The organism is Streptomyces sp. 7N604 (assembly GCF_052245475.1).
Lineage (GTDB): Bacteria > Actinomycetota > Actinomycetes > Streptomycetales > Streptomycetaceae > Streptomyces.
Genome location: NZ_JBQQBX010000005.1, coordinates 230,687 through 288,357, shown reverse-complemented (window position 1 = coordinate 288,357; position 57,671 = coordinate 230,687). Strand labels below are relative to the sequence as shown.

Below are 57,671 nucleotides of genomic sequence, written 5' to 3'. Positions count from 1 at the left end.
CTCATCGCGCCGCCCACCCTGCTGCCGATCGGCGTCGAGACCTGGCCCTGCGAGGTGGGCTACGACCTGGACGCCGTCCTGCCGAAGTCCGACGCCGTGATGATGCTGCGCGTCCAGCGGGAGCGCATGAACGCCGCGTTCTTCCCCACCGAGCGCGAGTACGCCCGCCGGTACGGGCTCGACGGCGACCGGATGGCCCGTATGCCCGAGCACGCCGTGGTCATGCACCCCGGCCCGATGAACCGCGGCATGGAGATCACCGCCGAGGTGGCCGACTCGCCGCGCTGCACGGCCGTCGAGCAGGTCGCCAACGGCGTCAGCATCCGGATGGCCGTCCTCTACCTGCTGCTCGGCGGTGCCGAGCCGGCCCCCTCGACGACCTCCACCCCTTCGACCGCTCGTACCGAGGAGACCAAGCAAGCATGAGCAAGACCCTGATCCGCGGTGCGAAGATCCTCGGCGGCGAGCCGCAGGACGTCCTCATCACGGACGAGACCATCACGGCCGTCGCCCCCGCCCGCCGGGGCGACAGCGATCTGACCGTCTCGAGCGCCGAGGGCGCCACCGTCATCGAGGCGGAGGGCAAGATCCTGCTGCCCGGTCTCGTCGATCTCCACACCCACCTGCGCGAGCCCGGCCGCGAGGACTCCGAGACCGTCCTCACCGGCACCCGCGCCGCCGCCATCGGCGGCTTCACCGCCGTGCACGCCATGGCCAACACGTTCCCGGTCGCCGACACCGCGGGCGTCGTCGAGCAGGTCTGGCGGCTCGGCAGGAGCCACGGCTACTGCGACGTCCAGCCGGTCGGCGCCGTCACCGTCGGCCTGGAGGGCAAGAAGCTCGCCGAGCTCGGCGCCATGCACGACTCGGCCGCGGGCGTCCGCGTCTTCTCCGACGACGGCAAGTGCGTGGACGACGCCGTGATCATGCGGCGGGCGCTGGAGTACGTGAAGGCCTTCGACGGCGTCATCGCGCAGCACGCCCAGGAGCCCCGCCTCACCGAGGGCGCCCAGATGAACGAGGGCATCGTCTCCGCCGAGCTCGGCCTCGGCGGCTGGCCCGCCGTCGCCGAGGAGTCGATCATCTCCCGCGATGTGCTGCTGGCCGCCCACGTCGGCTCCCGCGTGCACATCTGCCACCTCTCCACCGCTGGTTCCGTCGAGATCGTCCGCTGGGCCAAGTCCAAGGGGTGGGACGTGACCGCCGAGGTCACCCCGCACCACCTGCTGCTCACCGACGAGCTCGTGCGGTCGTACAACCCCGTCTACAAGGTGAACCCGCCGCTGCGCACCGAGGCCGACGTCATGGCCCTGCGCGAGGCCCTCGCCGACGGCACGATCGACTGCGTCGCCACCGACCACGCCCCGCACCCGCACGAGGACAAGGACTGCGAGTGGGCCGCAGCGGCCATGGGCATGGTCGGCCTGGAGACCGCGCTCTCCGTCGTCCAGCACACGATGGTCGACACCGGTCTCATCGACTGGGCCCAGGTCGCCGACCGGATGTCCTTCCGCCCGGCCGCCATCGGCCGCCTCGAGGGCCACGGGCGGCCCATCGCGACGGGCGAGCCCGCGAACCTGACCCTCGTGGATCCGGCTTACCGTGGTGTGGTGGACCCCGCGGGCTTCGCCTCCCGCAGCCGCAACACCCCGTACGAGGGACGCGAGCTGCCGGGGCGCGTCACCCACACCTTCCTGCGGGGCCGGGCGACGGTCGTGGACGGGAAGCTGGCGTGACTCCTCTCATCAACCTTGCTGCCGGGCAGAAGTCCCAGGAGGTCACCGAGCTGGCCGCGCGCATCGGCTGGGTCGTGGGCCTGCTGCTCTTCATCGCGCTCCTGTACTGGCTGATGCGCGAGGGCTGGAAGTGGCGCGGCCTGCTCCAGTCCGACCTGCCGGAGCCGGACGCGGTGCCCGACGCACTGTCGGAGGCGAAGCTCTCCATGACCGGCCGGTACCACGGGTCGACGACCGCGGGCCAGTGGCTCGACCGGATCGTCGCCCACGGCCTGGGCACCCGCAGCCGTGCCGAGCTGACGCTCACCGACGAGGGCCTGGCCGTCGTACGCCCCGGCGCGCGGGACTTCTTCGTGCCCGCGGACGCGCTGCGCGGCGCCCGGCTCGACAAGGGCATCGCGGGCAAGGTCCTCACCGAGGGCGGCCTGCTGGTCATCACCTGGCAGCACGGCGAGAAGCTGATCGACTCCGGCTTCCGCTCCGACCGCTCGGCCGAGCACCCCGCCTGGGTCGAGGCCCTGAACCACCTGAACACCACGACGGAAGGCGCACGATGACGACCTCCACCCGGGGGGCCAGGACCCCCGCCGTACTCGTCCTGGAGGACGGCCGCACCTTCCGCGGCCGTGCCTACGGGGCCGTGGGGGAGACCTTCGGCGAGGCCGTCTTCTCCACCGGCATGACCGGCTACCAGGAGACCCTGACCGACCCGTCGTACCACCGCCAGGTCGTCGTCATGACCGCCCCCCACGTCGGCAACACCGGCGTCAACGACGAGGACCCCGAGTCCAAGCGCATCTGGGTCTCCGGTTACGTCGTACGCGACCCCGCGCGCGTGCCGTCCAACTGGCGCGCCGTCCGCAGCCTCGACGAGGAACTCACCGCCCAGGGCGTCGTCGGCATCAGCGGCATCGACACCCGGGCGCTCACCCGCCACCTGCGCGAGCGCGGCGCCATGCGCGTCGGCATCTTCTCCGGCCCTGCGTTGGTCAGCGCCTCCGGCGCGGGGATCGCCGACGAGGCCACGCTGCTCGCCAAGGTCCAGGCCTCGCCCCAGATGAAGGGCGCGGACCTGTGCGGCGAGGTCGCCACCCCCGAGGCGTACGTCGTCCCCGCCGTCGGAGCCAAGAAGTTCACCGTCGCCGCCGTCGACCTCGGTATCAAGGGCATGACCCCGCACCGGATGGCCCAGCGCGGCATCGAGGTGCACGTGCTGCCCGCCTCCGCCACCGTCGACGACGTCTACGCGGTCCGGCCCGACGGCGTCTTCTTCTCCAACGGCCCCGGCGACCCGGCCACCGCCGACCACCCGGTCTCCGTCATGCAGGGCGTACTGGAGCGGAAGACCCCGCTCTTCGGCATCTGCTTCGGCAACCAGATCCTCGGCCGCGCGCTCGGCTTCGGCACCTACAAGCTGAAGTACGGCCACCGCGGCATCAACCAGCCGGTCCAGGACCGCACTACCGGCAAGGTCGAGGTCACCGCGCACAACCACGGCTTCGCCGTCGACGCTCCGCTCGACCGCGACTCCGACACGGCGTACGGGCGCGTCCAGGTCTCGCACGTCTGCCTCAACGACGGCGTGGTCGAGGGCCTCCAGTGCCTCGACGTCCCGGCGTTCAGCGTCCAGTACCACCCGGAAGCGGCCGCGGGTCCGCACGACGCCGCGTACCTGTTCGACCGCTTCGTCTCCCTGATGGAGGGCCAGCGTGCCTAAGCGCACCGACATCCAGTCCGTTCTGGTCATCGGGTCGGGACCGATCGTCATCGGCCAGGCCGCCGAGTTCGACTATTCCGGGACCCAGGCCTGCCGCATCCTGCGGGCCGAGGGCATGCGGGTCGTCCTGGTCAACTCCAACCCGGCCACGATCATGACCGACCCGGAGATCGCCGACGCCACGTACGTCGAGCCGATCACCCCGGACATCGTCGAGAAGATCATCGCCAAGGAGCGCCCCGACGCGCTGCTGCCCACCCTCGGCGGCCAGACCGCGCTCAACACCGCGATCTCCCTCCACGAGGCGGGCACCCTCGACAAGTACGGGGTCGAACTGATCGGCGCCAACGTCCAGGCCATCCACAAGGGCGAGGACCGCGACCAGTTCAAGGACGTCGTCGAGGCGGTCAACGCCAAGATCGGCCACGGCGAGTCCGCCCGCTCGGTCATCTGCCACTCCATGGACGAGGTCCTGGCGGGCGTGGAGCAGCTCGGCGGCTACCCCGTCGTCGTACGGCCCTCCTTCACCATGGGCGGCGCGGGCTCGGGCTTCGCGCACGACGAGGACGAGCTGCGCCGTATCGCAGGCCAGGGCCTGACCCTGTCTCCCACCACCGAGGTGCTCCTCGAGGAGTCGATCCTCGGCTGGAAGGAGTACGAGCTGGAGCTGATGCGCGACAAGCACGACAACGTCGTGGTCGTCTGCTCCATCGAGAACTTCGACCCGATGGGCGTGCACACCGGCGACTCGATCACCGTCGCCCCGGCGATGACGCTGACCGACCGCGAGTACCAGATCCTGCGGGACATCGGCATCGCGGTCATCCGCGAGGTCGGCGTGGACACCGGCGGCTGCAACATCCAGTTCGCGGTCAACCCCGAGGACGGCCGGGTCATCGTCATCGAGATGAACCCGCGCGTCTCCCGGTCCTCCGCCCTGGCGTCGAAGGCAACCGGCTTCCCGATCGCGAAGATCGCGGCCAAGCTCGCCGTCGGCTACACACTCGACGAGATCCCGAACGACATCACCCGGGAGACCCCGGCGTCCTTCGAGCCCACGCTCGACTACGTCGTCGTCAAGGTGCCGCGGTTCGCGTTCGAGAAGTTCCCGGCCGCCGACGCCACCCTCACCACCACCATGAAGTCGGTCGGCGAGGCCATGGCCATCGGCCGTAACTTCCCCGAGGCGCTGCAGAAGGCCCTGCGCTCGCTGGAGAAGAAGGGCAGCCAGTTCTCCTTCACCGGACACCCGGGCGACAAGGGCGAGTTGCTGAACGCCGCCCGCATCCCGACCGACGGCCGGATCAACACGGTCATGCAGGCCATCCGCGCCGGGGCCGAGCCCAAGGAGATCTTCGACGCCACGAAGATCGACCCGTGGTTCACCGACCAGCTCTTCCTCATCAAGGAGATCGCGGACGAGGTCGCTGCGGCCGACAAACTCCACCCCGAGCTGCTGGCCGAGGCCAAGCGCTACGGCTTCTCCGACGCCCAGCTCGCGCAGATCCGGGACCTGCGCGAGGACGTCGTCCGCGAGGTCCGGCACGCCCTCGGCATCCGCCCCGTCTACAAGACGGTCGACACCTGTGCCGCCGAATTCGCCGCCCGGACCCCGTACTTCTACTCCTCCTACGACGAGGAGACCGAGGTGGCGGCGCGCGAGAAGCCCGCCGTGATCATCCTCGGCTCCGGCCCCAACCGCATCGGCCAGGGCATCGAGTTCGACTACTCCTGCGTTCACGCCTCCTTCGCGCTGCACGACGCGGGCTACGAGACCGTCATGGTCAACTGCAACCCGGAGACCGTCTCCACCGACTACGACACCTCCGACCGCCTCTACTTCGAGCCGCTCACGCTGGAGGACGTACTGGAGATCGTCCACGCGGAGGCGCAGGCAGGGCCGGTCGCGGGCGTCATCGTCCAGCTCGGCGGCCAGACCCCGCTCGGCCTCGCGCAGGCACTCAAGGACAACGGCGTGCCGATCGTCGGCACCTCGCCCGAGGCCATCCACCTCGCCGAGGAGCGCGGCGCCTTCGGCCGCGTCCTGAAGGAGGCCGGCCTCCCCGCCCCCAAGCACGGCACCGCCTTCTCCTTCGCCGAGGCGCGCGAGATCGCCGAGGAGATCGGCTACCCGGTGCTCGTACGCCCGTCGTACGTGCTCGGCGGCCGCGGCATGGAGATCGTCTACGACGAGGAGTCGCTGGCCGCGTATCTGGAGCGGCACGCGGGCCTGATCTCCGAACACCCCGTCCTCGTCGACCGGTTCCTCGACGACGCCATCGAGATCGACATCGACGCGCTCTACGACGGCACCGAGCTCTACCTCGGCGGCGTCATGGAGCACATCGAGGAGGCCGGCATCCACTCCGGCGACTCGGCCTGCGCGCTGCCCCCGATCACCCTCGGCGGCTTCGACATCAAGCGGCTCAGGGCCTCCACCGAGGCCATCGCGCGCGGTGTCGGCGTCCGCGGCCTGATCAACATCCAGTTCGCGATGGCCGGGGACATCCTCTACGTCCTGGAGGCCAACCCGCGCGCGTCCCGTACGGTCCCCTTCACGTCCAAGGCCACCGCCGTGCCGCTGGCGAAGGCCGCCGCCCGCATCTCGCTGGGCGCGACCATCGCCGAGCTGCGCGCCGAAGGCCTGCTGCCGGCGAGCGGCGACGGCGGCACGCTGCCGCTCGACGCACCGATCTCCGTCAAGGAGGCCGTGATGCCGTGGAGCCGCTTCCGGGACGCCTCCGGGCGCGGTGTGGACACCGTCCTCGGCCCCGAGATGCGCTCCACCGGCGAGGTCATGGGCATCGACTCGGTGTTCGGCACGGCGTACGCGAAGTCGCAGGCCGGGGCGTACGGCGCGCTGCCGACCAAGGGCCGTGCCTTCGTCTCCGTCGCCAACCGCGACAAGCGCTCGATGATCTTCCCGGCGCGCGAGCTGGTCGCGCACGGCTTCGAGCTGCTCGCCACCTCCGGCACCGCCGAGGTGCTCAAGCGCAACGGCATCAACGCGACGGTCGTGCGCAAGCAGAGCGAGGGCGAGGGGCCGAACGGCGAGAAGACCATCGTCCAGCTGATCCACGACGGCCAGGTGGACCTGATCGTCAATACCCCGTACGGCACCGGCGGCCGCCTCGACGGCTACGACATCCGTACGGCGGCGGTCGCGCGCGGCGTGCCCTGCCTGACGACGGTCCAGGCCCTGGCCGCGGCCGTCCAGGGCATCGAGGCGCTCAGCCGTGGCGACGTCGGCGTCCGCTCCCTCCAGGAGCACGCGGAACATCTCACCGCCGCACGCGAGGCGTAAGCCCCTCCCGCCCACTCGCTCCTGAAAGGGGCGGGTGGGCGGCCTCTGGACACCCCCTCACGCCCGCGGAAGGCCGTCTCCACCCATGTACTCCCTCCTGTTCCGACTGATCTTCCGGCGGATGGACCCCGAGCAGGCCCACCACCTGGCCTTCTCCTGGATCCGCCTCGCCGCCCGCACCCCGGTGCTGCGCAGCGCCGTACGGGCCGCGCTCGCGCCCCGCTACGCCGGGCTGCGGACCACCGCGCTCGGCCTCGGGCACGCCGGGCCCTTCGGGCTGGCCGCGGGCTTCGACAAGAACGCGCTCGGGATCGACGGTCTCGCGATGCTCGGTTTCAGCCACGTCGAGATCGGCACCGTCACGGCCCAGCCACAGCCCGGCAACCCCCGGAAGCGGCTGTTCCGGCTGGTCCGCGACCGCGCGCTGATCAACCGGATGGGCTTCAACAACGAGGGCTCCGCGGCCGTCGCCGCCCGGCTGGGCAGGCGCAGGGAGATCTTCCCCGTGGTCGTCGGCGTCAACATCGGCAAGACCAAGGCTGTCCCCGAGGAGGAGGCCGTCGCCGACTACGTGACCTCGACCGAGCGACTCGCCGCCCGCGCCGACTACCTGGTCGTCAACGTCAGCTCCCCGAACACCCCCGGACTGCGGAACCTCCAGGCCGTCGAGCACCTGCGACCGCTGCTCTCCGCCGTCCGCGAGGCGGCGGACCGCTCGGTCACCGACCGCCGCGTCCCGCTGCTCGTCAAGATCGCACCGGACCTCGCGGACGAGGACGTGGACGCCGTCGCCGATCTCGCGGTCGAGCTGGGCCTCGACGGGATCATCGCCACCAACACCACCATCGCCCGCGACGGCCTCGGCCTGACCACGGACAAGGCCACGGTCGAGGAGATCGGAGCCGGAGGCCTGTCCGGCGCGCCCCTCAAGGCCCGCTCCCTTCAGGTGCTGCGCCGGCTCTACGCGCGCGTGGGCGACCGGATCACCCTCGTCGGCGTCGGCGGGATCGAGACCGCCGACGACGCCTGGCAGCGCATCCTCGCCGGCGCCACCCTGGTCCAGGGCTACAGCGGCTTCATCTACGAAGGCCCCCGGTGGTGCCGGAAGATCAACGCCGGGCTCGCGGACCGCCTCGCCCGCAGCCCGTACGCCACCCTCGCCGACGCCGTCGGCGCCGAGACCCGTAAGGCGGCCGCGTGATGATCGAGCTCGAGCCCTTCGGCGCCCGGCTGCGCCGGGCCATGGATACCCGCGGCCCGCTGTGCGTCGGCGTCGACCCGCACGCCTCGCTGCTCACCGGCTGGGGCCTGAACGACGACGTCGCAGGCCTGGAGCGGTTCACGCGTACGGTCGTCGACGCCCTCGCCGACCGCGCCGCGGTCCTCAAGCCGCAGTCGGCGTTCTTCGAGCGCTTCGGCTCGAAGGGCATCGCCGTCCTGGAGCGCGCCGTCGCCGACGCCCGCTCCGCCGGAGCCCTGGTGATCATGGACGCCAAGCGCGGCGACATCGGCTCGACCATGGGCGCGTACGCCGAGACGTACCTCCACAAGGACAGCCCGCTGTTCTCGGACGCCGTCACCCTCAGCCCGTACCTCGGCTTCGGCTCGCTGCGCCCGGCGCTGGACGCGGCCGTGATCAACGGCTGCGGGGTCTTCGTCCTCGCTCTCACCTCCAACCCGGAGGGGGCCGAGGTGCAGCGCGCCACGGCCGCGGGCGGCCAGTCCCTCGCCCAGGTGATGCTCGACCACATGGCGGCCGAGAACGCGGGCGCGGAGCCGCTCGGCTCGGTCGGCGCGGTCGTGGGCGCCACCTTGGGGGCCGCCCGTGCCGATCTGGCCATCAACGGTCCGCTGCTCGCCCCCGGCATCGGCGCCCAGGGCGCGACCCCGGCCGACCTCCCCGGCGTCTTCGGCTCGGCAGTCCGCAACGTGGTGCCGAGCGTCAGCCGCGGGGTACTGCGCAACGGGCCGGACGTGGCGGGGCTGCGGGAGGCGGCGGCCCGCTTCGCGGACGAGGTACGGGCGGCCGTATACGGGGGGTAACGCGGGCCGGTCGGCGGCCGCGCGGCGCTCCCGGCTCGTCCCTGTTGAACAATTTCGTGCGAAACCGGGGGGTATTTGTCCTAATTGTCCCAGTCAAGCGAGGCTGACCAGGACTTTTCGTTCGTTCTCGCTGACTGGAGCGCCCTCGGCCGCTAGTCTCCGTCGCAGAGCGAACGTGCAAGCGCGTTGCTCGTTGCTCCGCAGGTGTGGGGCGACTAGGTTCCAACCGGTCCGTATCCGACAGTTCGACATCCGAGGTGACGTAGGCGTGGCTCTTCCGCCCCTTACCCCTGAACAGCGCGCAGCCGCGCTCGAAAAGGCCGCCGCGGCTCGCCGGGAGCGGGCCGAGGTCAAGAATCGACTCAAGCACTCCGGCGCCTCGCTGCATGAGGTCATCAAGCAGGGCCAGGAGAACGATGTCATCGGAAAGATGAAGGTCTCCGCCCTCCTCGAGTCCCTGCCCGGCGTCGGCAAGGTCCGTGCCAAGCAGATCATGGAGCGGCTCGGCATCTCCGAGAGCCGCCGCGTACGCGGCCTCGGGTCCAACCAGATCGCGTCGCTTGAGCGCGAGTTCGGCGGCGCCGCCTCCTGATGTTCTCGGGCACCCCCGGGAACCTGGATAATCGCTGCATGAGCGAACGTCCGCGGCTGACCGTGCTCTCCGGCCCCTCCGGGGTCGGGAAGAGCACGGTCGTCGCCCATCTGCGCAAGGTCCACCCCGAGGTCTGGCTCTCGGTCTCGGCCACCACCCGCAAGCCCCGCCCCGGGGAGCGGCACGGCGTCCACTACTTCTTCGTCGACGACGAGGAGTTCGACAAGCTCATCGCCAACGGTGAGCTGCTGGAGTGGGCCGAGTTCGCGGGGAACCGGTACGGGACGCCGCGACGAGCGGTCCTGGAACACCTGGAGGCGGGCCAGCCCGTGCTGCTGGAGATCGACCTCCAGGGTGCCCGGCTGGTCCGCGAGTCCATGCCGGATGCGCTGCTGGTCTTCCTCGCCCCGCCGAGCTGGGAAGAGCTGGTCCGCCGGCTCACCGGCCGCGGCACCGAGCCGCCGGAGGTCATCGAGCGCCGGCTGGAGGTCGCCAAGACCGAGCTCGCGGCCGAGCCGGAGTTCGATACGACCCTGGTCAACACCTCGGTCGAGGACGTGGCGCGCGAGCTGCTAGCCTTGATGCAGAGTAATTGATCTTTTCCACCCTTTCGGAAGGTAGAGCGTGTCCTCTTCCATCACCGCGCCCGAGGGCATCATCAACCCGCCGATCGACGAGCTGCTCGAGGCCACCGACTCGAAGTACAGCCTCGTGATCTACGCGGCCAAGCGCGCGCGTCAGATCAACGCGTACTACTCCCAGCTCGGCGAGGGCCTGCTCGAGTACGTGGGCCCGCTCGTGGACACTCATGTGCACGAGAAGCCGCTCTCGATCGCCCTGCGCGAGATCAACGCGGGTCTGCTGACCTCGGAGGCCGTCGAGGGCCCGGCGCAGTAAGTAGCATTAATCTCGGCTTTTCCACAGGCCCGGCGGTACGTCCGCCGGGCCTGTGGTGTGTCATAGACGCATGAGTGAGGCGATGGAAAAGCCAAAGGTCGTGCTGGGAATCAGCGGCGGGATCGCCGCGTACAAGGCGTGCGAGCTGCTGCGCCGCCTGACCGAGTCCGGGCATGACGTACGGGTCGTGCCGACCGCCTCCGCGCTGCAGTTCGTCGGCGAGGCCACCTGGTCCGCGCTCTCCGGCAACCCCGCCTCCACCGAGGTGTGGGAGTCCGTCCACGAGGTGCCCCACGTCAGGATCGGCCAGGCCGCCGACCTTGTCGTGGTCGCCCCGGCCACCGCCGACATGCTCGCCAAGGCCGCCCACGGCATTGCCGACGACCTGCTCACCAACACGCTCCTCACCGCCCGCTGTCCGGTGATCTTCGCCCCGGCCATGCACACCGAGATGTGGGAACACCCGGCCACTCAGGAGAACGTCGCCACGCTGCGCCGCCGCGGCGCCGTCGTCATCGAGCCCGCCGTCGGCCGGCTCACGGGCGTCGACACCGGCAAGGGGCGGCTCCCCGAGCCCGGCGAGATCTTCGATGTCTGCCGCCGCGTCCTCGCCCGCGGGGCCGCCGGCGCCGAGCAGGACATGGCGGGCCTCCATGTCGTCGTGAGCGCGGGCGGCACCCGCGAGCCGCTCGACCCCGTGCGCTTCATCGGCAACCGCTCGTCCGGCAAGCAGGGTTACGCCCTGGCCCGCACGGCCGTCGCGCGCGGCGCCCGCGTGACGCTGGTCGCCGCCAACACCACCGGACTGCCGGACCCGGCGGGCGTCGATGTCCTCCCGGTCGGGACGGCCGTCCAGCTGCGCGAGGCGGTGCTCAAGGCCGCGGCCGACGCGGACGCCGTCGTCATGGCCGCCGCCGTCGCCGACTTCCGGCCCGCGCGCTACGCCGAAGGCAAGATCAAGAAGCAGGAGGGAGTGGAGCCCGAGCCGATCGCCCTGGTGCGCAACCCGGACGTGCTCGCCGAGATCTCCGCCGACCGGGCGCGGGCAGGACAGGTGATCGTCGGCTTCGCCGCCGAGACCGACGACGTCCTGGCCAACGGCCGCGCCAAACTGGCCCGCAAGCGCTGCGACCTGCTGGTTGTCAACGAGGTGGGGGAGCGCAGGACCTTCGGCTCCGAGGAGAACGAGGCCGTCGTGCTCGGCGCCGACGGCAGCGAGACCCCGGTGCCCTTCGGGCCGAAGGAGGCCCTGGCCGATACGGTCTGGGACCTGGTGAGGGCACGCATCCGCTGATATCTTGCGCTTCGCTCCCGGAACGCCCGATTCAGGCCGACACGCCCGACTCGCGGAGGGGGAACGGGCGGCGAATGTCCAGTGAACGGCCGGTGCACCAGGTCACAAGGCTCCCACGAAGCGAGATGCCATGTTCGTTCGTCGAAGGTGACGGATAAACTGGTGCCGGATCCGCGTCGGGCGCAGCCCCCGCACGGGTCCGCCTATGATCAGCCATGATCAGTCAGCAGCCGCTGCAACCCCAGGGAGCGATGTGTCCCGCCGCCTCTTCACCTCGGAGTCCGTGACCGAGGGCCACCCCGACAAGATCGCTGACCAGATCAGCGACACGATTCTCGACGCGTTGCTCAAGGAGGACCCGACCTCCCGGGTCGCCGTGGAGACCTTGATCACCACGGGCCTTGTGCACGTGGCCGGCGAGGTGACGACCAAGGCCTACGCGCCGATCGCCACGCTCGTCCGGAACAAGATCCTCGAGATCGGCTACGACTCCTCGAAGAAGGGCTTCGACGGCGCTTCCTGTGGTGTGTCGGTGTCCATCGGCGCGCAGTCGCCGGACATCGCGCAGGGCGTCGATGCCGCGTACGAGCAGCGGGTCGAGGGCGACGACGACGAGCTGGACCGGCAGGGCGCGGGCGACCAGGGCCTGATGTTCGGCTACGCCTGCGACGAGACGCCCGAGCTGATGCCGCTGCCGATCTACCTGGCCCACCGGCTCTCCCGGCGGCTGTCGGAGGTCCGGAAGAACGGGACCATCCCGTACCTGCGTCCGGACGGCAAGACCCAGGTCACCATCGAGTACGACGGCGACAAGGCCGTGCGTCTCGACACCGTCGTGGTCTCCTCGCAGCACGCCTCGGACATCGACCTGGACTCGCTCCTGGCGCCCGACGTCCGCGAGTTCGTCGTGGAGCACGTGCTGGAGCAGCTGGTCGAGGACGGCATCAAGCTGGACACCAACGGCTACCGGCTGCTGGTGAACCCGACCGGCCGTTTCGAGATCGGCGGCCCGATGGGCGACGCGGGCCTCACCGGCCGGAAGATCATCATCGACACCTACGGCGGCATGGCCCGCCACGGCGGCGGCGCCTTCTCCGGCAAGGACCCGTCCAAGGTCGACCGCTCGGCGGCGTACGCGATGCGCTGGGTCGCGAAGAACGTCGTCGCGGCCGGTCTCGCCTCGCGCTGCGAGGTGCAGGTCGCGTACGCGATCGGCAAGGCCGAGCCGGTCGGCCTGTTCGTGGAGACCTTCGGCACCGCCAAGGTGGAGGTCGACAAGATCGAGCAGGCCATCAGTGAGGTCTTCGACCTGCGCCCGGCCGCGATCATCCGCGACCTGGACCTGCTCCGTCCGATCTACGCCCAGACCGCGGCGTACGGCCACTTCGGCCGCGAGCTCCCGGACTTCACCTGGGAGCGCGCGGACCGCGTGGACGCGCTGAAGGCGGCGGCCGGTCTGTAGGCCTGACCTGACAGCGCTGCGGGACCAAGACTGGGGAAAGTCCGGGGCCGCAGCGCTGTGGTACTGGCCGCTACGCGGGAATCCCTGCGGTACGGCCGTTGGCGACTGCCCGGGCCGCGCCCAGGGCCCGACGACGCCGGCTCCACTCACGCGGCGCCCCGACCGTTTCCCCGGATGAGTCCGATTCGTGCCTTGGGGCTCGCGCGGGCCAGCAGGGGGGACACGATGGCGCCCTCAGGCATCGGCAGCTCGGCCGGGCTGAGGCAGGTGGTTCACCTGCCGAGTATGCGTTCGGTTTCTGTTTCTCTGGTGGGTCGTCGTGTCGGTCCCGTCTGGTAGGACGGTGGGTGTGAGCAGCGAGAAAGGGCGGCCGGAGCGGGATCCGGCGCATGGCGCCCCGGCGGCGGAACCGCACGGGGGTGAGCAGCTCGCGCTCATTCGCGAGACCGTGCGCAAGACGAAGGCGCCGCGGGCCAAGCCGCGCACCTGGCGCGGTGCCGCGCTCGCCGAGGAGCGCCCGGTGGCGCGGGTGCTCGTCGACAAGGGCCTGATCCACCTCGACCAGTACTTCGACTACGCCGTCCCCGCCGCGATGGATGCCGAGGCGCAGCCCGGCGCCCGCGTCCGCGTCCGTTTCGGAGCCCGGGTCGTGAAGGGACGGCGCGAGGGCGGGGAGCTGCACGACGGGTTCATCGTGGAGCGCCTCGGGGAGAGCGACTACCGCGGCCCGCTGGCCCCCATCGCCCAGGTGCTCTCCCCCGAACCGGTGCTGAGCCCCGGCCTGCTGGCCCTGTGCCGCGCGGTCGCCGACCGGTACGCGGGGGCGCTCGCCGACGTCGTACAGCTGGCCGTCCCCCCGCGCCGCGTACGCCCCGAGGCCGAGTCCGCCGCCGAACCGCTGCCGCCGCCCCCGGCACCGGCCCCCGGGACGTGGTCGCGGTATGCCAGCGGCCCCGGCTATCTCCAGGCTCTGGCGCGCGGCGACTCCCCGCGGGCGGTCTGGACCGCGCTGCCGGGGCCCCACTGGGCGGACGAGCTCGCGCGGGCCGCCGCGGCGGCGCTCGCCTCCGGGCGCGGCGCGCTCGTCGTCGTGCCCGACGGGCGTACGGCGGGGCGCGTCGACGCCGCGTTCACCGCGCTGATCGGCGCTGGGCGCCATGTGCTGCTCACCGCCGACAGTGGCCCCGAGGAGCGCTACCGCAGATGGCTCGCGGTCAGCCGAGGCTCCGTGCGGGCCGTGGTCGGCACCCGGGCCGCCATGTTCGCCCCCGTGCGCGACCTGGGCCTCGCCGCCATCTGGGACGACGGGGACTCAAGCCACAGCGAGCAGCACGCCCCGCAGCCGCACGCGCGCGAGGTGCTTCTGCTGCGCGCCGCCCACGAGAAGGCCGCGTTCCTGCTCGGCGGTGTCGGCTGCACGGTCGAGGGCGCGCAGCTCGTCGAGACCGGCTGGGCGCTGCCGCTCGCGGCGCCGAGGGACCAGGTCCGCGCCGCGGCGCCCCTGATCCGTACGGTCGGCGACGCCGATCTGGCGCGCGACGAGGCCGCCCGCGCCGCCCGGCTGCCGACCCTGGCCTGGCAGGTGGTGCGGGAGGGCCTGCGTACGGGCCCGGTGCTGATCCAGGTGCCCCGGCGTGGGTACGTGCCGAGGCTGTCCTGTGAGCGGTGCCGGACCCCGGCCCGCTGTGGGCAGTGCGCCGGTCCGCTCGAGGCGGAGGAGGCGCAGGACGGGCAGGACGGGGGCGGGCTGCGATGCGGGTGGTGCGGGCGTGCCGAGACGGCATGGCACTGCGCCGAGTGCGGGGGAGCGCGCCTGCGTGCACAGATCGTCGGTGCGCGGCGCACGGCCGAGGAACTGGGCAGGGCCTTCCCCGCGGTTGCGGTACGGACCTCGGGCCGCGACCACGTTCTGGACACCGTCCCGGACCGGCCCGCCCTGGTCGTCAGCACGCCGGGCGCGGAGCCGGTCGCCGAGGGCGGTTATGCCGCCGCGTTGCTGCTCGACGGCTGGGCCATGCTCGGCCGCCCCGACCTGCGGGCGGGGGAGGAGGCGCTGCGCCGCTGGCTGGGTGCGGCCTCACTCGTGCGCGGCCAGGAGGACGGGGGCACGGTGGTCGTCGTCGCCGAGCCGACGCTGCGGCCCGTACAGGCCCTGGTCCGCTGGGACCCGGCGGGCCATGCGATGCGGGAGCTCGCCGAGCGGGCCCAGCTGGGGTTCCCGCCGGTCTCCCGGATCGCGGCGGTGGCCGGGCGCCCCGAGGACGTTCAGGACCTGGTCACCTCGGCCGAACTCCCGGAGGGCACGGAGGTGTTGGGGCCTGTGCCGCTGCCGGTGACGGAGCCGGGCCGCCCGCGCCGCCCGGGGGACCCCCCGCCGGGGGAGAGCTGGGAGCGCGCCCTGCTGCGCGTCCGGCCGGGCAGCGGCGCGGCCCTTGCGGCTGCCCTCAAGGCGGGCCAGGCTTCCCGCGCGGTCCGCCGCGAGGGCGAGCCCGTCCGCGTCCGCATCGACCCACCGGATCTCGGCTGACGGCGGGGCGGCGCACCTGGGTAGACTCCCGGGTCCGGCCGCCAACCGCCGGGGGGAGCCCACTCGTTCGGGGCTGGGGGCGACGCACGGCCGCCGGGCCGGTCAGGCCTCGTCAGCCGTGCCGCGGGCCCGGGAGGGCCGTGGGGCGGGGTTCTTCGCGGACGGGCGAGGGGGCGGGCCGCGGTGGCATCGAGCGGGCCGCGGGGACGGCGGGCTGCGGCGCGCCGTGCCGGATGCCGGACGGCGCCGGCGCGATCGGCACGGTGGGGCCGTCCGCCGTCGTACGGGCCGGGTTCTCGTTCTCGGGGCCGCTCTGCGCGGTCGCGCGGCGTGAGCCGTAACGGCGGTGTACCGCCTGCTTCGTCACCCCGAGCGCCGAGCCCACCGCGTCCCAGGAGAAGCCCAGCGAGCGGTCGAAGTCGACGGCCGCCGTGACCAGTGTCTCTACGCTGTCGCGCAGCTCCTGGGCGAGCCGCACCGTGGGCGCGGGCGCCCTCCCGTAGACGACGAAGCCCGCGGACGGGCCGGTGCGCCGCGGCCGGTAGACGTTGCCCAGCTGGGCGGTGAGCGTGCGCAGTGCGTCCACCTGCCGGCGGACCCGCTCGATGTCCCGCACCAGCAGGTGCAGGCTGGCCCGAGCCTGGGCGTCGTGGGTTGCGTGGTCGGCCATGAACAAGCCTCTCGAACCGGCGTTGAAAAGGAGCGGGCCGCGACTGCGGCCCGTGCGGTCAATCTCTCTTGACCGGACCAACGCGGGACCTGCCTTCGGGGTCACGGCCCCGGGAGCGTGGACCCGTAGCCGATGGGCGGACGGGAGTGGGTACGGCCTGGGCCGGGCGCGGGCCGTACCGCGGCAGGCTGAGCCCGGGGGCGAGCCCATAGACTGGTGCGCTCCGCACCCGGCCGAACCCGGCACCGGCTGCCCGGCCCGGCACCGGCCGAACCCGGCACCCTGCCACCGTCGTTCTCGCCTGAGAGGCAGCGCACCACCGATGAAGCTCGTCTTCGCCGGCACCCCCGAGGTCGCCGTACCCGCACTGGACGCCCTGATCGCCTCGGAGCGGCACGAGGTCGCGGCCGTCGTCACGCGGCCCGACGCGGCCGCGGGCCGCGGGCGCCGCCTCGTCGCCAGCCCCGTCGCGCAGCGCGCCGAGGAGGCGGGCATCGAGGTGCTCAAGCCCGCGAAGCCGCGCGACGAGGACTTCCTCGCACGGCTCAGGGAGATCGCCCCGGACTGCTGCCCGGTCGTGGCCTACGGCGCGCTGCTGCCCAAGGAGGCGCTGGAGATCCCCGCCCGCGGCTGGGTGAACCTGCACTTCTCGCTGCTGCCCGCATGGCGCGGCGCCGCACCCGTGCAGCACGCCGTGCTGGCGGGCGACGAGGTGACCGGCGCCTCGACCTTCCGGATCGAGGAGGGGCTCGACTCGGGGCCGGTGTACGGGGTGGTCACCGAGCAGGTGCGGCCGACGGACACCAGCGGGGACCTGCTGACCCGACTCGCCTTCGCGGGCGCGGGACTGCTGGCCGCGACGATGGACGGCATCGAGGACGGGACGCTCAAGGCGGTGCCGCAGCCCGCCGAGGGCGTCACGTACGCGTCGAAGATCAATGTCGAGGACGCCCTGATCGACTGGTCGGCGCCCGCGCTGCGGGTGGACCGGCTCGTCCGCGCCTGCGCCCCCGCGCCGGGCGCCTGGACGGTGTTCCGCGGGGAGCGGCTGAAGGTGATGTCGGTGGCGCTGCTGCCGGACCGTACGGACCTGGGGACCGGCGAGCTCGCCGTCACCAAGAACGCGGTGTACGCCGGGACGGGCTCGCACGCCGTCGAGCTGCTGTGGGTGCATCCGCAGGGCAAGAAGCCGATGCGGGCGGCCGACTGGGCGCGCGGTGTGCGCATCGCGGGCGGGGAGAGGCTGGGCGCATAGGCGTACGGGCCGCGCAGACATAGCAGCCGTCGCGCAGACGTAAGTCCCCAGAGTCACGGGAGACCGGGAACGCCTTGACCTCGACTCTTGTTGAGGTTCTAGGGTCCGTGTCGTGCCGGGAACCCCACCGCGGCACACCGAGACTCTCGGAGGTGCCCGATGGACATGGAAGTCACCGCGTGGTCGTCGCTCCACCGGGCGACGTACGCCCAGGACGCCGACCGGCGCCCCTTCTCCCGCGCGACGCTCCGCCGCATCGGCGGCTTCGCCCGCCCGCACCGCGCCAAGCTGCTCTGGTTCCTGCTGCTCGGCATCGCGACGGCCATGCTCGCGGTCGCCACGCCCCTGCTCGCCGGCCGGGTCGTCGACGCGATCGTGGACCGCACCTCGAGCGGCGTCGTCATCGGGCTCGCCGCCCTCATCGCCGTCATCGCGCTGGCCGAGGCCGGACTCGGGCTCGTGACCCGCTGGCTGTCCGCCACCATTGGCGAGGGCCTGATCCTCGATCTGCGCACCGCGGTCTTCGACCACGTCCAGCGCATGCCGGTCGCCTTCTTCACGCGTACCCGCACCGGCGCTCTGGTCAGCCGCCTCAACAACGACGTCATCGGCGCGCAGCGGGCGTTCAGCGACACCCTCTCCGGCGTCGTCGGCAACTTCGTGACGCTGCTCCTCACGCTGATCGTGATGATCGGGATCTCCTGGCAGATCACCCTCCTCGCGCTGCTCCTGCTGCCCGTCTTCCTGCTGCCCGCCCGGCGGGTCGGCGGCCGGCTTGCGAAGCTGCGCCGCGAGGCCGCGAACCACAACGCCGCAATGAGCACCCAGATGACCGAGCGCTTCTCCGCTCCCGGAGCGACGCTGGTGAAGCTGTTCGGGCGCCCGGCCGACGAGTCGGCCGAGTTCGCCGCCCGGGCGGACCGCGTACGGGACATCGGGGTGCGTACGGCGATGGTCCAGGTCTCGTTCGTCACCGCGCTGACCCTGGTCTCCGCCCTGGCCCTCGCCCTCGTCTACGGGCTGGGCGGTTTCTACGCGCTGCGCGGCCGGCTCGACCCCGGCGCCGTCGTCGCGCTCGCGCTGCTGCTCACCCGCCTCTACGCGCCGCTGACCGCCCTGGCCGGAGCCCGCGTCGAGGTGATGAGCGCCCTGGTGAGCTTCGAGCGCGTCTTCGAGGTGCTGGACCTGAAGCCGCTCATCACCGAGAAGCCGGACGCCCGGCGGGTTCCGGACGGGCCGGTGTCCGTGGAGTTCGACCGGGTCAACTTCGGCTACCCGTCCGCCGACAAGGTCTCCCTCGCCTCCCTCGAAGAGGTGGCCCAGCTCGACACCCGGGGCGGGGTCGACGTCCTGCACGATGTGTCCTTCCGCGCCGAGCCGGGCCACATGGTCGCCCTCGTCGGCTCCTCCGGCGCGGGCAAGTCGACCATCGCGCAGCTGGTGCCGCGGCTGTACGACGCCGACAGCGGCGCCGTACGCCTCTCCGGCGTGGACGTACGGGACCTGACCGCCGACTCGGTCCGCGAGACCCTCGGCATGGTGACGCAGGACGGACACCTCTTCCACGACTCGATCCGCGCGAACCTGGTGCTCGCGCGCCCCGGCTCAGGCGACGACGACCTCTGGGACGCCCTCCGCAGGGCCCGGCTCGACGGGCTCGTCGCGGCGCTGCCCGACGGCCTGGACACGGTCGTCGGCGAGCGCGGTTACCGCCTCTCCGGCGGCGAGCGCCAGCGGTTGACGATCGCCCGGCTGCTGCTGGCACGGCCGCGCGTGGTCATCCTCGACGAGGCCACCGCGCACCTGGACTCGACGTCCGAGGCGGCCGTCCAGGAGGCGCTGAGCGAGGCGCTCGACGGGCGCACCGCGGTGGTCATAGCCCACCGGCTGTCCACCGTGCGGGCCGCGGACCTCATCCTCGTCGTCGAGGACGGGCGGATAGTGGAGCGCGGTACGCACACCGATCTGCTGTCGGCGGGCGGCCGCTACGCGGAGCTGTACCGGACCCAGTTCGAGCAGCCGTCCCCGCAGCGGCCGGCGGCGGTCCGGGCAGCGCAGGCGACGTAGGCTGGTCGTCCCAGCCGCGAATCCGTTCAGCCGCGATCCATCTCCGGAGCACATTTCCCGTGACCGACCAGCACCGTCGTCGCCGTCCCGGCGCGCCCTACCGCCGCCCCAAGAAGGACCCGGTCCGCATCCTCGCCTTCGAGGCGCTGCGGGCCGTCGACGAGCGCGACGCGTACGCCAACCTCGTGCTGCCGCCGCTGCTGCGCAAGGCCCGGGAGGAGGAGGGCTTCGACGGCCGGGACGCGGCGCTCGCGACGGAGCTGGTGTACGGGACGCTCCGCCACCAGGGCACGTACGACGCGATCATCGCCGCGTGCGTGGACCGGCCGCTGCGCGAGGTCGACCCGCCGGTGCTGGACGTGCTCAGCCTGGGCGCGCACCAGCTGCTCGGCACCCGGATCCCGACGCACGCGGCGGTCTCGGCGACCGTCGAGCTCGCTCGGGTCGTACTCGGCGACGGGCGGGCGAAGTTCGTCAACGCCGTGCTGCGCAGGATCGCGGACGACGAGCTCGGCGGCTGGCTGGAGCGGGTCGCCCCGCCGTACGACGAGGACCCCGAGGACCACCTGGCCGTCGTCCACTCGCACCCGAGGTGGATCGTCTCCGCGCTGTGGGATGCGCTGGGCGGCGGCCGCGCCGGGATCGAGGACCTGCTGGAGGCGGACAACGAGCGGCCCGAGGTGACGCTCGTCGCCCGGCCCGGCCGGTCCACCACCGGCGAGCTGCTGGAGACGCTGGGGGAGGAGGCCGGGCTGCCGGGCCGCTGGTCGCCGTACGCCGTGCGGCTGGCGGAGGGCGGCGAGCCCGGGGCGATCGACGCGGTCCGCGAGGGGCGCGCGGGCGTGCAGGACGAGGGCAGCCAGCTGGTCGCTCTCGCGCTCGCGAACGCCCCCCTGGACGGGCCCGACGCCCGCTGGCTCGACGGCTGCGCCGGGCCGGGCGGCAAGGCGGCGCTGCTCGGCGCACTGGCGGCGGAGCGCGGCGCCGCGCTGCTCGCCTCGGAGAAGCAGCCGCACCGGGCGCGCCTCGTCGACCGGGCGCTCGCCGGGAACCCGGGCCCGTACCAGGTGATCGCCGCGGACGGCACCCGCCCGCCGTGGCGCCCCGGCGCCTTTGACCGGGCGCTGGTGGACGTGCCGTGCACCGGCCTCGGCGCCCTGCGGCGCCGCCCGGAGGCCCGGTGGCGGCGCCGCCCCGAGGACCTGGACGGCTTCGCGCCGCTGCAGCGCGCGCTGCTGCGCGAGGCGCTGAACGCCGTACGCGTCGGCGGGGTGGTCGGGTACGCGACCTGCTCGCCGCACCTGGCGGAGACGCGGACCGTGGTCGAGGACGTGCTGAAGGGGCGGGGCGGGGCGGCGGCCCCCGCGGAGTGGATCGACGCCCGGCCGCTGATGCCGGGGGTGCCCGTACTGGGCGACGGCCCGGACGTCCAGCTGTGGCCGCATCAGCACGGCACGGACGCGATGTATCTGGCCCTGTTGCGGCGTACGGGGTGACGCGGCGCCGCCGCGATATTCGTGGAGGTGCGTGCGGCCGAGTTCGGCACCGCCGGCCCGCGCCGCCGTGGTTGAGCGCCGTTGCGGCGGACAATTTTTCCGCCGCGACGGCGAGAAGCCGGACGGCGTGTACCGGCGGTGCCGAACCAGCCGCAACCATGCGCTGCCTCAAGGCGTCCTCGCTGACGACCCGTTCTCGTCAGCGAGCCGGTGCGGCCACCACATGCGCGGTCCGATGTCCAGGAACAACGCGGTGACCAGCACGGACCGTACGACGAAGGTGTCCAGGAGCACGCCAAGCGCGACCGCGAAGCCGATTTCGGCGAAGCCCACCAGGGGCAGGGTGCCCAGCGCGGCGAAGGTGCCCGCCAGGACCAGGCCGGCCGACGTGATGACGGCGCCGGTCGCGGCGAGGGCGGTGAGCGCGCCGCGGCGCGTGCCCTGCTTCCGGGCCTCCTCGCGGACCCGGCTGGACAGGAAGATGTTGTAGTCGATGCCCAGGGCGACCAGGAAGACGAAGACGAAGAGCGGGAAGGCGGTGTCCTCGCCCGCGTAGTCGAACAGGTAGCGGAAGGCGAGCGCGCTGATGCCGAGCGCCGCCGCGTAGGACAGCACCACCGTCGCGATCAGGACCAGCGGGCCGATCACGGCCCGCAGCAGCAGGCCCAGGATGGCCAGCACCACGACCAGGACCAGCGGGAGCACCACCGCGTTGTCCCGGGTGGAAGCGGTTTCCGCGTCGAGCAGCGCGGCCGTGCCCCCGCCGACCTTGGCGTCCGCGTCCGGGACGGCGTGAGCCGCGTCCCGTACCCGCTCGACCGTGTCCTTCGCGGCCGCGCTGTCCGCGGGGGCGGTCATCGTCGCCTCGAACAGGACCCGGCCCTCGTGCTCACGCGCCGTTCCCGGCGGAACGCCGATCGACTGCGGCACCACCCCGGGCGTGGCCGCGACCGCCCGGCCGACCTGCTCGGCCCGGTCGGCGTTCGCGACGATCACCAGCGGATCGCCGCTGCCCGCGGGGAAGTACCGCGCCGAGACCTCCTGTCCCTTGATCGACTCCTGCTCCTCGGTGAACGCGTCCGTGTTGCTGATGCCCTCGGCACGCAGGGCGAGGATGCCGAAGGACAGCGCGGCCAGGATTACGGCGGTGACCGACCAGACGGCGCGCGGGCGGTGCGAGATGCGGTTGCCCGTACGGGCCCACAGCCCGCGCACGGTCGGCTCGGCGGACCCGTAGTGCGGGGTGACCGGCCAGAAGAACCAGCGCCCGACGATCACCAGCAAGGCGGGGAACAGCGTGAGCATCGCGAGCACGGCGATCAGCACGCCGATCGCGCAGACCGGGCCGAGCCCGCTGGTCGAGTTCATCTCGGCGACGAGCAGCACGAGCATGCCCGCGCACACCGTGGCGCCGCTGGCGATGACGGCCGGGCCCGCACGGTGCAGGGCCAGCGCCATCGCGTCGTGCCGGTCCTCGTGCCGGCGCAGCTCCTCGCGGTACCGGGCGACCAGCAGCAGGGCGTAGTCCGTCCCCGCGCCGAAGACGAGGACGGTGAGGATGCCCGCGCTCTGCCCGTTCACGGTCAGGTCGGCGTAGCGGGCCAGGAGATAGACGATCGCCTGGGCGCTCAGCAGGGACGCGACGGCGGAGACCACCGGCACCAGGAGAAGGGTGGGACTGCGGTACGTGATGAGCAGCGCCACGACCACCACGCCGAGGGCGGCGAGGAGCAGCGTCGAGTCGATGCCCTCGAAGACCTCGGCGAAGTCGGCGTTGGTGCCGGCGGGCCCCGTCACGTACACCTCGAGACCGCCGCTGCCGCCACCGCCGCTGCCGACCGTCTCCCGGATGTCGTCGACCGCCTTGGACAGCCGCTCCCAGCCCTCCTCGTCGACGGTGACCGGCAGGTAGATCAGTGCGGCGCGGGGGTCGTCGGGGCGGTTGTAGAGGGGACCGCGGGCCTCCTCACCGCGGATCCCGTGCGCGCTCAGACCCTTCAGCTCCGCCGCGTCCTCGGCGATCGCCGCCCGGTCCGCGGCCGTGAGGCCGCTCTCCCGGGCGTAGATCACCACCGCGGGCATGGTCTCGGGCCGGAAGTCCTCGGACAGCCCCAGGACCTGCGTGGATTCGGCGCTGCCGGGGAGCCAGGAGGTGGCGTCGTTGTCCTGGGCGCTGCTGAGCTTCTGGGCCAGCGGTGCGAGGGCGAAGATCGCGACCAGCCACAGCAGAAGGACGAGCCACTTGGAGCGACGGCCGCACACCAGCCATGCAACGCCCCGGGATCGTCCTTCCGACATGACGTCCGGCATCAAGGGCTCCCGGATTGTGTCAACCACGCGTCCGTCAGCAGCCGTCGGCCATGGCAGGCTTAGTGCCATGGCCGTTCAGATCAACCCCAGTATCCTCTCCGCCGACTTCTCGCGCCTGGCGGAGGAGGCGCAAGCCGTCGAGGGCGCCGACTGGCTCCACGTCGATGTGATGGACAACCACTTCGTGCCCAACCTGACGCTCGGCGTGCCGGTCGTCGAGTCGCTGGCCCGCGCCGCGGACACCCCGCTGGACTGCCACTTGATGATCGAGGACCCGGACCGCTGGGCCCCGGCGTACGTCGAGGCCGGGGCCGGTTCCGTCACCTTCCACATCGAGGCCGCCCATGCGCCCGTACGGCTGGCCCGCGAGATTCGGGCCAAGGGCGGCCGCGCCTCCATGGCGCTCAAGCCCGCCACCCCGATCGAGCCGTACGAGGACCTGCTGTCCGAGCTGGACATGGTGCTGATCATGACCGTCGAGCCCGGCTTCGGCGGGCAGGCGTTCCTCGACATCATGCTGCCGAAGATCCGCCGTACGCGTGAGCTGATCGCCAAGCACGGTCTGGAGATGTGGCTCCAGGTGGACGGCGGGGTCTCGGCGGACACGATCGAGCGGTGCGCCGAGGCGGGAGCCGACGTCTTCGTCGCCGGCTCCGCTGTCTACGGCAAGGACGACCCGGCCGCTGCCGTGCGCGCCCTGCGTGCGCGGGCGCAGGAGACCATCGCCAGCGCCGCGTGGGCGTGCAACCACTGAACGTCAGCTCGGTGAACGCGGGGCGGCAAGGGCTGATCAACAACCGCCGGTTCTGACAGGATGAGCAGGAGGGCACCACCCGGCCGGGGTCGGGGGTGCCGGCAAGTGCAGCAGTGAGGAGAGTGCGGTGTCTGCTAAGTCGGCGGGTCGGTCTGCCCTGCGGATGGGACCCGCTGAGCTGGTGCAGGCGGCGGCCATGGCCCGCCGCTTCTACCTCGAGGGCAAGTCCAAGATCCAGATCGCGGAGGAGTTCGGCGTCAGCCGCTTCAAGGTCGCGCGGGTCCTGGAGACCGCCCTCGAGCGCGACCTCGTACGCATCGAGATCCGCGTCCCCGCCGAGCTGGACGCGGAGCGCTCCGACGCGCTCCGCGCCCGCTACGGGCTGCGCCACGCGGTCGTCGTGGAGTCCCCCTCCGAGGCCGAGGCGGATGCGCCCGACCCGGAGAACCTCGGCGAGGTCGCCGCCGACCTACTGGGCGAGCTGGTCGCCGAGGGCGATGTCCTGGGCCTGGCCTGGGGGCGGTCCACCATCCACATGGCCGCGGCCCTGGACCGGCTGCCGCCGTGCACCGTCGTACAGCTCACCGGCGTGTACGACGCGGGCACCGCCGAGCGCGGCTCGGTCGAGGCCGTACGGCGGGCCGCCCAGGTCTCCGGCGGCGAGGCCCACCCCATCTACGCGCCGATGCTGCTGCCCGACACGGCCACGGCCGCGGCCCTGCGGGGCCAGACCGGGATCGCCCGCGCCTTCGAGTACTTCGACAAGGTCACGGTCGCCTGCGTCTCCATCGGTTCCTGGGAGGCGGGCATCTCCACGGTCTACGACATGCTTTCCAAGGAGGAGCGGGAGCACTACGCCTCCCTGGGCGCCGCCGCCGAGATGTCCGCGCACCTCTTCGACACGGAGGGGCGGCGCATCGGCCGCGACCTGGGGGAGCGGTGTATCACCGTCGAGGCCGACCGGCTTCGCCGGATCCCGGAGGTGGTGGCCATCGCGGGTGGCCACCGCAAGGCCCCCGCGATCGGCGCCGTGCTGCGCTCGGGTCTGGTCACCAGCCTGGTCACGGACACCGCGGCCGCGGACTACCTGCTGCACGAGACCAACCCCGGCCTGCGGCCGGCCCTGGACCGGGCGGACCCGGACGGCGCGTGAGGGCGTCGCCGAGGTGTTCCCCCTCGGCGACGCCCGCCAGGTCGCCGACTTCGCGGCAGCCGTACGAACTCACCGGAATCTTCCGTCAGTTCACCGGATGAGACCGGCCATCATCTCGCTCGCCGCGGTGGCAGTGCTCGTTTTCGCTGCGCCGCGGGCGCGTGCGCGGGCATGCTGAACGCATGTCTCGTCACAGTGAGCAAGTGCCCGGTTACCGTACGATCAGGATCGCCCCGCAGGATGCTCCGGTCGCGGCCCTGGCGGATGTTGAGGCGTGGCAGGCGCGCGACGCGTATCCGGAGATCTACTTCGCCGGTGGCCCGGTCTTCGGCGTGGCGCGGGAGCGCGAGGAGGGCGGCTGGGAGCTGCACCCGTACTTCTCCGGGCTTGCGCCACAGGACGCCCGCGACAGCATGGGCTCCCACTTCCGGCGGCTGGCGCAGGAGGCGGAGCGGTCCGGGGACCAGGCGGCGCACGAGGAGTGCATGCGGGCGGCCGAGCGGATGGACTGGGAGGCCGTCGACGAGGTGACCGTCCGGGGCGATCGGTACCGGGTGGTCCGTGCCGAACCGTTCATCCGCATGGGACCGGCAGGGCCCGAGCCCCCGCGCCCGACGGATCCCGATCCGGGTGAGCCCGGACAGGCGCGTGAAGTCCCTGACCCCACGGCGGGTTTCGTGATCGATCCGATCACCGCCACGGGCATGTCGGAGGGAATCCTGAAACTTGAGTTGCTGTCCGGCGGCCGCAAGAAGGGCACCGTGCCGCCGGATGTGCGCGCCGACTCGCTGCGCGCCGCGGAGACGCACCCGGGAGGCGTGCTGCTGCCGGCCACGTTCATGACGGCCGAGTACCTGGACGGGCGCTGGCGGCCCGAATCGACCGTCAACTCGACCACGCCGCAGGCGGCCCGCGACGGGCTGGCGATGCACCTGCGGGTCATGGCGCCGTGGAAGCTCAAGCTCGGAGCGGAGGAGCGCGCGGAGTACGCGAGGGCCGCGGATCGCCTCGACGAGGAGCGGGGCGACGAACTGGAGGTGGCGGGGCGGCGCTTCAGGGTGGTGCGGGTCGAACGGCTGGTCCGGCTCGGGCCGGACGGCCCCGAGGGACCGCGCCCCTCCGATCCGGACCCGCAGCCGCCGGTCATGGTGCAGAACCAGCAGTTACGGGACCAGGGGCTGCTGGAGGACGATGACGAGGACGGTCCTGCCGAACTCGACGAGGAGACCCAGGAGCTCGCCCGGCTGTTCCACGAGGAGGAACGCCGGCGCAACGCCCGCCGCGAGCGGCGCTGAGCGGCCCATCGCGGCGGCCTGCAGGCGCCCGGCGCGATGCCGTTCCCCTGCCCCGCTCCTCCCCGAAACTGGGGCTCTGCCCCAGACCCCGAGGCGTCGAGGGGCCCAGCCTCCAGGTGGGGGGCTGGGCCCCCAGCCCCGCACCCGGGGCTCCGCCCCACCCCGAGGGGCCAGGCCGCCAGCCGCTGGTGACGGCTGGCGGCCCCTCACCAATAGCTGTGCCCCAACCTGGGGGCTCGCGCTTCGCCCCCGGCCTCCGGGGGCTCAGTGGGCGGCCCCTGGATCGAGGAGGGGCGGGGCAGAGGCGGACGCACCCGGGGCCGTCCGCGGCTTGGGGGAAGACACAGGGGAAGCGCGTATCTCCTGGCGGAAGGCACAGAGCCGGGGCGCGGGTTCGCCAGGATCTGCTGCGATCGGGGACAATGACGTAGGAGCCGCAGCCGACCCGAGCTGGGTTCTGTGCTGACTCCCCACCCGCCGACAGCGTAAAATTGCAGGTGAGAGAGTTAGTATGCGTTTCCTGAACGATCAGAAGCCGCCGTACGACCTGACGTACGACGACGTGTTCATGGTGCCGAGCCGCTCCGCGGTCGGCTCCCGGCAGGAGGTCGATCTGTCCTCCCACGACGGGAGCGGCACGACCATCCCGCTCGTCGTGGCCAACATGACCGCGATCGCCGGCCGCCGCATGGCCGAGACGGTCGCCCGCCGGGGCGGCCTCGTGGTCATCCCGCAGGACATCCCGCTGGACGTCGTCGCCGACGTCGTCGGCTGGGTCAAGCAGCGGCACCTCGTCCTCGACACCCCGATCGTGCTCGCGCCGCACGCGACCGTGGCCGACGCGCTGTCCCTGCTGCCCAAGCGGGCGCACGGCGCGGGCGTCGTCGTCGAGGACGGCCGCCCGGTCGGCATCGTCACCGAGTCCGACCTGACCGGCGTGGACCGGTTCACGCAGCTGACCGAGGTCATGTCCAGGGAGCTGCTGCTCCTCGACGCGGACATCGACCCGCGCGAGGCCTTCAACCGCCTCGACGCCGCGCACCGCAAGATCGCCCCCGCGGTCGGCGAGGACGGCAGGCTCGTCGGCATCCTCAACCGCAAGGGCGCCCTGCGCGCCACCCTCTACACCCCGGCGACCGACGCGAACGGCAGGCTCCGTATCGCCGCCGCGGTCGGCATCAACGGCGATGTCGCGGGCCGCGCCAAGGCGCTGATCGAGGCCGGTGTGGACACGCTCGTCGTGGACACCGCGCACGGCCACCAGGAGTCGATGGTCAGCGCGCTGAAGGCGGTGCGCGGCATCGACCCGCAGGTTCCGGTCGTGGCGGGCAACGTCGTCGCCGCCGAGGGCGTACGCGACCTCATCGAGGCAGGCGCCGACATCGTCAAGGTCGGTGTCGGTCCCGGCGCCATGTGCACCACGCGGATGATGACCGGCGTCGGCCGGCCGCAGTTCTCCGCCGTTCTCGAATGTGCCGCGGAGGCGCGGAAGTTCGGCAAGCACGTGTGGGCCGACGGCGGCGTGCGGCACCCGCGCGACGTCGCCATGGCGCTGGCGGCGGGCGCGTCCAACGTCATGGTCGGCTCCTGGTTCGCGGGCACGTACGAGTCCCCCGGCGACCTCCAGCACACCGCCGACGGGCGGCCGTACAAGGAGAGCTACGGCATGGCCTCCGCGCGCGCGGTGCGCAACCGCACCTTCGACGACTCGGCGTACGACCGGGCGCGCAAGGGCCTGTTCGAGGAGGGCATCTCGACCTCGTGGATGTTCCTCGACCCGGCCCGCCCGGGCGTCGAGGACCTGATCGACTCGATCATCGCGGGCGTGCGCAGCTCCTGCACCTACGCGGGCGCCGCCTCTCTCGAGGAGTTTCACGAGCGGGCCATCATCGGCGTCCAGAGCGCCGCGGGCTACGCCGAGGGCCAGCCGCTGCACGCCAGCTGGCAGTGACGCGCGGCGGATCGGCAGGAACGGTCCTGCGGTCCGCGCCGCCCCCGTCACGTCCCGCCCGCCCCGGTCAGCGGTCAACGGGCGGGGCGACCCGGCCGGGCCGGGTGTGCCCACCCTCCCCCATAACCTGAAGGGCATGGGGCCACATCCACCCGCGGAACGCATGCCACCGTAATCGGACGCCTACGCGCGTGCCCCGCAGGCTCCTGACCAGGCCTCCTGACCCCAGAATTTGCTGATCCATGCGGTGACCTGCAACGATTTCCCGTGCCCGCAGCCTACGCGCAACGATTGTGCGTGGATGCGCAAGGTTCGTGCATTACGGGCCCATGCGCCCGGCTCGTAGGGTCGTGCGCTGAACGTGGAGTGGCGGAGACCGCTTGCTCGGCGGTCCCCCTCTCACCGGGCTCTTCTCCCATGCCCGCCGGGGGCGCCGATGGTCCCCGCCCCTGACAGGCATCGAAGAAGGAGCCCACCCAGTGTTGGACCACGGCGCAGCCCCACCGGCCGCAGACAGTCAGACACAGTCCCCCCGGCCGCCCGCCGGCGGGCTCGGTGCCCGTCTCATGCGGCGCAAGCCCGTCGAAAGGCTCGTCGCGGAAGGCGGCCACGGCCAGGGCGGCACCTTGCGCCGCACCCTCGGCATGTGGCAGCTGACGATGATCAGCATCGGTGCCACGCTCGGCACCGGCATCTTCGTCGTGCTCGGCGAGGCGGTGCCGGACGCGGGCCCCGCGGTCATGGTGTCGTTCGTGATAGCCGGTCTGACGGCGCTCTTCTCCGCGCTGTCGTACGCCGAGCTGGCCGGCACCATTCCGGTCTCCGGCTCCTCGTACTCCTACGCCTACGCCACCATGGGCGAGCTCGTCGCCTGGGTCTGCGGCTGGTGTCTGATCCTCGAGTACGGCGTGTCGGTCGCGGCCGTCGCCGTCGGCTGGGGCGAGTACCTCAACGAGCTCCTCGGCGGCACCATCGGCTTCACCATCCCCGACGCGCTGGCCGCGCCGCCCGGTGACGGCGGCCTGTTCAACCTGCCCGCGCTGCTGGTCGTGCTGCTCTCCATGGCCTTCCTGCTCGGCGGCGCCAAGGAGAGCGCCCGCGCCAACACGATCATGGTCGCGGTGAAGATCGGCGCGCTGCTGCTGTTCTGCGCCGTCGCGTTCATGGGCATCAGGGCCGGGAACTACCAGCCGTTCATGCCGCTCGGCATGGCGGGCGTCAGCGCCGCGGGAGCGACCCTCTTCTTCTCCTACATCGGCTTCGACGCCGCCTCCACCGCGGGTGAGGAGGCCAAGAACCCCAAGCGCGACCTTCCGCGCGCGATCATGCTCTCGCTGCTCATCGTGACCGCCCTGTACGTCCTGGTGGCGGCCGTCGCCGTCGGCGCGCAGCCGTGGAAGAAGTTCGAGGGCTCCGACGCCGCCCTCTCCGGGATCATGAACAACGTGACGGGCCAGAGCTTCTGGGGCGTGCTGCTCGCCGCGGGCGCCGTCATCGCCATCGCCAGCGTCATCCTCACCGTGCTCTACGGCCAGACCCGGATCTTGTTCGCGATGTCCCGCGACGGCCTGGTGCCCAAGGTCTTCTCGAAGGTCCACTCGCGCTCCGGCACCCCGCGCGCCAACACCGTGATCGTCTCGCTCTTCTGCGGTGTGCTCGCGGCCGCGATCCCGCTCGGCCAGCTCGCCGACGCCACCAGCATCGGCACGCTCTTCGCCTTCGCGCTGGTGAACATCGCGGTGATCGTGCTGCGCAGGACCCGCCCCGAGATGCCCCGCTCCTTCCGGGTGCCGCTCTCCCCCCTCCTGCCGGTCATCGGCTTCGGGCTCTGCGTGTGGATGATGGGCAGCCTCGACGTCATCACCTGGACGGTCTTCGGGGTCTGGATGGCCGCCGGCCTTGTGATCTACTTCGGTTACGGCATGCGCCGCTCCCGCCTGGAAGCGGCACCCGCAGACGCCACGACAGAGGCATCCGTAGAGAAGTGATCCACCCGCAGTGCGACTGAACGATCTCGACGAACGCATCGTCCACGCCCTCGCCGAGGACGCCCGCCGCTCCTATGCGGACATCGGCGCCGAGGTCGGCCTGTCCGCGCCCGCCGTCAAGCGGCGCGTGGACAGGCTCCGGGCGGAGGGAGCCATCACCGGCTTCACCGTCCGCGTCGACCCGGCTGCCCTCGGCTGGGAGACGGAGGGTTATATCGAGATGTACTGCCGCCACAACACCTCACCCGAGGACATCCGCCGCGGCCTGTCGCGCTACCCGGAGGTGGCGTCCGCGTCGACCGTGACCGGCGACGCGGACGCCATCGTTCAGATTTTCGCCGCCGACATGCGCCACTTCGAGCAGGTGCTGGAGCGGATCGCGGGCGAGCCGTTCGTGGAACGCACCAAGTCGGTGCTGGTCCTCTCCCCGCTGCTGCGCCGCTACAGCTCGGGCGCGCCGGGCTGACGGAGTGTGAACTCACCTGTGGTCCATGGGAAGGGGGGTCGGCGGCGGGCCGCGTGAACCCCTGGGGGATCCTTGGTGTTTCCCGGGGCCTCACTTGCAGGTCGTTGTTCGCCGACTCGGCATCTGCCAGCTTGGACTGGCAGGTGGCGTGAACAGTCTGCAGAAAGAGGTGGCGGGATGGACGGCGCGCTGTGGGTGTACGCCGTGCTGGCACTCGCCACCGCGCTGCCGTTGCTGCCCAACTCCGCGATCCTGGCCGGCGCGGGAGCGCTGGCCGCCGTAGGCAGGCTCCAGCTGTCTCTCGTACTGCTCGTACCGCTGGCCGGCGCGATAGCCGGCGACCTGGCCGTGTACTGGGCCGGGACCCGGGCCCGCGGCCGTGTGCTGGGCTGGGTGGTACGCAACCCCAGGCGCCGCGCGGCGATGGAGTGGGCGGCGAGCCGGGTCGGGCGGCACGGCGTGCCGGCCGTGATAGCGATGCGCTTCGTGCCCAGCGGGCGCTTCGTGGGCGGGCTGACCACCGGCATCGTGGGCTTCGGCCGGCGCCGGTATCTGCTCGGTGCCGGCGTCGCCGAGCTGATCTTCATCTCCTACACCGTCGGTCTCGGCTATACCGGCGGGCTCGTCGCCGCGACCAGTGGATCCGCGCTGATCATCGGGCCCGGTGTCTCCCTGCTCGTCGCGGGCGTGGCGGCCGCGGCGCAGGGGATGTCCTGCAGGCGTGCCGCGCGTGCCCGGAGGGTGTCGGCGGCTGTGTGCGGAGGCCCAAGCCGCCTTCCGGACGCTGCGGTTGAGACAGCCGGCCCGACCAGATGCCGCAGGGCGGATCCGGCCCCGGCCGCCGCCCGGGCCCCGATCGCGACGGGCCTCGTGACGCTCGCTCCGCCGAGATGGGAACCGACCCCGGCTGCGGGCCCCTCAGCGCTTCATGAGTTCTCATCACCCTCGAATGAGGCACCCGCGCATGTTCCTGGGCATGTGCGGTGCGCTGTGGTGACGCCCGAGCTTACTGGCCGGACGTCGGAACTATGTGAGTCGGCCGGCCCGGGAAAGGGGTCGCTTTCCTGACCAACTCGCCCTGCGCTACGTGCTGTTCGCGACGGTGATGTACGTCATTTTCTTCCTACTTGCGAGTAACCTTCGGGGCTCCGACCACTAGCGTGCAGAGGCATCCTGTCCCTCTGCCCCCCGGGGAGACCATGCGCTGGCGACCTGGCCGAAGCACGATCCGCACCCGGATCGTCGCCCTCACCCTGATCCCGATCGTCGCGCTGCTCACCCTCTGGGCCTCCGCGATGGTCTCGATGACCGGTGACCTGCGGGCGCTGATCCGGCTTCAGGAGGTGTACAAGCACTTCGGCAGCCCCGTGGACACCGCCGTCGGGGAGATCCAGGTCGAACGGCGCCTGGCCGCCGCGTATCTCGCATCCCCCGCCGACACCGCCCGGGTCGCAGATCTGGCAGCCCAGCAGCGCTCCACCGACGACGCCGTACGGGCCATGCGTACCGCGGCGGAGGACCCCGAGCACCAGGTGGACCTCTCCGGGGAGCAGCGCGGCGCCCTCGACGCGATGCTCGACGCCGCAGGTGAACTGCCCGCGCTGCGCGACAAGGTCATCGCCCGGAAGATCTCCTGGTACCGGGCCGTCGACGACTACACCGCCGTCATCGAGCCGACCTTCGCGGTCGGGTCGGCGCTGACCGCCCTCCAGGCGGGACACCTCGCGCGGGAGGCGCAGGTCGTCGTGGAGCTCGTACGGGTCCGGGAGTTCGTGTCCCGGGAGGATGCGCTCGTCGCCGGGGCCAGGGCGGCCGGGGGATTCGACGCGGCCCAGTACCGCGCTCTGACCGGTGCGATCGAGGACCGGCGGGTCTTCCAGCGGACGTACGTGCCGTCCCTCCCCGCCGACTCCCGCGCCCTCTTCCAGGACTTCGAGCGGGGCCGCGAGTACCGGTCGCTGACCGAGGGCGAGGACGCGCTGCTGAGCGCAGGGGCGAAGAGCGCGGGAAAGGCGGTCGCGGCGGACTCCTGGCGCACCACCATGGACCGGGCGGTCAAGCGCTACATGGTGCTGTGCACCGAGGCCGCCAGGAACTCGGCGGCCCGCGCCCGCGACTTCGCCGGGGGCGAGCTGCTCCGGTCGGGGATCGCGGGCGGCGTCGGCCTCGTCGCGGTCTGCGGCTCGGTCTGGCTCTCGGTCCGCGCAGGCCGGCGCATCTCCCGCAGGCTCGAGGAGCTGCGCGACGCCGCCGACCTGGCCACCCAGCAACTGCCCGAGGTGCTGCGGCGGCTCAGCACCGGCGAGCCGGTGGACGTGGACGGAGCGGCTCCGCCACTCGCGTACGGCGACGGTGACGGTCACGGCGACGGTTACGGCGACGGCGACGGCGACTCCCGGGGCTCGGCGGCACAGGACGAGATCGGCCAGGTCGGGCAGGCCCTCAACACCGCGCGCCGGGCGGCCGTGGAGGCGGCCGTGAAGCAGGCGGGCCTGCGCCGGGGCGTATTCGCCGTCCTCCTCAACATCGCCCGGCGCAACCAGGCGTTGGTGCACCGTCAGTTGAAGCTGGTGGACACCCTGGAGCGGCGCACCGACGACCCCGACGTCCTGGAGGACCTGTTCCGCATCGACCACCTGACGACGAGGATGCGGCGCCACGCCGAAGGCCTGATCATCCTCTCCGGCGCGACACCGGGCCGCCGCTGGCGCAACCCGGTGCCCGTGGTCGAGGTGGTCGGCTCGGCGGTCGGCGAGATCGAGGAGTACGCGCGCGTGGTCGTGCCGCCGATGCCCGCCGTCGGCGTCACCGGCCAGGCGGTGGCGGACGTGGTGCACCTGATCGCCGAACTCGTCGAGAACGCCACCGCCTTCTCCCCGCCCCACACTCAGGTGACCATGCGGCCGGAGGAGATCAGGGGCGGCTTCGTGCTGCGGATCGACGACCGCGGTCTCGGCATGGCCCCCGCGGAGCTCGCGGAGGCCAACCGGACGCTCGCGCTCGAGGGGGACTTCGACCCGGCGCAGACCGAGCGGCTCGGCCTGTACGTCGTCGGGCGGCTCGCCGGGCGCCACGGCATCGAGGTGACCCTCACCCGGTCCCCGTACGGCGGCACGACGGCCGCCGTCCTGCTGCCGAGCGCGATCCTGGCCGAAGCCTCCCCAGCGGCCAAGGAGGCTCCCGCGGACGCCGGAACCCCCGCGCACGCCATGGGGTCCGCCCAGGCCGCGGCCCCCTCGAACGGGGGGACCGCCCAGCGCACGCCTGAACCACGCGGCCCTCACGCACGTACGAAGAGGGTGCCGGAGGCACATGCGACGGGGGAGGAGGCGCGTACGAGTGAGCCGGAAGCGGAGACCACGGCGCCGAGCGAGGCGGGCGAACGGCCCGAGCTGCCCACCCGCGTGCGCCAGGCGAGCATCGTGCCCCAGCTGCGCACAGCCCACCCGGACCCGTCACCCGCACCCTCCGGTCGCGCCGCGGACGAGGGCCGCAACGGCCACGACGCCCACGGCGCCCACGAGGCCGAAGACGACGTCACGCCCGATCGGATGGGCGCGATCTTCGGAGCGTTCCAGCGAGGTCTGGAGCGCGGCCGCCGCGCCGAGCCGCACGATCCGGACACCGACCACGACTCAGGGAGCGGACGATGACACGCGAGCACCGCACCGACGGCGGAGCCCAGGAGCGGTCCGGAGCATTCGACTGGCTGCTCGAGGACCTGGTCGCCCGCACCGGCAACGTCCGGCAGGCGATCCTGCTGTCCGCGGACGGCCTCGCGACGAGTGCGTCCGAGGGCATGCGACAGAAGGACATCGATCACCTCGCCGCGGTCGCCGCGGGCTTCTACAGCCTCGCCAGGGGCATCGGCGAGCGGTTCGAGGCCGGTGGAGTGCGCCAGACCATGGTCATGCTCGACGACGCGTACCTCGTCGTCACCGAGGCGGGCGAGAGCAGCCGCCTGGCCGTGCTCGCCGATGCCGAGACGGACATCGGCCAGCTTGCCTACGAGATGTCGCTGCTGGTCAAGCGGGCGGGACGGCATATGGCCGCCGAGGCGCGCGCCGAAGCCGCGGGCGGATGACATGGCGCGACGACGAGGACGCGCACTGGTACGAGGACGAGTCAGGCCCGATGGTGCGCCCCTACACCGTCACCCACGGCCGCACCCGGTCCGCCACCGCACGTGACGTCGACCTGATGGCCTGGGTCACGGCCGTGGACGGCGCGGTGGACGCGGCCGATGCGCGGCGGGCCCTCGACCACGCCAGGACGGCCCTCCTCGATCTGATCCGCCGCGGCCCGCGCACCCTCGCCGAGCTCGCCGCCGGCGCCGACCTGCCGCTCACCGTCGTGCGAGTCCTGCTCGGGGACCTGGTGGACGCCGGTTTCGCGCACGTCGGCCGCCCGCCCACAGCCGAGGGCCGTCCGGAACCCGAGCTGCTGCGCGAGGTCGTCGCCCGGCTGCGCGAGCTGTGAATCCACCCCCGGGACAACAATTCGCCGCAGGTGCCGGACATCGCGCAACACATCGCCCACCGGTGCGCAATGGACGCGCCTTGTCCGCCCGCGACCGCGGATCGTACCGTCGTGGAGACCCCGGAAATGCCCGCAACGTCCACCGCGAAGAGGTTCCATGGCGCCGCTGCGCACCGCGCTGTTCCAAGGCCCCGGCGGCGTCCCGCACTCCCGTGAGGACAGCCTCGCCGCGCTCGACGGGGCCGCCCGCAGGGCCGCCCGCGCCGGCGCAGGCCTGCTGCTCACCTCCGAGCTGTTCCTCACCGGCTACGCCGTCGGCAGTGCCCTGCCCGATCTGGCGGAGACCGCGGAGGGGCCCGGCGCCCGGCGCGTCGCGGAGATCGCCGCCGAGCACGGCCTCGCCATCGCGTACGGCTACCCCGAGCGCGACGGCTGCGCCCTCTACAACTCGGCCCAGCTGATCGGCCCCGACGGCTCCCGCCTGGCGAACTACCGCAAGACCCACCTCTTCGGCGAGTTCGAGACGACCTACTTCACGCCCGGCGACGAGCCCGTCGTCCAGGCCGGCGTGGACGGCGTCCGGGTCGGGCTGCTGATCTGCTACGACGTGGAGTTCCCTGAGACCGTACGGGCCCACGCGCTGGCCGGCACCGAGCTGCTGCTGGTCCCCACCGCGCTCATGCGCCCGTACGAGATCGTCGCCGAGACCGTGCTTCCGGCCCGCGCCTGGGAGAACCAGCTCTACATCGCGTACGCCAACCGCTGCGGCCCCGAAGGGGACTTCGACTTCACCGGGCTGAGCTGCCTCGCCGCGCCCGACGGGACCGCGCGCGCCCGCGCGGGCACCGCCGAGGACCTGGTCGTCGCCGACGCCGATCCCGAGTTCCTCAAGGCCTCCCGCGCCGAGAACACCTACCTCGGCGACCGCAGGCCCGAGCTGTACGGCTCCCTCGTCTGAGCCTCCTCACCCGCCGCACCGCCCGCATGTCCCGCAAGGAGAGCCAAGCCGATGACGTCCGTGCCCACCGCCGTCCATGACGAGCAGCACGCCGAGGCCCAGGAGCAGCCGCCGATCACCATGTTCGGCCCGGACTTCCCCTACGCCTACGACGACTACCTCGCCCACCCGGCCGGGCTCGGCTCGATACCCGCGACCGAGCACGGCACCGAGGTCGCGGTCGTCGGCGGCGGCCTGTCCGGCATCATCGCCGCGTACGAACTGATGAAGATGGGCCTCAAGCCCGTCGTCTACGAGGCCGACAAGATCGGCGGCCGGCTCCGTACGGTCGGCTTCGAGGGCTGCGACGGGGAGCTGACGGCCGAGATGGGCGCCATGCGCTTCCCGCCGTCCTCCACCGCCTTCCAGCACTACATCGACCTGGTCGGCCTGGAGACCACGCCCTTCCCCAACCCGCTGGCGCCCGGCACCCCGTCCACGGTGGTCGACCTCAAGGGCGAGTCGCACTACGCCCGCACGGTCGAGGACCTGCCCGAGGTCTACACCCAGGTCATGAACGCCTGGAACGCCTGTCTGGAGGAGGGCGCCGACTTCTCCGCGATGCAGCGCGCGCTGCGCGAGCGCGACGTCCCGAAGATCCGCGAGATCTGGTCGCAGCTGGTGGAGAAGCTGGACAACCAGACCTTCTACGGCTTCCTGTGCGACTCCCCGGCCTTCAAGTCCTTCCGGCACCGGGAGATCTTCGGTCAGGTCGGCTTCGGCACCGGCGGCTGGGACACCGACTTTCCCAACTCCATCCTGGAGATCCTGCGCGTCGTCTACACCGGCGCGGACGACGACCACCGCGGCATCGTCGGCGGCAGCCAGCAGCTTCCGCTGCGGCTGTGGGAGCGGAAGCCGGAGAAGATCGTGCACTGGGCGCAGGGGACGTCGCTGGCCACGCTGCACGGCGGCGAGCCGCGCCCGGCGGTGACCCGGCTGCACCGCACCGCGGGCAACCGGATCACCGTCACCGACGCGAGCGGCGACATCCGTACGTACCGGGCGGCGGTCTTCACCGCGCAGAGCTGGATGCTGCTCAGCAAGATCGAGTGCGACGACGCGCTGTTCCCCATCGACCACTGGACGGCGATGGAGCGCACGCACTACATGGAGTCGTCCAAGCTGTTCGTGCCGGTCGACCGGCCGTTCTGGCTCGACAAGGACGAGGACACGGGCCGGGACGTGATGAGCATGACGCTCACCGACCGGATGACCCGCGGCACGTACCTCCTGGACAACGGGCCGGACAAGCCCGCCGTCATCTGCCTCTCGTACACGTGGTGCGACGACAGCCTCAAGTGGCTGCCACTGAACGCGAACGAGCGGATGGAGGTCATGCTGAAGTCGCTGTCGGAGATCTATCCGAAGGTCGACATCCGCAAGCACATCATCGGCAACCCGGTCACCGTCTCCTGGGAGAACGAGCCCTACTTCATGGGCGCGTTCAAGGCGAACCTGCCGGGCCACTACCGCTACCAGCGCCGCCTGTTCACGCACTTCATGCAGGACCGGCTGCCCGAGGACAAGCGGGGCATCTTCCTCGCGGGCGACGACATCTCCTGGACCGCGGGCTGGGCGGAGGGCGCGGTGCAGACCGCGCTGAACGCGGTGTGGGGCGTGATGAATCACTTCGGCGGCAGCGCGGACGCGGCCAACCCGGGCCCGGGGGACGTGTACGAGAGCATCGCGCCCGTGGAGCTTCCCGAGGACTGAGCACCCCGGTGCGCCTCGACAGTGCCTTCTACGAGGATCTCAAGCGCGCCTGCGCGCTCAGCCCAGGGGCGTGAGCAGGAAGCGGCCGACCAGGCCGACCCCCTCGTCGATCCGCTCCGCGAACTCCCCGTACAGGTCGTCCGTATGCCGCAGACCCCACAGCACGCGGGACGCCGCCCACGCGGCGCTCCGTGCGCGGTCCAGGCTCCACGACCCCGCGAGGTGCGTGAGCGGATCGGCGACGTCCAGCAGATCGGGCCCCGGCATCAGGTCCTCGCGGATCCGCTCCTCCAGCGCGGCCAGCACATCGCCCACGCGCTCGAAGTCCGTCTCCAGCGAATCGGGGCCGCAGGCGAGGCTGCTGCACGTGTCGACCACGGCCAGCGCGAGATCGTGCCCGACATGGGCGTTGACGCCGGCCAGCGCGAACTGCAGCGGGCGTACGCCCGGGTGGCGGCGCTGCTGGAACAGCGGCCGCCAGCAGGCCGGGGGCCGCTGACCGGCCGCGGCGGCGTCGACGGCGGCGAGGTAGCGGGCGCCGAAGCGCACCGCCAGCTCGGAGGCGGCCTGCGGGTCCTTGAAGAAACCTTCCGACTCACGCCGGGTGATCTCCTCGGTGACGGCCAGGTAGACCCGGTTGAAGACCGCGACGCCGTCCTGCTCGGGCAGCGCGGCGCCGATCGCGCGCATCCGCTCCGCCACGTGGTGCAGGTCCGCCAGCGGAGTCGGGTGCCGAGTCGTCGTCATGCGCTCAGGGTGGCAGGGTACTTCGGAGAAGTACGGGGTGCAGCGCGCCGGATGACCGGAACGGCGTAATCGGATGCGTGGTGAAGCAAGGGGGGCGCGCGGAGCGCGCCCTCAGTCACTGCGGCCGGGACCGCTCCCGTAGGACGGCGCCAGGTCCGTGCCGTGCGCCAGATCCCCGCCGGACGACGTCGCGACGGCGATGGTGAGCGCGACCCCGGCCGCGGAACCGATGTACCGGGCGGTGTTGTTGGCGCCCGAGCCCATCGCGGCACGTTCGGCAGGCACGCTCTCCACAGCGAGGCGGGGGACACGTTCGCGAGCACGCCCGCGGCGGACGGGACGAAGAAAACCGCGGCCAGCGCCACGGCCGCTGCGAACGGCAGCCCCACCGGCGCCCGCAGCAGGACGGCTGACGCGCAATGCCGGGCCCGTGGGTCCGCCCCGTCACAGCGCCCCTGCCGCGCGGGCCGACCACACCGATGGATACAGCGGCCGGAAGCCCAGTTCGTCGGTGATGCGGGTGGTCGCCACCACGCCCTCCCACGGGTCCGCGAGCGGGCGGTCCGCCATACCGTCCGGCACCGGCAGGCCGTTCAGGGCATGCAGTTCGACCGCCGTGACGGGGCGTCGTCGGCGATGTTGTACGCGCGTCCCGCGGACGACACGGTGGCGGGCGCGCGCAGCAGCCGCAGCAGGCCCCGCGTCGCATCCGCGTGGTGCACCATGTGCAGCCGCTGATGCCCGGCCCAGCCGCCCGCCCACCGGATCGCCTGCGCCAGATGCGGACCGCCTTGCGGACATCGGCCTCCTCGCGCAGACCACCCACCACCACCTGCGCGCCCCGCGCCGCGAACGGCTCGCCGCGCGCCGGGTCGCGGACCAGGACGCGTACGGCCTCCTCCCCGCCGAGCCACTGCAGCAGCCGCGGTACGAACCGCTGCCCCACCTGGCCCGTCGCCCCTGTCATCAGCACCGTCATCGCGCTCTCCTCACTCCTGCCCTGCCTCTCGCGCCCAGCCTGCGACCGTGCGGGACCCGGCGGGAGAGACCCGCCGATCCCGGGACCGGCAGTCCCTGGTTGCGCGCCACCCGCCCGGCGATCCTGAAGTCATGGACCGCACCGAACTCGCCGACTTCCTGCGACGCAGCCGCGCCCGCCTCGCCCCGGGCGACGTCGGCCTGGCCGAGGGACCGCGGCGCCGTACGCCCGGACTGCGCCGAGAGGAGGTCGCGCACCTCGCCGGGATGTCCACCGACTACTACACGCGGCTCGAGCAGGGGCGCGGCCCGCGCCCGTCCCGGCAGATGCTGAGCGCCCTGGCCCGCGGCCTGCGGCTCACCGAGGACGAGCGCGACCGCCTCTTCCTGCTGGCGGGGGAGGAGCCCCCGCGAGACCGGCGCGCGGGCGGGCACATACGCCCCGGGCTGCTGCTGGTGCTCGACCGGCTCGACGACACCCCGGCCCAGGTCGTAGGCGACTGCGGGGACGTCCTCGCGCAGAACGCCATGGCGAAGGCGCTGACCGGGGACGTCTCGTCCCGGCCCGCCGCGCGGCGGAACATCGTCCGCCGCTGGTTCACCGAGCCCGGCGCCCGCGAGCTGTTCCCACCGGAGGACCACGACGAGCTCGGCCGCTCGCAGGTGGCGAACCTCCGGTCCGTGCTCGCCGCCCGCCCCGACGACGCGCGGGTGACCGGCCTCGTGCTCGAACTCCGCGCGGCGAGCGAGGAGTTCGCGGCGCTCTGGGACGAGCACGAGGTCGCGGTGCGCCGCTCGGCGGTGAAGCGGTTCCGCCATCCCGTGGTCGGGCTGCTCGAACTGGACTGCGAGGTGCTGCTGAGCAGCGAGCACGACCAGTGGCTGATCATCTACTCCGCTCGCCCCGGCAGCGAGTCGTACGAGCGGCTGCGCCTGCTGCGCGTAGTCGGCCTCCAGGACCTCGGCAGCCCCGCGTCCGCGCAAGAGCACTTCTGAGATCGGTGGGGCACTCGGCGGGCCGCAGACACGAGACGGCGGAAGGGGCCGGGGCGGGGTGGTCCCGGCAGGGGCGTAAAGGGTGATTTGTGGGCCGGCTTGCGACGGACTCGCAGAGGGCGAACAACCGTGCCGGCCCGTAAATCATGCAGCCCCAGAGGGACCACCCCGCCCCGGCCCCGACCCACGCACCGCCGCCGCCGACCAGCCGCTTCGCACCCGGTTTGCGAGCGCCTGCATGTCCCTGGCAATGCGGTGAAGCCGGGCCTACGGTTGATATATGGGCAGTGTTGAGGAGCACGAGGGCTGGAGTTCCGCCAGCTTCACCTGCCCCGTGTGCAAGCAGCCGGTACCGGCGGTGGCGACGAAGCGGCGCAAGGTCTTCGGCGCGTACGTCCCGGTCTGGGAACCGGGGCCGTGCGAGAACCCGGATTGCCCGCTGAACGCCGAACCGCGGAGCCCCGGATCGGACGACGAGCGCGAGGACGACGTCACGGACGGCCCGAAGGAGCCTCAGCGCGGCTAGCACCCCGCCCCGCCACGCCCGCCGACGCGGCGCTCCGCCCCGCCGAGCGCAGCACCCCCGCGCCCACCACAAGACCGAAGGCCAGCACCGTGACCAGGCCGAACGACGCCGTGAGCGAAGTGGCGTCGGCGATCGAGCCGATCGCGGAGGGGGCGATCAGGCCGGAGGTGTACGTGATGGTGGCGACCCCCGCGATCGACTGGCTCGGAGCGGGACCGCTCCGGCCCGCCGCGGCGAAGGCCAGCGGGACGACCACGGAGACGCCGAGACCGATGAGCGCGAAGCCGCCCATGGCCATCACGGGGTGCACGGCCGTCACGACCAGCACGCCGCCCGCCGTCGCGAAGACGCCGCCTGCGCGCACGGTCCGTACCGGCCCGAAGCGCTCCACCACCGCGTCGCCCGCCAGCCGCGCCGCCGCCATCGTGCAGGCGAAGGCGGTGGTGGAAGCGGCGGCCAGGCCCGCGGAGGTGCCGAGGGAGTCGCGCAGATAGACCGCCGACCAGTCCAGGCTCGCGCCCTCCGCGAAGACCGCGCAGAACCCGACCGCGCCGATGACCAGGGCGGACTTCGGCGGCAGCGCGAAGCGGGGCGGCGGGTGCTCGTCTGGGGCGCTGCGCAGGTCGAGCACGCCGTGGCAGGCGATCGCGCCGAGCGCGGTGAGGACGGCCGCCGCGATGGCCAGATGGGCGCGGGCGTCCAGATCGGCGTGGGCCGCGACCGTACCGGCCGCCGAGCCCGCCAGCGCGCCCGCGCTCCACATCCCGTGCAGCCCCGACATGATCGACCGGCCGAGCCGCTCCTCGATCTCGACCCCCAGCGCGTTCATCGCGACGTCCGACATACCGGCCGTGGCGCCGAAGACGAAGAGCGCACCGCACAGCGCGAGGAGGTTGGGGGAGAAGGCGGGCAGGGCGAGCGCGGCCGTCCAGAGCGCGAGCAGCCCGCGGAGCGCGGCCCGCGCGCCGAAGCGGTGGCTGATCCGCCCCGCCAGCGGCATCGCCACGGATGCGCCGATCGCCGGGAAGGCGAGGGCGATGCCGAGCTCGCCTGCGCCGATGCCGGTGTGGTCCTGGATCCAGGGGATGCGGGTGGCGAAGTTGCCGGTGACCGCGCCGTGAACGGCGAAGACGGCGGCCACGGCCACGCGCGCCCGGCGCAGCCGCTGCTCGGAGAAGGCGCTCCGGCCCCCCGCTCCACCCGTGGCGCCCGTGCTCTCCATACAGCCAGTCCTCCCCGACAGCACCCCGGCCCGTCAAAACCTGCAAACTATCAGGGACCCTGCCTGATAGATAGCCGCCCACGGGGCAGCATCTGAAAGGATCCGGGCGTGACACCGACACGCGTGCACCCGGCCGGCCGCACCGCCTCTCCGAGCACGGCCCGGGCCATCAACGACCGGCTGGCCCTGCGGCTGCTTCAGGAGGAGGGCCCGCTGACGGCCGGCCGGCTCAAGGTGCTGACGGGGCTGTCCCGGCCGACCGTCGCCGATCTGGTCGAACGGCTGCAGGGCGCCGGGCTGATCGCGGTGGTGGGCGAGGCGGGCGCGGAGCGCCGCGGCCCCAACGCCCGGCTGTACGGGATCGTCGCCGACCGCGCGTACCTGGCCGGAGTGGACGTCCGTACGCGCGGGGTGGCCGTCTCGGTCGCCGACCTGCTCGGGCGCACGCTCGCCGAGGCGTCCCTGCCGGTCGACCCGGCGGGAGACAAGGCGCTGACGGTCGAGAGCGCGGCCGCCCTGCTGGAACGCACGGCGGCCGAAGCCGGGGCGCCGGAGCTGCACACGGTCGGCGTCGGCGCGCCCGGCCTCGTCGACCCCGCCACCGGAGCCCTCCGCGTCACCGGCACCCTGCCGGCCTGGCACGGCGAGCTCGTCGCAGAACTGCGCCGCCGACTGGGCATCCCCGTGCTGCTGGAGAACGAGGTCAACCTCGCCGCCGTCGCAGAACAGCGGCTCGGTGCCGCCCGCGACCGCGACACCTTCGCGCTGCTGTGGCTGGGCCACGGCGTCGGCGCGGCCGTCGTACTCGACGGCCGCCTGCGCCGGGGTGCCTCGGGCGGCACCGGCGAGATCGGCTTCCTGCCGGTGCCCGGCACGGGCGGTCTGCCGAGCGCGACGGGGTGCGAAGGGGGGTTCCACTCACTGACGGGCAGCGCGGCGGTGTGCGCGCTGGCACGCGAGTACGGGCTGGGGGCGGCCGCGCAGGGAAGCCGCGGGCCCGCCGCCGAGAACGGAGCCGGAGCAACGCCCCTGGCGGGCATGTCAGTTGCGCCCGGTCCGTCCTCCGACGCCGCGGCGGCGGACGTCCCGACCGCGTCTTCGGCGCGCTCTTCCCACGCACCCGCCCTGGAACGGCCGGGTGGCGATGGTGCGGACGACGATGCCTCGGCGGCAGCCGCGACCGTACGGGCCGCGAGGGCCGCGGGGGAGCGCGGCGAGGCTTTTCTCGACGCGCTGGCGGCCCGTATCGCCCTGGGCGCGGCCGCGGTTGCGGCCGTCCTCGACCCGGGCTGCGTGGTCCTCGGCGGCGAGACGGGCCGCGCGGGCGGCGATGACCTCGCGCGGCGGGTGGGTGAGCACCTCGTCCGGCTGTCCCCGCTGCCCACCGAGGTCCGAGCGGGCACGGTCGGCGGGGGCGGGGTCCTCCGCGGCGCGGTCGTGACCGCCATGGACGCGGCCCAGGACGCGCTGTTCACGACGGGCGGCCGGTAACCGCCCAGGCGGGCGGCACCACCCCCTTCGGGAACCTGAACGCCCATGGCGTGGGCGAAGCAGCCGCGGGCCGGGTGGACGCCGCGATGCGCGCCGTGGTCGGGCCACGCGGTCCCTGCGGCCTGAACGGCAGCGGGAGAGACGGGCTACCGCCGAGACGGCCGCGGCGGAGCAGCTCCTCGCCTTCATGGACGCGAGCGGGTTCGATGCGGTGGCGGACCTGTTCCGGCCAGTGCGGGCGAGCCGGGCGGCTCTGTCGCACCGGGCGGCTCTGTCGCACCGGGCGGCTCCGTCGCACCGGGTGACGTCCGGGCTGCGGGCTGTGAGGCAGCCCACAGGCCCCCGCCCGCATGGTCGCCGACCGACCGTGGCAGACTGGACGCGTACCAGTGACGTCAGCGCACTCCGGGGTCGGTGAAACTCCGAACCGGCGGTTAAAGTCCGCGACCCGTCCGCATCCAGCGGCCGGTTGACCAGGTGAAACTCCTGGACCGACGGTTAAAGTCCGGATGGGAGGCAGTGCGCGGCGGGCAAGCACCGGTGCGCCGCCGCCCCGGCGGTCCGTCCGTTACCGCGGACAGTCCGTACGATCCGGCCTCGGCGTCCCCGATGCGCTGTTCCCGCTCATGTCATCTCGACAGCCCCGGAGTCCGTGCCCGAAGAGGCAGGAGGACCCGGTGGCCACCACTACGGCCGAAGCCGACGCGATGCGCCGCGCCGTCGCGCTCGCGGCCCGCGGTCTCGGATCCACCAGCCCCAACCCCGTTGTCGGGTGCGTGATCCTCGACGCCGCCGGACAGATTGCGGGCGAAGGCTGGCACCGGCGCGCCGGAGGCCCGCACGCCGAGATCGAGGCCCTGCGTGACGCGGGGGACCGGGCCCGCGGCGGCACCGCCGTCGTCACCCTCGAACCCTGCAACCACACCGGCCGTACGGGCCCCTGCGCCCAGGCGCTCACCGACGCCGGTATCGCCCGCGTCGTCTACGCCGTCGCCGACCCGCACGCCGTCGCGTCCGGTGGCGCCGCCACGCTCGCCGCGGCCGGGATCGACGTGGAGGGCGGGCTGCTCGCCGACGAGGCCGAGGCGGGCAACATCGCCTGGCTCACCTCCGTACGCCGCGGCCGCCCCTTCGTGCTCTGGAAGTACGCCGCCACCCTCGACGGCCGGATCGCCGCCGCCGACGGCACCAGCCGCTGGATCTCCTCGCGGGAGTCCCGCGCCGATGTGCACCGGCTGCGTGCCCAGGCGGACGCGGTCGTCGTCGGCTCCGGCACCGCCCGCACCGACGACCCCCAACTCGGCGCCCGCGCCCGCGAGTCCGGCCTGCTGGACTCCGAGATCACGCAGCCGCTGCGGGTCGTCGTCGACAGCAACGCCGCCGTCGTCAAGCCGGGCGCCCGCGTCCTCGACGGCACGGCACCGACCCTGATCGCCGTCGCCGAGGACGCCGACGCCACGCCCCTGGAAGGCCTCGCCCCGGTCGTACGGCTGCCGCGCGCGCCCCTCGGACGCCGGGGCCTGAGCATCCCCGCCCTCCTCGATGCCCTGCACGAGCGCGAGGTGCGCTCCGTGCTGCTGGAGGGCGGTCCCACCCTCGCCGGGGCGTTCTTCGCCGTGGGCGCCGTCGACAGGGTCGTCGGCTATATCGCCCCCGCACTGCTCGGCGCGGGTCCGGCCGCGCTCGCCGACGCCGGAATCAGCACGATCGCACAGGCGTTGCGGCTCGACGTGACCGAAACCGCCCGGCTCGGCCCCGACCTGCGTATCACCGCCGTCCCCACCGCCTCCGCCACCGCCCCTTCCTCCGAGGAGAGCTGACGTGTTCACCGGAATCGTCGAAGAACTGGGTGAGGTCGTCGCCATCGACGACCTCGGCGACGCCAGCCGCTTCCGACTGCGCGGCCCGATCGTCACCGAAGGTGCCAAGCACGGCGACTCGATCGCCGTCAACGGCGTCTGCCTCACCGTCGTCGACTTCGGCGGCGGCGAGTTCACCGCCGATGTGATGGCCGAGACCCTGAACCGCTCCAGCCTCGGCGCCCTCGCCCCCGGCTCCCGCGTCAACCTCGAACGCCCCATGGCGCTCGGCGGACGCCTCGGCGGCCACCTCGTCCAGGGCCACGTGGACGGCACCGGCACCATCGTCGAGCGCAAGCGCGCCGAGCACTGGGAGATCGTCAAGATCTCGCTGCCCGACGACCTGACCCGGTACGTCGTCGAGAAGGGCTCCATCACCGTCGACGGCATCAGCCTCACCGTGGTCGACGCCGGGCCCGACTACTTCACCGTCAGCCTGATCCCCACGACGCTCGCCCTCACCACTCTCGGCATCAAGGAGCCCGGCGACCCGGTCAACCTCGAAGTCGACGTGATCGCCAAGTACGTGGAGCGGATGCTCGCCACGGGCGAGGGCCCTGCCGCGAGTGCCACCGCGGAGACCGCCAAGTGAGCGCCCTCGACTGGCTGAACGGACAGGCCTTCGAAGCCTTCGACCAGCGCGTCATCTGGTCCGACATGATCGGCAACACCATCGGCCTGATCGCCCTCGCGCTCGGCTGGCGCCGCTCCATATGGACCTGGCCCACCCAGTTCCTCGCCGGTGTCATCCTCGTCGCCGCCTACGCGTCCGCGCAGCTCAGCGGAGGGGTCGGCAAGCAACTCCTGGTCATCGGCGTCGCGCTCTGGGGCTGGTTCCAGTGGCAGCGCGGCCGCCGCGACCAAGGCGGGGAGATCGCCGTACGGTTCGCCACCTGGCGGGAGCGCGGGGTGCTCGCCGCCGCCACCGCCGCGGGCACGCTGACCGTCGGCGGCCTCTTCACCGCCATCCCCGAACTGTCCTGGAACCCCTGGCCCGACGCGTACATCTTCGTCGGCACCCTCGCCGCGATGGTCGCCCAGGCCCGCGGCCTCGTCGAGTTCTGGTTCGCCTGGATTCTCGTCGACCTCGTGGGCGTACCGCTCGCGTTCAGCAGCGGACTGGCCTTCTCCGGCCTCGTCTACGTCGTCTACTTCGTCCTCGTGCTGTGGGGCATGCGCGCCTGGTGGCTGCGCACGCGCAGCGCGGGGCCCGCCCTGGAAGGAGCAGCGGCATGACCGCACTGCAGAGCTGGTACGACGTCGGGGACGAGGAGGAGCTGCGGCTCGACCCCGTCGAACTCGCGATCGCCGAGATCGCCGCCGGGCGGCCTGTCGTCGTCGTGGACGACGAGAACCGCGAGAACGAGGGCGACCTCATCCTCGCGGCGGAGAAGGCCACCCCCGAGATCGTCGCCTTCATGATGAGCGAGTGCCGCGGCCTGATCTGCGCGCCCATGGAAGGCGACGACCTCGACCGGCTCGACCTGCCGCAGATGGTCGAGGAGAACACCGAGTCGATGCGGACCGCCTTCACCGTCTCCGTCGACGCCTCCGCCGAGCACGGCGTCTCCACCGGCATCTCGGCGGCCGACCGGGCCACCACCCTCCGCCTCCTGGCCGCGGGCACCGGGCCCGAACCCACCAGCGCGCCCGGCGACTTCGTACGCCCCGGCCACATCTTCCCGCTGCGCGCCCGCCCCGGCGGCGTGCTCGTCCGCAACGGCCACACCGAGGCCGGCGTCGACCTCGCCCGCCTCGCGGGCCTGCGCCCCGCCGCCGCGATCGTCGAAATCGCCGCCGAGGACGGCACCATGATGCGGCTGCCCGAGCTGGTCCCCTTCGCTCGCAAGCACGGCCTGGCGATCATCTCCATCGAGGACCTCATCGCGTACCGGAAGGCCGCGGAGCCGACCGTACGGCGCGAGGCCGAGACCCGGCTGCCGACCGAGTTCGGTGACTTCCGGGCGTACGGCTACCGCTCCACCGTCGACGGCGTCGAGCACATCGCCCTCGTCCAGGGCGAGATCGGCGATGGCGAGGACGTCCTGGTCCGGGTCCACTCCGAGTGCCTGACCGGCGACATCTTCCACTCGCTGCGTTGCGACTGCGGTCCGCAGCTGCACGCGTCCCTGGCGCGGGTCACCGCCGAGGGGCGCGGCGTGGTCATCTATCTGCGCGGGCACGAGGGGCGTGGCATCGGCCTGCTGTCCAAGCTGCGCGCGTACGAGCTGCAGGAGCGCGGCCGCGACACCCTCGACGCCAACCTCGAACTCGGCCTGCCCGCCGACGCCCGCGACTACGTGGCGGGCGCCCAGATGCTGGCCGACCTCGGCGTGCGCAGCCTGCGGCTGATGACCAACAACCCGGAGAAGAGCGAGGCCCTGATCCGGCACGGGCTGCGCGTCACGGGACGCGAGCCGATGCCCGTCAAGGCCGGCGAGCACAACCTGCGCTACCTGCGCACCAAGCGGGACCGGATGGGGCACGACCTGCCGTGGCTGGACGCCGAGCGCGTCTCGGCCTGCAGCAACCAGTGAACCCCCCGGCAAGAACCGAACCACCAGCACAGAACAGCACCAAGGAGAGACGTGAGCGGTAAGGGCGCCCCAGAACTGACCGTGAAGAACTGCCGCGACCTGCGCGTGGCCGTGATCGCGGCGCAGTGGCACGAGAAGGTGATGGACGGCCTCGTCGACGGCGCCATGCGCAAGCTGCACGAGCTGGGCATCGACGAGCCGACGCTGCTGCGCGTGCCGGGCAGCTTCGAGCTGCCGGTCGTCGCCAAGGTCCTCGCCGGGCGCGGCTACGACGCGATCGTGGCCCTCGGCGTCGTCATCCGCGGCGGCACCCCGCACTTCGACTACGTCTGCGAGGGCGTCACCCAGGGCCTCACCCAGGTCTCGGTCGACACCGGCGTCCCCGTCGGCTTCGGCGTGCTGACCTGCGACAACGAGCAGCAGGCCCTCGACCGGGCCGGCCTGGAGGGCTCGACGGAGGACAAGGGCGACGAGGCGGCCACCGCCGCCGTCGCCACCGCGGCCCTGCTGCGCTCGGTGTCGGAGCCCTGGCGGTGAGCGCCCGGGCGGAGAGCGGGTCCCGCGACCCCGTAGGCTAGGGCCACCATGGCGAACAAGACTTTCGAGGAGCTCTTCGCCGAGCTCCAGCACAAGGCCGCCACCGGCGACCCCGGCACGTCCCGCACCGCCGAGCTGGTGGGCAAGGGCGTGCACACGATCGGCAAGAAGGTCGTCGAGGAGGCGGCCGAGGTGTGGATGGCCGCAGAGTACGAGGGAGCCGACCGTACCGCCGAGGAGATCTCCCAGCTGCTCTACCACCTTCAGGTGATGATGGTGGCCCGGGGGATCTCGCTCGACGACGTATACGCTCATCTCTGAGCGCCGCAAAGCGCCCAGGCTCGTACCGGAACCACCCCAGCACCCCGTCACCCGTACTGATCCGAAGGAATGTCACCCCATGCTGCGCATCGCCGTCCCCAACAAGGGTTCACTGTCCGAGCCTGCGTCGGCGATGCTGCATGAGGCCGGATACAAGCAGCGCAAGGACCGCCGCGAACTCGTCCTCGTCGACGCGGAGAACGAGGTGGAGTTCTTCTTCCTCCGCCCCCGGGACATCGCCGTCTACGTCGGCTCCGGCCGGCTCGACATCGGCATCACGGGACGCGACCTGCTGCTCGACTCCGGCGCCGACGCCGAGGAGATCCTGCAACTGGGCTTCGCGGGCTCCACCTTCCGGTACGCGACCCGCCCCGGCACCGCCACGGACGTCAAGGAGTTCGGCGGCATGACCGTCGCCACCTCCTTCCCCGGCCTGGTCACCCAGCACCTCGCCGACAACGGCGTGGAGGCCTCCGTCGTCCGCCTGGACGGCGCGGTGGAGACCGCGATCAAGCTCGGCGTCGCCGAGATCATCGCCGATGTCGTCGAGACCGGCACCACCCTGCGCAACGCGGGCCTGGAGATCATCGGCGAGCCGATCCTGGAGTCCGAGGCCGTCGTCATCCGGGGCAACGGCACTGACGTGGACGACCCCAAGATCCAGCAGTTCCTCCGCCGCATGCAGGGCGTCCTGGTCGCCCGGCGGTACGTGATGATGGACTACGACATCCGCGTCGAGCATGTGGAGCGGGCCGTGGCGCTCACCCCGGGCCTGGAGTCACCGACCGTCTCCCCGCTGCACCACGAGGGGTGGGTTGCCGTCCGCTCGATGGTCCCTTCCAAGGACGCCCAGCGGATCATGGACGAGCTCTACGACCTCGGCGCCCGCGCGATCCTCACCACCGGCATCCACGCCTGCCGCCTCTGATGTCCGAGCCCTCGTCCCCGCCCGCCGGTCCCCCCGCCCTGCCCGTCACCTTCCGGCCGACCCGCACCCGGGTCGTCCTGCTGACCACGGGCGCGGCGCTGTTCGCCGTGCTCACGGTCATCGCCGTGCTGCTGCCGTCGCTCAGCGGCGGGGAGCGGGCCAGCTTCGTCCTCACCGGGCTGCTGTTCTTCCTGGTCCTGCTGCTGCTCAGCCGCCCCAAGGTGGTGGCCGACGCGGGCGGCGTCACGGTGGTCAACCTGACCACCAAGCGCCGCCTGGAGTGGGCCGCGGTGCTCCGCGTGAACCTCCGCCCCGGCGACCCCTGGGTCCTCCTCGACCTGGCCGACGGCACCAGCCTCCCCGCCATGGGCATCCAGCCGGGCATCGCCAGGGCACAGGCCGTCAGCGACGCCCGTACGCTCCGTGCCCTCGCCGAGACGTACGGTACGGGGACACCCGCCATGTGAGACGGATCGCCCGCTGCGGGAGCCCGGCGTCGGCCGGGTGTCTTCGCAGAGAAATCTCCAGTGATTACTCTTGTCGCGGCGGCGCCGAAGGCGCCGTCGCCCCGTACCGCGGAGCCGCGCGCAGCGCGGCTCGCGGGGCCACCCTGCTCATCGAGGAGTGACACCCTCCGCACATGGACGGATCGTCCTGTAGTACCTGCGCCGCCCCCTCCCACGAGGCGGCGGCATCATGACCATCCCGCTACTTTTGCTCGGCGCGGCCCTGCTGCTGATCCTCGCCAACGGCTTCTTCGTCGCGGCCGAGTTCGGCCTGGTGACCGTCGAGCGCCCCGAGGCCGAGCGCGCCGCCGCCGAGGGCGACCGCCGCGCCCGCACCGTGGTGAAGTCCCTGCGCGAGCTCTCCTTCCAGCTCTCCGGCACCCAGCTCGGCATCACCATCACCTCGCTGGTGGTCGGCATGCTGGCCGAGCCCGCCCTCGCCCACCTGCTGGCCGGGCCCTTCGCCGCCACCGGACTCCCGGAGGGCGCCGTCCCCGGCGTCGCCGTGGTCGTCGGCATGCTCACCGCGTCCGCCGTCCAGATGGTGATCGGCGAGCTCGTGCCCAAGAACTGGGCGGTCTCCCGGCCGTTCCAGGTCGCCCGCTTCGTCGCGGGACCGCAGCACGCGTTCTCCCGCTTCTTCCGCCCGGTCATCGCGCTGCTCAACGCCGTCGCGAACCGGCTCGTACGGGCCCTCGGCGTCGAGCCCACCGAGGAACTGGCCTCCGCCCGCACCCCCGACGAGCTCGTCTCCCTGGCGCGGCACTCCGCCCGCGCGGGCGCCCTCGAGCCGGACACCGCCGACCTGTTCGTACGCACCCTGTCACTCGGCGAGCTGACCGCGCAGCACGTGATGACCCCGCGGGTGCGGGTCAGCGCCCTGCAGTCCACCGCGACCGCCGAGGACGTCCTCAACCTGACCCGCGCCACAGGCCTGTCCCGCTTCCCCGTCTACCGGGAGCGGCTCGACGAGGTCGTCGGCATGGTCCACCTCAAGGACGCGCTCGCGGTCCCCGCACACGAGCGGCTCCGCACGCCCGTCGGCCGGGTCGCCGTACCCCCGCTGCTGGTTCCGGAGACCCTGCCCGTTCAGCCGCTGCTCGAGCAGCTGCGCAGCGAACAGCCGATAGCCGTGGTCGTCGACGAGTACGGCGGAACGGCCGGGGTCGTCACCCTGGAGGACATCGTCGAGGAGCTCGTCGGCGAGGTGCGCGACGAGCACGACGGCGACGATGTGCCGCAGCTCGCCGCGGCCCACCCGGAGGACGGCCGCCCGGCCTGGGACGCCGACGGCAGCTGCCGGGTCGACGCCCTCCGCCGGATCGGGCTCGAGGCGCCCGAGGGTCCGTACGAGACGGTGGCCGGTCTGGTCGCCGATCTGCTGGGGCGCATCCCGGCGCCCGGCGACACCGCGGAACTGCCGGGCTGGCGGCTGCGGGTCCGGATGGTCGAGCACCACCGCGCCGAGCGGGTCCGTATCGTCCTGGCGGACAGCGCGATGGCGGCCGTCCGATGAGCGCGTTCCAACTCCTCTTCGCCCTCCTCCTGGTGCTGGGCAACGGCCTCTTCGTGGGCGCCGAGTTCGCGCTGGTGTCCGTGCGCCGCAGCCAGATCGAGCCGCTCGCGGCCGAAGGCTCCTCCCGCGCCCGGACCGTCCTCCAGGGCCTGGAGAATCTGCCGCAGATGATGGCGGCCGCCCAGTTCGGCATCACCGTCTGCTCACTGACCCTCGGCGCGGTCGCCGAACCGACCGTCGCGCACCTCCTGGAGCCGGTGTTCCACGCCGCGCACGTGCCCGGCGGGCTGATCCACCCGCTCGGGTACGCCATCGCGCTCGCCGTGGTGGTCTTCCTGCACCTCGTCGTCGGCGAGATGGTGCCGAAGAACCTCGCCATGGCCGCGCCGGAGAGGACCGCGCTGTGGCTCGGCCCGACCCTGGTCGGCTTCGCCCGGCTCTGCCGGCCGGTCACCGCGTTCTTCGGCGCCTGCGCCCGGTTGGTCCTCCGGGTCTTCCGGGTGGAGCCGAAGGACGAGGTGGAGGCGGTGTTCACCAGCGAGCAGCTGACCCACCTGCTGGAGGACTCCCGGCAGGCGGGCCTGCTCGACCCCGGTGAGCAGGAGCGGCTCGCCGACGCCCTCGAGCTGGGCAGCCGCCCGGTCACCGAGGTCCTGCTCGACCGCGCCGGTCTCGTCACCGTCGATGCGACGGTGACCCCGCGGCAGGTCGAGGAACTGACCGTGCGGACCGGCTACTCCCGCTTCCCGGTGGTCGCCTCGGGCGCGTTCATGGGCTATCTGCACGTGAAGGACGTCCTGGACCTGGAGGAGGCGGACCGGGCGGTGCCGCAGCGGGTGTGGCGGCCGATGACGACGCTGCGGGCGGAACTCCCGCTGGACGACGCGCTCACCGTGATGCGGCGGGCGGCCAGTCACCTTGCGCAGGTGGCGGACGCGTCGGGCCGGGTGCTGGGGCTCGTCGCCCTCGAGGACGTGCTGGAGATGCTCGTCGGCGAGGTCCGCGACCCGGCGCATCGCGCCGGACCTGTCCGACCGCGGCAGCCCATGCCCAGTGCCCCGGCGCAGCCGCCGGAGTCGGTCCCGATGCCGGTGAACTAGTCGCCCTGTTGTGGGCATTCGTTCCCAAGCTGTGGGCAGTCGTTCCGCTGGGGCGGAAAGGGTGGGCACAGCGACCCGCACCCGGCAACGGTGCGCCACTCGCCGCCGGGGGTTGCCGTCTCGTACGCGGCTGCACGCCGGTGGCCCCGTTGTGCCCCCCGTTCCGCCCCGCGGAACGCATGCCCACAACGCGTGCTAAAGCGGGGGGTCCTGGTGGGGGCCGGGGTCCTTGGGGCCGCGGCCCGAGAGGACCTCCCCGTACGCCTGCATCAGATCCGGCAGCCGCAGCGTCGCGAGGTCCTCCCGGTTCGGCGTCCCCGCGTACCCGGACAGCCGCAGATCCCGGTACGCACAGCTCTTCTCGTACAGCGTCCGCAGAAAGCGCCCGTTGCCCAGCTCGTCGATCCACCCCTGGTCCACTACGTGCCCGCTGATGCTGCGCAGCTCGTCGACCGCCTCCTCGTCCCAGCAGTCGCCGTTCTCCGCCGCCAGCACCTCCCCGATCTTCGTCAGCTCCAGCGGGCGGTAGCTGGGGAAGTCGACCCGGGTGGTGAAGCGGGAGCTCAGTCCCGGATTGGTGGCGAGCAGCCGGTCCATGCCCTCGGGGTAGCCGGCGAGGATGACCACCAGCCGGTCACGGTTGTCCTCGGCCCGCTTCAGCAGCACCTGCAGCGCCTCGTCGCCGTACGCGTCGCCCTTGCTGTAACCGGTGTTGGAGAGGCTGTACGCCTCATCCACGAACAGCACCCCGCCGAGCGCCGAGTCGATCAGTTCGTTGGCCTTCACCGCGGTCTGGCCGAGGAACTCGCCGACCAGGTCCGCGCGCTGCGCCTCGACCAGGTGGTCCCCGCCGAGCAGCCCGAGCGCGTAGAACACCCGGCCCAGGATCCGGGCCACCGTGGTCTTGCCCGTGCCCGAGGGGCCCGAGAAGACGAAGTGCCGCTTCGGCGGCTGCACCGGCAGGCCCTGCGAGGCGCGCAGCCGCGCCATCCGCAGCTGCGCCGACAGCGCCTTCACCTGGCGCTTCACCGGCTCGAGCCCGACCATCCGCTCCAGCTCCGCCAGCGCCTGCTGCAGCAGCACGGGGTCGGAGGGGCCCGCGGGCAGCGGGGGCTGCGAGGGCTGGACCGGGATGACGGCCTTCTCGCGTACGGCGCTGTCGGCGTCCACCGGGGCCGTACCGGGCAGCAGTTCGTCCGGGTCCCCGGGAATGGCGGGAAGCTCCCGGCCGTCGCCCGCACCGTCGGGCGAGAGCAGGTCGGGATCTGCCGTCGCGTCCAGCATGTCCTGCCCGATCCCGGCGATGGACACGGCGGCCAGGCCGCCCGGCTCGTCCAGGCCGTCCCCCTCGGAGATCGCCGCGAGCCGGGCCGCGGTGTCCATGAAGGCCGGGTCGACCCGGTGCACGGCGCGGTAGAGCGGCAGCGCGGCGGCGCTCCGGCCGGTGCCCTCGTGGGCGCGGGCGAGCCAGTAGCGCAGCTCCTTGCGCTGCGGCTGCTCGCTGCGGCAGCGCATCAGGGCGGCCGAGAGCAGCGGTTCCGCCTGCCCGTACATCTCCAGGCGCACCCTGGCCATCCCGCCGAACAGGCCCGCCTCGATGCCCAGCAGCGGGTCGTTGAGCAGCGGCTCGGTGTGCCGTACGAGCTGCTCCCAGTCCTTGACGAGATAGGCGCGGCAGGAGTGCAGGAAGCGGACCTGCGGGTCGGTGTCCACGGGCGGGCAGCCGGCCAGCGCCCGGTCCAGCTCGGGCACGTGCCGGCCGTCGAGCCAGTGCGAGGCGTGCGCGAGCAGCAGATCGCGCGAGCTCTCCAGGACGGGCTGGACCCACCAGCCCAGCCAGTACCAGGAGTTGAGCGCGCGGCGGTGGCGGGCGCGCTGCTCGCCGAAGCGGTCCCGGTGGCGGTACATCCGCAGCAGCGCGGTCGTGGTGTCCACGCGCAGCGCGTGCAGGCCGAGCCATCCGTCGGCCATGCCCGGGTCGAGCCGGACCGCGGTCCTGAACTCCTCCTCGGCCTGCGCGTACGCGCCCATGGTGTAGGCGTCGACGGCGCGCAGCCAGGCGAGATCGGCAGGGGCTTCCGAGCCCTGAGAGCCGATGTCCATCACGTCCCCCACCCACCCGTGCCCCCGTGACGCCGGGCGTCTGCCGGGCGGCGGCCATCCGGAACCGCCGCATTCTGGACGGGAGTTGCCGCGCCGCGCCTCCCGCAACGCATCGTACCTGCGACATCGCCGGTCGCCGAGGTGCGGCGCGCTGACGATCGTTGAAGGAGACGCTATCCGGTCAGCCACGAGCGGGGGAACGAAGGCGCGGAAAGGGGCGGTGACCGAGGGTGAGTGAGCCTCCGTGCCAAGCGCCCGAAATGGGCTTCCTGTGCGGATCCCGGCCGGGTCCCGGCAGTACGAAGCCCCCGATCACGGGGGAACAACCGGGGGCTTCGCATCTATGGGGCGGCCTTCGAAGACCGCACATTGAGAACGTAAGACCTGTACGGCCCCCAGGTCAAGCCGAGTTGAGTGAGGTGCCCGGCGCGCCGGACAGGCGGCTCGGCGGGCTTTGCGGGCCATGCTCACCCAGGGTGAGGAATTGGGGCCCTCACGCGGTCGCAACAGGGCCCGTGAGCATCACGTAACCCTCATTTCTCTGCTGTACCAGGAGATTGGCGTACGGTCGCGAAGGGTCGGCGGCGAAATGCAGCCGTTCCGCTTCGGTCCAGCCGTCCCAGAATCCGGTGAGGTCCGCTCCGTCGCGCCGGCGGCCGCGTTCCCACGACGTGTGCTCCGGCACCTCCAGCCACAGCAGGCAGGCCAGGTGCGGACGCAGGGCGCGGCGTCCGGCACCGACACCCTCGACGAGGACGACCGGGGCGGGCCGGAGTTCCTCCTGGCGGGCGAAGCGGCGCCGCACCCAGTCGTACGTGCGGTAGCGGGCGGTACGGCCGAGGGAGAGCGGGGTCAGGACCTGCTCGTGGAACCGGTCGGTCCACGCGAACATCTCGTCGTGCGTCGCCAGATCGTCCAGGTGCACCACCGGCGCGCCGCCGAGCGCGGCGGACAGGCGCCCGGCGAAGGTGCTCTTGCCGGAGCCCGCGTGGCCGTCGACGGCGACCAGCCGCACCGGTCCGCACGACGGCGGCAGGGCGCGCAGCCGGCGGGCGAGCGCGTCGAGCGAGGCCGGGGGAGGGGCGGAGAGAGGTGTCGGCGTCGCAGGGTCCACACGGCTCACCCTACGGTCCCTTCGGCGGACGCCGCGGGGCGCGTCCCTGGTCACGTCAGTGGTCTCCACCAATATTGGTTCGGCGACGCGCGGACTATCTCTGGCCGAAGCGCATCCGGACCGGAGATAGTTGAGCATCTGTCGTGCAACTGTCCCACTTGATGACGATGGGGGACCTTCCGTCATGACCAGACCCACCCCACGGCGCACCGTGCTGGCCGCCGCGCTGGCGGCCGCGGCGGGCACCGCGTCCGCGTCGTCCGCGCACGCCGGCCCGCCTGCCGCCACCGGCTCCGGCACCGCTTCGGACTCCGGCACCGCTTCCGGTTCCGGAGGCTCCGGAAGTGCCGGAAGCACCGGATCGGGAAAGGGGGGCGCCCGCGTGGACTACCACGGCTGGACCACGTACACCGACTGGCGCTGCGGCACCGCCCGCGGCACCCGCGCCGAGGCGGGCTCCCGGGCCGGCCTCGTCATCGGGACCCCGGCCGGCCGTACCGACTACGCCGACCCCCACACCGGCAAGACCAAAACCTGGGAGTACGCGACCTGGACCGCCCCGGTCCGCAAGCTCGGCACGCCTGCGAGCGAGCTCGTCGCCTCCTGGAACGCCCGCACCCCGGCCGGCACCTGGCTCCAGGTCGAACTCCTCGGCACGTACACGGACGGCAAGGACACGCCGGCGTATGTGCTCGGCCGCTGGGCCGCTGGCGACGCGGACATCAAGCGCACCTCGGTCGACGACCAGACCGACGGCAAGAGCACCATGTGGACCGACACGTTCTCCATCGACGACACCGCGAGCGGCCTGCGCCTCGCCTCGTACCGGCTGCGGCTCACGCTCTACCGCAAGCCCGGCAGCGACCTGACGCCCACGGTGTGGCGGCTCGGCGCCATGGCCTCCGACATCCCGGACCGCTTCGAGGTGCCCGCCTCGAAGCCGGGTGAGGGCGCTGGGCGCGAGCTGAAGGTCCCGCGCTACTCGCAGAACACCCACGTCGGCCAGTACCCGGAGTACGAC

At 72.6% G+C, this 57,671-nt stretch carries 48 protein-coding genes, 2 pseudogenes and 1 riboswitch (2 of these 51 running past the window's edge); of the genes and pseudogenes, 42 read left to right on the top strand and 8 right to left on the bottom strand.

Features of this window, described 5'->3' with window-relative positions; translation table 11 throughout:
* From ACTWP8_RS07990 to ACTWP8_RS07930, 13 genes are all read left to right on the top strand, one after another.
* Positions 1–426: the 3' end of an aspartate carbamoyltransferase catalytic subunit gene (locus ACTWP8_RS07990; RefSeq protein ID WP_443316584.1), read on the top strand. It extends 612 nt beyond the left edge of the window; only the last 426 of its 1,038 coding nucleotides appear in the window; its start codon lies beyond the left edge, outside the window; the stop codon is at positions 424–426.
* Positions 423–1,736: a dihydroorotase gene (locus ACTWP8_RS07985; RefSeq protein WP_443321426.1), complete on the top strand. Its 1,314-nt coding sequence runs from the start codon at positions 423–425 to the stop codon at positions 1,734–1,736. The genes ACTWP8_RS07990 and ACTWP8_RS07985 overlap by 4 nt, the downstream gene beginning before the upstream one ends.
* The gene (locus tag ACTWP8_RS07980) at positions 1,733–2,293 is read left to right on the top strand and encodes a PH-like domain-containing protein (protein ID WP_443321425.1); all 561 of its coding nucleotides are present in this window, start codon (positions 1,733–1,735) and stop codon (positions 2,291–2,293) included. The genes ACTWP8_RS07985 and ACTWP8_RS07980 overlap by 4 nt, the downstream gene beginning before the upstream one ends.
* Entirely contained in the window at positions 2,290–3,453 is a 1,164-nt protein-coding gene (gene carA, locus ACTWP8_RS07975) for a glutamine-hydrolyzing carbamoyl-phosphate synthase small subunit (RefSeq protein WP_443321424.1), read from the top strand. Before ACTWP8_RS07980 ends, carA begins: the two co-directional genes overlap by 4 nt.
* Positions 3,446–6,757, top strand: a complete 3,312-nt coding sequence (gene carB / locus ACTWP8_RS07970; protein WP_443321423.1) for a carbamoyl-phosphate synthase large subunit — start codon at positions 3,446–3,448, stop codon at positions 6,755–6,757. The genes carA and carB overlap by 8 nt, the downstream gene beginning before the upstream one ends.
* A gap of 85 nt (positions 6,758–6,842) precedes the next feature.
* Positions 6,843–7,958, top strand: a complete 1,116-nt coding sequence (locus ACTWP8_RS07965) for a quinone-dependent dihydroorotate dehydrogenase (RefSeq protein WP_443321422.1) — start codon at positions 6,843–6,845, stop codon at positions 7,956–7,958.
* Positions 7,959–7,960: 2 nt separating this feature from the next.
* Positions 7,961–8,800, top strand: a complete 840-nt coding sequence (pyrF, locus tag ACTWP8_RS07960; RefSeq protein WP_443321466.1) for an orotidine-5'-phosphate decarboxylase — start codon at positions 7,961–7,963, stop codon at positions 8,798–8,800.
* A gap of 268 nt (positions 8,801–9,068) precedes the next feature.
* A complete protein-coding gene (locus ACTWP8_RS07955) occupies positions 9,069–9,392 on the top strand; it encodes an integration host factor (protein ID WP_055492888.1) in 324 nt (107 codons plus the stop codon).
* Positions 9,393–9,430: 38 nt separating this feature from the next.
* The gene (gene gmk / locus ACTWP8_RS07950) at positions 9,431–9,988 is read left to right on the top strand and encodes a guanylate kinase (RefSeq protein ID WP_443321421.1); all 558 of its coding nucleotides are present in this window, start codon (positions 9,431–9,433) and stop codon (positions 9,986–9,988) included.
* Between the two features lie 28 nt (positions 9,989–10,016).
* Complete coding sequence (gene rpoZ / locus ACTWP8_RS07945) at positions 10,017–10,289, top strand: DNA-directed RNA polymerase subunit omega (RefSeq protein ID WP_003982715.1); 273 nt, start codon at positions 10,017–10,019, stop codon at positions 10,287–10,289.
* Positions 10,290–10,371: 82 nt separating this feature from the next.
* Positions 10,372–11,583, top strand: a complete 1,212-nt coding sequence (coaBC, locus tag ACTWP8_RS07940; protein ID WP_443321465.1) for a bifunctional phosphopantothenoylcysteine decarboxylase/phosphopantothenate--cysteine ligase CoaBC — start codon at positions 10,372–10,374, stop codon at positions 11,581–11,583.
* 253 nt (positions 11,584–11,836) lie between these two features.
* Entirely contained in the window at positions 11,837–13,045 is a 1,209-nt protein-coding gene (metK, locus tag ACTWP8_RS07935) for a methionine adenosyltransferase (protein ID WP_443316591.1), read from the top strand.
* Positions 13,046–13,394: 349 nt separating this feature from the next.
* Positions 13,395–15,572 (top strand): primosomal protein N', encoded by a 2,178-nt coding sequence (locus ACTWP8_RS07930; protein ID WP_443321420.1) that lies wholly within the window; start codon positions 13,395–13,397, stop codon positions 15,570–15,572.
* Positions 15,573–15,684: 112 nt separating this feature from the next.
* Here the strand turns inward: ACTWP8_RS07930 and ACTWP8_RS07925 are convergent, their stop codons facing one another.
* Positions 15,685–16,242, bottom strand: coding sequence for a hypothetical protein (locus ACTWP8_RS07925; protein ID WP_443316593.1), 558 nt, complete (start codon positions 16,240–16,242; stop codon positions 15,685–15,687).
* A gap of 322 nt (positions 16,243–16,564) precedes the next feature.
* Here ACTWP8_RS07925 and fmt point away from each other — a divergent pair, with 322 nt between their 5' ends.
* The 3 genes from fmt (at position 16,565) to ACTWP8_RS07910 (ending at position 21,060) form a co-directional block, all read left to right on the top strand.
* On the top strand, positions 16,565–17,497 hold the full coding sequence (fmt, locus tag ACTWP8_RS07920) for a methionyl-tRNA formyltransferase (RefSeq protein WP_443321419.1): 933 nt from the start codon (positions 16,565–16,567) through the stop codon (positions 17,495–17,497).
* 159 nt (positions 17,498–17,656) lie between these two features.
* Complete coding sequence (locus tag ACTWP8_RS07915) at positions 17,657–19,564, top strand: ABC transporter ATP-binding protein (protein ID WP_443321418.1); 1,908 nt, start codon at positions 17,657–17,659, stop codon at positions 19,562–19,564.
* Between the two features lie 59 nt (positions 19,565–19,623).
* Complete coding sequence (locus tag ACTWP8_RS07910) at positions 19,624–21,060, top strand: RsmB/NOP family class I SAM-dependent RNA methyltransferase (RefSeq protein WP_443321417.1); 1,437 nt, start codon at positions 19,624–19,626, stop codon at positions 21,058–21,060.
* 168 nt (positions 21,061–21,228) lie between these two features.
* Here ACTWP8_RS07910 and ACTWP8_RS07905 read toward each other — a convergent pair whose 3' ends face one another.
* Entirely contained in the window at positions 21,229–23,358 is a 2,130-nt protein-coding gene (locus ACTWP8_RS07905; RefSeq protein WP_443321416.1) for an MMPL family transporter, read from the bottom strand.
* A gap of 79 nt (positions 23,359–23,437) precedes the next feature.
* Between ACTWP8_RS07905 and rpe the strand changes: the two genes are divergently transcribed.
* The 12 genes from rpe to ACTWP8_RS07845 all read left to right on the top strand — a co-directional run bounded on the left by rpe (position 23,438) and on the right by ACTWP8_RS07845 (position 38,169).
* Entirely contained in the window at positions 23,438–24,124 is a 687-nt protein-coding gene (gene rpe, locus ACTWP8_RS07900; RefSeq protein WP_443321415.1) for a ribulose-phosphate 3-epimerase, read from the top strand.
* Positions 24,125–24,287: 163 nt separating this feature from the next.
* Entirely contained in the window at positions 24,288–25,277 is a 990-nt protein-coding gene (locus ACTWP8_RS07895; protein ID WP_443321464.1) for a sugar-binding transcriptional regulator, read from the top strand.
* A 182-nt stretch (positions 25,278–25,459) separates the two neighbouring features.
* Entirely contained in the window at positions 25,460–26,572 is a 1,113-nt protein-coding gene (locus ACTWP8_RS07890) for a DUF5954 family protein (RefSeq protein WP_443321414.1), read from the top strand.
* A gap of 511 nt (positions 26,573–27,083) precedes the next feature.
* Positions 27,084–28,523 carry a GuaB1 family IMP dehydrogenase-related protein gene (locus ACTWP8_RS07885; protein WP_443316601.1) on the top strand — a complete coding sequence of 480 codons (1,440 nt, stop codon included), beginning with the start codon at positions 27,084–27,086 and terminating at the stop codon, positions 28,521–28,523.
* A gap of 479 nt (positions 28,524–29,002) precedes the next feature.
* Positions 29,003–30,511 carry an amino acid permease gene (locus tag ACTWP8_RS07880; RefSeq protein WP_443321413.1) on the top strand — a complete coding sequence of 503 codons (1,509 nt, stop codon included), beginning with the start codon at positions 29,003–29,005 and terminating at the stop codon, positions 30,509–30,511.
* Between the two features lie 10 nt (positions 30,512–30,521).
* On the top strand, positions 30,522–30,977 hold the full coding sequence (locus ACTWP8_RS07875; protein WP_443316603.1) for an Lrp/AsnC family transcriptional regulator: 456 nt from the start codon (positions 30,522–30,524) through the stop codon (positions 30,975–30,977).
* Positions 30,978–31,154: 177 nt separating this feature from the next.
* Positions 31,155–32,045: a DedA family protein gene (locus tag ACTWP8_RS07870; RefSeq protein ID WP_443321412.1), complete on the top strand. Its 891-nt coding sequence runs from the start codon at positions 31,155–31,157 to the stop codon at positions 32,043–32,045.
* 131 nt (positions 32,046–32,176) lie between these two features.
* The gene (locus ACTWP8_RS07865; RefSeq protein WP_443321411.1) at positions 32,177–34,630 is read left to right on the top strand and encodes a sensor histidine kinase; all 2,454 of its coding nucleotides are present in this window, start codon (positions 32,177–32,179) and stop codon (positions 34,628–34,630) included.
* Entirely contained in the window at positions 34,627–35,061 is a 435-nt protein-coding gene (locus ACTWP8_RS07860) for a roadblock/LC7 domain-containing protein (RefSeq protein ID WP_443321410.1), read from the top strand. Before ACTWP8_RS07865 ends, ACTWP8_RS07860 begins: the two co-directional genes overlap by 4 nt.
* Positions 35,058–35,456, top strand: coding sequence for a DUF742 domain-containing protein (locus tag ACTWP8_RS07855; RefSeq protein WP_443321409.1), 399 nt, complete (start codon positions 35,058–35,060; stop codon positions 35,454–35,456). Before ACTWP8_RS07860 ends, ACTWP8_RS07855 begins: the two co-directional genes overlap by 4 nt.
* A gap of 157 nt (positions 35,457–35,613) precedes the next feature.
* On the top strand, positions 35,614–36,414 hold the full coding sequence (locus tag ACTWP8_RS07850) for a carbon-nitrogen hydrolase family protein (RefSeq protein WP_443321408.1): 801 nt from the start codon (positions 35,614–35,616) through the stop codon (positions 36,412–36,414).
* 51 nt (positions 36,415–36,465) lie between these two features.
* Entirely contained in the window at positions 36,466–38,169 is a 1,704-nt protein-coding gene (locus ACTWP8_RS07845; protein ID WP_443321407.1) for a flavin monoamine oxidase family protein, read from the top strand.
* A 57-nt stretch (positions 38,170–38,226) separates the two neighbouring features.
* Here the strand turns inward: ACTWP8_RS07845 and ACTWP8_RS07840 are convergent, their stop codons facing one another.
* The 3 genes and pseudogenes from ACTWP8_RS07840 to ACTWP8_RS07830 all read right to left on the bottom strand — a co-directional run bounded on the left by ACTWP8_RS07840 (position 38,227) and on the right by ACTWP8_RS07830 (position 39,895).
* A complete protein-coding gene (locus ACTWP8_RS07840) occupies positions 38,227–38,916 on the bottom strand; it encodes a DUF5995 family protein (RefSeq protein ID WP_443321406.1) in 690 nt (229 codons plus the stop codon).
* A gap of 111 nt (positions 38,917–39,027) precedes the next feature.
* Positions 39,028–39,222 (bottom strand): annotated as a pseudogene (locus ACTWP8_RS07835) (MFS transporter); the annotation flags it as partial.
* 138 nt (positions 39,223–39,360) lie between these two features.
* Positions 39,361–39,895 (bottom strand): annotated as a pseudogene (locus tag ACTWP8_RS07830) (NAD(P)H-binding protein).
* Positions 39,896–40,026: 131 nt separating this feature from the next.
* On the opposite strand from ACTWP8_RS07830, the gene ACTWP8_RS07825 reads away from it, so the two are divergent.
* Both ACTWP8_RS07825 and ACTWP8_RS07820 read left to right on the top strand, forming a co-directional pair.
* A complete protein-coding gene (locus ACTWP8_RS07825) occupies positions 40,027–40,890 on the top strand; it encodes a helix-turn-helix transcriptional regulator (protein ID WP_443321405.1) in 864 nt (287 codons plus the stop codon).
* A gap of 280 nt (positions 40,891–41,170) precedes the next feature.
* The gene (locus tag ACTWP8_RS07820) at positions 41,171–41,416 is read left to right on the top strand and encodes a hypothetical protein (protein WP_443321404.1); all 246 of its coding nucleotides are present in this window, start codon (positions 41,171–41,173) and stop codon (positions 41,414–41,416) included.
* Here ACTWP8_RS07820 and ACTWP8_RS07815 read toward each other — a convergent pair.
* Entirely contained in the window at positions 41,382–42,638 is a 1,257-nt protein-coding gene (locus ACTWP8_RS07815) for an MFS transporter (RefSeq protein ID WP_443321403.1), read from the bottom strand. The genes ACTWP8_RS07820 and ACTWP8_RS07815 overlap by 35 nt on opposite strands.
* 108 nt (positions 42,639–42,746) lie before the next feature.
* Between ACTWP8_RS07815 and ACTWP8_RS07810 the strand changes: the two genes are divergently transcribed.
* The 11 genes from ACTWP8_RS07810 to ACTWP8_RS07760 all read left to right on the top strand — a co-directional run bounded on the left by ACTWP8_RS07810 (position 42,747) and on the right by ACTWP8_RS07760 (position 53,433).
* Positions 42,747–44,129 carry an ROK family transcriptional regulator gene (locus ACTWP8_RS07810; protein WP_443321402.1) on the top strand — a complete coding sequence of 461 codons (1,383 nt, stop codon included), beginning with the start codon at positions 42,747–42,749 and terminating at the stop codon, positions 44,127–44,129.
* A gap of 396 nt (positions 44,130–44,525) precedes the next feature.
* Positions 44,526–44,656, top strand: a riboswitch (FMN riboswitch).
* Between the two features lie 180 nt (positions 44,657–44,836).
* Positions 44,837–45,949 (top strand): bifunctional diaminohydroxyphosphoribosylaminopyrimidine deaminase/5-amino-6-(5-phosphoribosylamino)uracil reductase RibD, encoded by a 1,113-nt coding sequence (ribD, locus tag ACTWP8_RS07805; protein ID WP_443321463.1) that lies wholly within the window; start codon positions 44,837–44,839, stop codon positions 45,947–45,949.
* 1 nt (position 45,950) lies between these two features.
* On the top strand, positions 45,951–46,580 hold the full coding sequence (locus ACTWP8_RS07800; RefSeq protein ID WP_443321401.1) for a riboflavin synthase: 630 nt from the start codon (positions 45,951–45,953) through the stop codon (positions 46,578–46,580).
* The gene (locus tag ACTWP8_RS07795; RefSeq protein ID WP_443321400.1) at positions 46,577–47,224 is read left to right on the top strand and encodes a nicotinamide mononucleotide transporter family protein; all 648 of its coding nucleotides are present in this window, start codon (positions 46,577–46,579) and stop codon (positions 47,222–47,224) included. Before ACTWP8_RS07800 ends, ACTWP8_RS07795 begins: the two co-directional genes overlap by 4 nt.
* A complete protein-coding gene (locus ACTWP8_RS07790; protein WP_443321399.1) occupies positions 47,221–48,525 on the top strand; it encodes a bifunctional 3,4-dihydroxy-2-butanone-4-phosphate synthase/GTP cyclohydrolase II in 1,305 nt (434 codons plus the stop codon). The genes ACTWP8_RS07795 and ACTWP8_RS07790 overlap by 4 nt, the downstream gene beginning before the upstream one ends.
* Before the next feature lie 51 nt (positions 48,526–48,576).
* The gene (gene ribH, locus ACTWP8_RS07785) at positions 48,577–49,062 is read left to right on the top strand and encodes a 6,7-dimethyl-8-ribityllumazine synthase (RefSeq protein WP_443316620.1); all 486 of its coding nucleotides are present in this window, start codon (positions 48,577–48,579) and stop codon (positions 49,060–49,062) included.
* Between the two features lie 48 nt (positions 49,063–49,110).
* Positions 49,111–49,383 (top strand): phosphoribosyl-ATP diphosphatase, encoded by a 273-nt coding sequence (locus ACTWP8_RS07780; protein WP_443316621.1) that lies wholly within the window; start codon positions 49,111–49,113, stop codon positions 49,381–49,383.
* 79 nt (positions 49,384–49,462) lie between these two features.
* The gene (gene hisG / locus ACTWP8_RS07775) at positions 49,463–50,311 is read left to right on the top strand and encodes an ATP phosphoribosyltransferase (RefSeq protein WP_443321398.1); all 849 of its coding nucleotides are present in this window, start codon (positions 49,463–49,465) and stop codon (positions 50,309–50,311) included.
* A complete protein-coding gene (locus ACTWP8_RS07770) occupies positions 50,311–50,778 on the top strand; it encodes a PH domain-containing protein (protein ID WP_443321397.1) in 468 nt (155 codons plus the stop codon). Before hisG ends, ACTWP8_RS07770 begins: the two co-directional genes overlap by 1 nt.
* 229 nt (positions 50,779–51,007) lie before the next feature.
* On the top strand, positions 51,008–52,333 hold the full coding sequence (locus tag ACTWP8_RS07765) for a hemolysin family protein (RefSeq protein ID WP_443321396.1): 1,326 nt from the start codon (positions 51,008–51,010) through the stop codon (positions 52,331–52,333).
* Positions 52,330–53,433 (top strand): hemolysin family protein, encoded by a 1,104-nt coding sequence (locus ACTWP8_RS07760; protein WP_443321395.1) that lies wholly within the window; start codon positions 52,330–52,332, stop codon positions 53,431–53,433. The genes ACTWP8_RS07765 and ACTWP8_RS07760 overlap by 4 nt, the downstream gene beginning before the upstream one ends.
* 195 nt (positions 53,434–53,628) lie before the next feature.
* On the opposite strand, the gene ACTWP8_RS07755 is transcribed toward ACTWP8_RS07760, so the two are convergent.
* On the bottom strand, positions 53,629–55,536 hold the full coding sequence (locus ACTWP8_RS07755) for an AAA family ATPase (protein ID WP_443316725.1): 1,908 nt from the start codon (positions 55,534–55,536) through the stop codon (positions 53,629–53,631).
* Positions 55,537–56,029: 493 nt separating this feature from the next.
* Complete coding sequence (locus ACTWP8_RS07750; RefSeq protein WP_443321394.1) at positions 56,030–56,650, bottom strand: uridine kinase family protein; 621 nt, start codon at positions 56,648–56,650, stop codon at positions 56,030–56,032.
* 184 nt (positions 56,651–56,834) lie between these two features.
* Here ACTWP8_RS07750 and ACTWP8_RS07745 point away from each other — a divergent pair, with 184 nt between their 5' ends.
* On the top strand, positions 56,835–57,671 hold the 5' portion of the coding sequence (locus ACTWP8_RS07745) for a peptidase C39 family protein (protein ID WP_443321393.1). 591 nt of this gene lie beyond the right edge of the window; 837 of the gene's 1,428 nt are visible here — the first part of the coding sequence; its start codon is at positions 56,835–56,837; its stop codon lies beyond the right edge, outside the window.

What these genes read in the sequence shown, in the direction of transcription:
- ACTWP8_RS07985 (WP_443321426.1), top strand. Translation starts at nt 423, where the DNA reads ATGAGCAAGACCCTGATCCGCGGTGCGAAGATCCTCGGCGGCGAGCCG.
- carA (WP_443321424.1), top strand. Translation starts at nt 2,290, where the DNA reads ATGACGACCTCCACCCGGGGGGCCAGGACCCCCGCCGTACTCGTCCTG.
- ACTWP8_RS07965 (WP_443321422.1), top strand. Translation starts at nt 6,843, where the DNA reads ATGTACTCCCTCCTGTTCCGACTGATCTTCCGGCGGATGGACCCCGAG.
- gmk (WP_443321421.1), top strand. Translation starts at nt 9,431, where the DNA reads ATGAGCGAACGTCCGCGGCTGACCGTGCTCTCCGGCCCCTCCGGGGTC.
- coaBC (WP_443321465.1), top strand. Translation starts at nt 10,372, where the DNA reads ATGGAAAAGCCAAAGGTCGTGCTGGGAATCAGCGGCGGGATCGCCGCG.
- ACTWP8_RS07925 (WP_443316593.1), bottom strand. Translation starts at nt 16,242, where the DNA reads ATGGCCGACCACGCAACCCACGACGCCCAGGCTCGGGCCAGCCTGCAC.
- fmt (WP_443321419.1), top strand. Translation starts at nt 16,565, where the DNA reads ATGAAGCTCGTCTTCGCCGGCACCCCCGAGGTCGCCGTACCCGCACTG.
- ACTWP8_RS07915 (WP_443321418.1), top strand. Translation starts at nt 17,657, where the DNA reads ATGGACATGGAAGTCACCGCGTGGTCGTCGCTCCACCGGGCGACGTAC.
- ACTWP8_RS07905 (WP_443321416.1), bottom strand. Translation starts at nt 23,358, where the DNA reads ATGTCGGAAGGACGATCCCGGGGCGTTGCATGGCTGGTGTGCGGCCGT.
- rpe (WP_443321415.1), top strand. Translation starts at nt 23,438, where the DNA reads ATGGCCGTTCAGATCAACCCCAGTATCCTCTCCGCCGACTTCTCGCGC.
- ACTWP8_RS07895 (WP_443321464.1), top strand. Translation starts at nt 24,288, where the DNA reads ATGGGACCCGCTGAGCTGGTGCAGGCGGCGGCCATGGCCCGCCGCTTC.
- ACTWP8_RS07890 (WP_443321414.1), top strand. Translation starts at nt 25,460, where the DNA reads ATGTCTCGTCACAGTGAGCAAGTGCCCGGTTACCGTACGATCAGGATC.
- ACTWP8_RS07885 (WP_443316601.1), top strand. Translation starts at nt 27,084, where the DNA reads ATGCGTTTCCTGAACGATCAGAAGCCGCCGTACGACCTGACGTACGAC.
- ACTWP8_RS07870 (WP_443321412.1), top strand. Translation starts at nt 31,155, where the DNA reads ATGGACGGCGCGCTGTGGGTGTACGCCGTGCTGGCACTCGCCACCGCG.
- ACTWP8_RS07865 (WP_443321411.1), top strand. Translation starts at nt 32,177, where the DNA reads ATGCGCTGGCGACCTGGCCGAAGCACGATCCGCACCCGGATCGTCGCC.
- ACTWP8_RS07860 (WP_443321410.1), top strand. Translation starts at nt 34,627, where the DNA reads ATGACACGCGAGCACCGCACCGACGGCGGAGCCCAGGAGCGGTCCGGA.
- ACTWP8_RS07855 (WP_443321409.1), top strand. Translation starts at nt 35,058, where the DNA reads ATGACATGGCGCGACGACGAGGACGCGCACTGGTACGAGGACGAGTCA.
- ACTWP8_RS07850 (WP_443321408.1), top strand. Translation starts at nt 35,614, where the DNA reads ATGGCGCCGCTGCGCACCGCGCTGTTCCAAGGCCCCGGCGGCGTCCCG.
- ACTWP8_RS07845 (WP_443321407.1), top strand. Translation starts at nt 36,466, where the DNA reads ATGACGTCCGTGCCCACCGCCGTCCATGACGAGCAGCACGCCGAGGCC.
- ACTWP8_RS07840 (WP_443321406.1), bottom strand. Translation starts at nt 38,916, where the DNA reads ATGACGACGACTCGGCACCCGACTCCGCTGGCGGACCTGCACCACGTG.
- ACTWP8_RS07825 (WP_443321405.1), top strand. Translation starts at nt 40,027, where the DNA reads ATGGACCGCACCGAACTCGCCGACTTCCTGCGACGCAGCCGCGCCCGC.
- ACTWP8_RS07820 (WP_443321404.1), top strand. Translation starts at nt 41,171, where the DNA reads ATGGGCAGTGTTGAGGAGCACGAGGGCTGGAGTTCCGCCAGCTTCACC.
- ACTWP8_RS07815 (WP_443321403.1), bottom strand. Translation starts at nt 42,638, where the DNA reads ATGGAGAGCACGGGCGCCACGGGTGGAGCGGGGGGCCGGAGCGCCTTC.
- ribD (WP_443321463.1), top strand. Translation starts at nt 44,837, where the DNA reads ATGCGCCGCGCCGTCGCGCTCGCGGCCCGCGGTCTCGGATCCACCAGC.
- ACTWP8_RS07790 (WP_443321399.1), top strand. Translation starts at nt 47,221, where the DNA reads ATGACCGCACTGCAGAGCTGGTACGACGTCGGGGACGAGGAGGAGCTG.
- ACTWP8_RS07780 (WP_443316621.1), top strand. Translation starts at nt 49,111, where the DNA reads ATGGCGAACAAGACTTTCGAGGAGCTCTTCGCCGAGCTCCAGCACAAG.
- hisG (WP_443321398.1), top strand. Translation starts at nt 49,463, where the DNA reads ATGCTGCGCATCGCCGTCCCCAACAAGGGTTCACTGTCCGAGCCTGCG.
- ACTWP8_RS07770 (WP_443321397.1), top strand. Translation starts at nt 50,311, where the DNA reads ATGTCCGAGCCCTCGTCCCCGCCCGCCGGTCCCCCCGCCCTGCCCGTC.
- ACTWP8_RS07765 (WP_443321396.1), top strand. Translation starts at nt 51,008, where the DNA reads ATGACCATCCCGCTACTTTTGCTCGGCGCGGCCCTGCTGCTGATCCTC.
- ACTWP8_RS07760 (WP_443321395.1), top strand. Translation starts at nt 52,330, where the DNA reads ATGAGCGCGTTCCAACTCCTCTTCGCCCTCCTCCTGGTGCTGGGCAAC.
- ACTWP8_RS07755 (WP_443316725.1), bottom strand. Translation starts at nt 55,536, where the DNA reads ATGGACATCGGCTCTCAGGGCTCGGAAGCCCCTGCCGATCTCGCCTGG.